This is a genomic window from Pseudoalteromonas sp. CO109Y (assembly GCF_004208935.1).
Classification (GTDB): Bacteria; Pseudomonadota; Gammaproteobacteria; order Enterobacterales; family Alteromonadaceae; genus Pseudoalteromonas; species Pseudoalteromonas shioyasakiensis.
In genome coordinates this window covers 1-57,671 of the sequence record NZ_SGPD01000038.1, presented here as the reverse complement: position 1 = coordinate 57,671, position 57,671 = coordinate 1, and the positions used below count along the sequence as shown (strand labels likewise).

Sequence of the window (57,671 nt, the reverse complement as noted above, 5' to 3'; positions counted from 1 at the left end):
CGATAGTGTGCTGGTGAACTTCAAGACGTGGTTTTTGTGCTGCAATTGAAGGACACACTTCTAACATGTGCGCGCCAAGTACTTGGTCAGTCTCACCCATGTTGTAAGTGTAATCTTCCATGAATGAACAACCGCCCTCACGGCCTTCACCCATTACTTTCATGATGCGAACCATAGCAGCTGTTTTCCAGTCACCCTCACCACCGTAACCATAGCCTTTCGACATTAGGCGCTGTGTAGCAAGACCTGGAAGACCAGAAAGACCTGATAAGTCTTCAAAACAGTTAGTGAATGCTTTAAAGCCGCCTTTCTCTAAGAAACGCTCCATACCAAGCTCTAAACGTGCTTCGTTGCGTAGCATTTTCACTGCGTAATCGTCTTGTAGAGTTTCGTCAGCAATTACGTAGTCTTGCTTATAAAGCTCTAACTGTGCATCAACTTCTTCTTCAGTGATAGTATCAACCACTTTTACAAGCTCAGCGACACCAAAGGCGTGTACTTCATAACCAAAAGTAATTTGCGCTGAAACTTTGTTACCTTCGGTAACTGCAACTTGACGCATGTTGTCGCCAAAACGCGCAACTTTAAGTGTTTGGCTTTCTGCCCAACCTTTTGCCGCACGACACCAGTCATCTAACTGCTGTTGTACGTCAGCACGTTGCCAGTGACCTGCAACAACTTTACGCTCTTTACGCATTACAGTACCGATGAAACCGAACTCACGGTCACCGTGTGCACTTTGGTGCGTATTCATGTAGTTCATGTTGATGTCAGACCAAGGAAGGGCTGCATTAAACTGAGTATGAAGGTGTAACCAAGGCTTACGTAATTCGCTTAGGCCAGCAATCCACATTTTCGCAGGTGAGAAAGTGTGCATCCATAATACTAAGCCAACACAGTTAGGATCCGTATTTGCCGCTTGGCAAACAGCGTGAATTTCTTCAGGTGACTTAACGGTAGGCTTACATACCAAGTTTACTGGTAGATTAGCTTCGCTGTTTAAGCCCGCTACAATTGCTTCGCTGTCTTTGGCAACCGTTTCTAACACCTTAGGACCATAAAGATGTTGTGAGCCGGTAACAAACCAGACTTCTTTCGTCATCGTCGTCATGTTAATAATCCTCTAAATTCTTGCTATTTGCTCTGACCGTAATACGCGTTTTTACCGTGCTTACGTAGATAATGTTTATCCATCACTGCTTTTTTAAGTTCAGCTGCGTGTGGATCTAAAGTGCGTGTTAAATACGCCATGCGTGCAATCTCTTCGAGTAGCGCGGCATGGTATACAGACTGAGCGGCATCTTTACCCCACGTGAAAGGCGCATGACCCGCAACAATCACCATAGGTGCAGCTTTCGGATCGCGGTCTTGATACGCATCAGTAATTTGAATACCGGTTTCTAATTCATAATCGCCATTCACTTGCTCATCGGTTAACTCACGAGTACAGGTGATGTCACCGTGTACATAGTCAGCGTGAGTTGTGCCAAGGCAAGGAATGCTTTGTTTTGCTTGCGCCCATGCAGTTGCATAGGTCGAATGCGTGTGTGTTACACCGCCAATTGAATCAAAGTGGCGATATAAATGAACATGTGTTTTAGTGTCAGAAGACGGACGCATAGACCCTTCAACAATGTTGTTTTCAAGGTCGACGATCACCATGTCGTCGGCTTTCATTTGGTCGTAAGATACACCACTTGGTTTAATCGCAATTACGCCTTTGTCGCGGTCAATTTGCGATACGTTACCAAAGGTATAAATTACTAAGCCACGACGTTGCAGCTCCATGTTCGCTTCATAGACTTCACGTTTTAGTTCAGTAAAACTCATGCTTTGTCTCCGTTTACATAGCTTGCAAGTGCTTGGTAGTTGGCATAAAGCTCGTCATACACAGCAACGCGCTCAGGGTTTGGTAAATACTGATGACATACAGACGACGCCATAACTTTTTGAGCATCTGCCACTGTTGCGTGTTCACCCGCAGCAACCGCAGCCATAATTGCCGCACCCAATGCACAGCTTTGCTCACTTTCTAAAACGTCGATTGGGCAGTTCCAAACATCAGCACAAGTTTGCATTACGTAGTCTGATTTTTTAGAAATACCGCCGATAACAACCACTGACTCGATTGGTACGCCTTCGCTACGGAAACGCTCAGTGATAGCACGTGCGCCAAAGGCAGTTGCTTCAACAAGTGCTTTGAAGAACTTAGGTGCATCAGTGCCCATTTTTAAGCCTGTTAATGCCATGGCAACGCTTTGGTCAGCATCTGGCGTACGACGACCATTTACCCAATCAAGCGCAGTTACATCGTTGCTTGTTACAGGCAGTGCTGCCGCTGCTTTTGATAGATCAACTAAGATTGAATCTTCTAACTTGTTAACTAACGCTTGTTCAGCGTCAGATAGATTTGTAAGTTGGCTAGTTGGCCAAAGTACTAGGTTTTTGAACCATGCGTATAAGTCACCGAATGCAGATTGACCGGCTTCTAAGCCAATTAACCCAGGGATTACTGAGCCATCAACTTGACCACAAATACCTTTAACGCAAGTATCACCTAGTTGTTCTTTAGACGTTACTGTGATGTCACACGTTGAAGTACCCATTACTTTAGTTAGAACGCCAGGACGAACATTGGCTGCTACTGCGCCCATGTGACAGTCAAATGCACCGTAACCAATTACGATACCTTGTGGTAAACCTAGCTTCTCGGCCCACTCTGCAGTTAAGTTGCCAGCAACTTGGTCGCTTGGCTCTGTCGTTGCATTTAACGTATCAACAACACCATCTAATAGTGGATCGATATTGCTGAAGAAACTGTTTGGTGGGAAACCGCCCCACTGCTCGTTCCACATTTGTTTGTGGCCCGTTGCACAACGACCTAGCTTTAATGCTTCAGGGTGTGTTGTGCCGCACATTAGCGCGGTCATCCAATCGCAGTGCTCAACCCATGAATAAGTGGCTGCTTTAACACTGCTATCAACGCGGAAAATATGTAATGCTTTGGCCCAGTACCACTCAGAAGAGTAGATACCGCCCATGTGTGAAAGGTAGTTCACATCATTGTTAGTTGCAGCTTCAGTGATTTCACTTGCTTCTTTAATAGACGTATGGTCTTTCCACAAAATGAACATTGCATTTGGGTTTTCTGCAAATTCTTCAGTTAATGCCAGTGGTGTACCTTGGCTATTAATTGCTACAGGTGTTGAGCCTGTCGTATCAAAGCTCATACCCACTACTTTGTCTGCAGTACCTGCTGGAACTTGTGACCAAAGACCATTAACTACTTCTACAAGGCTATCAATATAGTCTTGTGGATGCTGACGAAACTGATCTTTACTAGGGTCACAATATAAACCTTGTGCCCAGCGCGGGTAGTTTACTAAATGGCTGGCAAGTTCTTCACCAGTCGCAACATCAACGAGTAATGCTCTTACCGAGTCCGACCCGTAGTCTAATCCCAACGTATAACGAGACATAATTACCTTTCACTAATTGCTTACTAACATTGTTAGTCATTATCTTTATTTGTATGATAATATCAACAATACCAGATTGTAAAGGTATTATAAAAATATTATTAACAGGATTATTTGCTGCTGGCGGGCGATTTATTGCGCAGTTTCTCTGGTAGATTAGATTGTTTTTTCAGCACAAATAATAGGTTAAAGCCACTACATTAACTTTTGTATGATAAGAATGGGATAACTATGTCTAGTCAATTAGAACAACTTAAAGCAGTAACAACCGTTGTTGCTGACACGGGTGATTTTGAAGCAATCAACGAATATAAACCGCAAGATGCAACAACAAACCCATCACTAATCTTAAACGCGATTCAAATTGAGAAATATCGCCCACTTGCTGCCGAAGCCGTATCATGGGCAAAAGCACAAAGCAGTGACGCAGCTGAAGTTGTAACAAAAGCAGCCGACAAGCTAGCGGTATTAATTGGCTCTAAATTAATGGAGCAAGTGCCAGGTTTAGTTTCAACAGAAGTGGATGCGCGTTTATCATTTGATACTCAAGCAACTGTTGATAAAGCACTTGAGCTTGTTGCTTTATATAAAGAGCAAGGTATCGACACATCACGCGTGTTAATCAAAATTGCTTCAACATGGGAAGGTATTCAAGCAGCCAAGGTACTTGAAGCGCAAGGTATCCGTTGTAACCTAACGCTGGTATTTGCATTTGCTCAAGCACGCGCTTGTGCCGAAGTAGGTGCTTACCTAATTTCACCATTCGTTGGTCGTATTCTTGACTGGTACAAAGCACAAGATGCAAGCGCTGATTTCGACGGTGCTAACGATCCGGGCGTTAAGTCAGTAACGCATATCTACAACTACTTCAAAAAGCACGGCTACGAAACGATTGTAATGGGCGCAAGCTTCCGTAACATCGGTGAAATCCAAGAATTAGCAGGTTGTGACCGTTTAACTATCAGCCCTAAGTTACTTGCTGAACTAGCTGCAACTGACGCACCATTAACTCAAAAACTATTACCAGCAACAGAAAAAGCAGAAGCGCCAGCTGCAATGACTGAGCAAGCTTTCCGCTGGGAAATGAATGAAGATGCCATGGCTACTGAAAAACTAAGCCAAGGTATTCGTCAGTTCGCAATTGACCAAGAAAAACTAGAGTCAATCTTAAGCGAATTAGTTTAAACCGATTGTTTAAGCAGCAAAAAGCCCGCAAACCAAAGTTTGCGGGCTTTTTTATTGCCTGCCTTTTAGTAAAAGCAGGCTTATCGTGTTGCGATTACGATAATTTTTTACCAGTCACATTATTCAGCAAGTAATGCGTTTGCTTTTGCAACTAGATTTGCCACTGTGAAACCAAAATGCTCAAGCAATACCGCGCCTGGCGCTGACTCACCAAATGTGTCCATGCCTAGTACATCACCATCTTGGCCAACATACTTGAACCAGAAGTCACGGTGTGCAGCTTCAACAGCAATCTTTGGTGTACCCGCTGGTAGCACGCTTTGACGATATGCTTTATCTTGGCTGTCAAACTGATTTGTTGATGGCATAGATACCACGCGAACTTGCTTGCCTTGTGCTTTTAGCTCAGCAGCAGCATTCACAGCTAACTCTACCTCAGAACCCGTTGCAATAAGGATAAGCTCTGCGGCTTGTTCGCTATCAACAAGTACATAACCCCCTTTTGCAATATCAGCAACTTGCTGTGCATCACGTGCCATCGCTTTGGTACCCTGACGGCTGAAGATCAGTGAACTTGGGCCAGTTTCTTTTAATAACGATTGACGCCAAGCTACTGCTGTTTCAGTTTCATCACACGGACGCCATGCAGTCATATTTGGTGTCATGCGAAGGTTAGCGATTTGCTCGATTGGTTGGTGAGTTGGACCATCTTCACCTTGACCGATTGAGTCATGGGTATACACAAAAATGCTTTGCGCTTTCATTAATGCTGCCATACGTACTGCATTACGTGCGTATTCCATAAACATTAAGAAAGTTGCGCCAAATGGAATGAAGCCACCATGTAATGCAATACCATTCATGATTGCGCTCATACCAAACTCACGTACGCCATAGAATACGTAGTTACCATCAGCTGCATCTTGTAAACCTTTTGCTTCTGGCCATAACGTTAAGTTAGAACCTGCAAGGTCAGCAGAGCCACCCATTAATTCTGGAAGCTGGTTAGCAAAGAAAGTGATCGCATTTTGTGATGCTTTACGTGTCGCAATGTTTTGCATATCGGCTTGGCATTTAGCAATGTACTCATCAGCTAATTCAGCGAAGTTAGCTGGTAATGCTTTTTCGAGAACACGACGTGTATATTCTTTTGCAAGTTCAGGATGTGCTTTGCTATAAGCTGCAAACTTTTGCTGCCATGCACCTTCAAGCTCTTGGCCTTTAGCTTGATTATTCCACTCGTTATAAACTTCTTGTGGAACTTCAAATGCAGGGTGCGGCCAGTTTAGCTGCTCACGTACTGCTGCGATTTCGTCGTGACCCAGTGGTGCACCGTGACAGTCGTGGCTACCTGATTTATTTGGCGAGCCAAAACCAATCACTGTTTTACAACAGATTAGTGTTGGTTGCGTAGTGTTGCTTTGTGCCGTTTCGATTGCACCCGCAATTGCATTCATATCGTGACCATCAACATCACGGATAACTTGCCAACCGTAAGATTCAAAACGTGCAGGCGTATCGTCGGTGAACCAACCTTCTACTTCACCATCGATAGAGATGCCATTGTCATCCCAAAATGCGATTAGCTTGCCTAGGCCTAATGTACCTGCCAGTGAACATGCTTCGTGCGAGATACCTTCCATTAAACAGCCGTCACCCATAAAGCAGTAAGTGAAGTGATCAACAATATCAAACTTTGGCTTATTGAATTGTGCTGCTAAAGTTTTTTCAGCGATTGCCATACCAACTGCGTTAGCAATACCAGAACCTAATGGGCCAGTAGTTGTTTCAACACCCGGAGTATAACCATATTCTGGGTGACCCGGTGTTTTAGAGTGAAGCTGACGGAATTGCTTAATATCTTCAATGCTTACGTCGTAACCGCTTAGGTGTAACAATGCATATTGAAGCATTGAACCATGGCCATTTGATAACACAAAGCGGTCACGGTTAGACCAGTCTGGATTTAATGGGTTATGGCGGTGAAAGTTTTGCCACAATACCGCTGCAATATCAGCCATACCCATAGGCGCACCTGGGTGGCCTGAGTTAGCTTGTTGAACGGCATCGACAGCAAGTATGCGAATAGCATTTGCAGATTGAGAACTAGGCAGAGTCATCTTATTAGCTTCCTGTTAATATTATAATATAAATAATATCGCAAAAACTCACCCAAATAGCAACTTAATAAACCGCCATGCCAGTAATGACGTGTATTTAGGGCCATTTTGTACCGCTAAGCGCAGGTTTTAACACCATTTTATTGTTAATAACTTTTTCTAACTAAAGAAATGACGACACCGCTCAAAATAACCAAACCAAATTAGTGAAATATACTTATTTATCAAGCAATTTCCTTAACTAATTTAGGTTACAAAAACCAGACCTTGCTACAATTTGGTACATTATTTCATTGTTCAAGCCATTAATAACAACTTAATGTTAACAAGATTTTTCATTAAGGTTGTTTATTTGTGACTGTTCTAGGTAGTTGCTCACTTGGGCTACGAGTTTTATTTCTAATTAGTGCATTTTGCCTTTCACCAATGGCAAGCAGCACTGACTCTGCGTATTTAGCAGATGAAGGAGTAAGCCTTGGTTTAAGCTTAGGTTATGGCCAACTCGACAACCCGGTTTATAAAAAAGACGACATTCCTCTTTATGCCCTACCGCGCATTGAGGTATTTGCCGGTGACTTTTCATTTGCAAATACTCAGTTTGCTTGGACACCCGTGTGGGGCGATAACTATCAAGTGTCGTTATTCACCCAACTTAATGAAGATGGGCTGTATTTTGCTAAACACTCAGCAGCACTGACCGCGATTAGAACAACCGGCGGCCGCCCCTCAATGACGCCGCCACCACCCGGTTCAGGTATCGAAACACCAGCGCTGACAAAGCGCCGCGGTGATATTACTAAAATATCAAAACGTAAACTGTCTGCCATGAGCGGTATTGAAGCTATTGTTGACTGGCAAAGCTGGCGTTTTAGCGCGTATTGGTCAATGGAGCTCACCAACTATCACAAAGGGTTGCAAGGCGAATTGTCTGCACAGCGCTTGTTTTTGTTTGATCAGCATCTGGTTTTGCTTGGCGCAGAAATACAACATTTAAGTGCTGGTTTAGTGGATTACTACTATGGCAGCGCACAACAAGAGATACGAGCCGGATTTAGCCCTTTTTTAGGTCACTCTAGTCAAAAGTACAATCTAAAAGCCAGTTACCAATATCAGTTTAATCAACAATGGCAATTTATCAGCGATATAAAATACCAACGCTTATCATCGGGTATTGCCGATAGCCCCCTTATCGATGACAGCAACTTACTGTCTTTTTATGCTGGCTTTGCATGGAATTACTGATGATGTTGCGTACGAAGCTTTTTTCACTCTTATTCATTTGTAGCCTCGCGTTTGTTGGCAGTACATTCGCACAAGCAGGTTATATCGAGGCAACACCAGAAAACTGTGTAACGATAGAGCAAGACTGCGTGATGGATGTATCGATTAATTGGTATACCGAAGTCAGCGAAACGGTGTGCATTCGCGTTACTGATCAACAAATTAGGCTGTTCTGCCAAAAGCCAAATCAAGGGCAGAACTTTGCAATCACAGTGCAAAACAATCGAAACATTGTATTAGAGCTACTTAGCGAACAGCTAGAGCCATTAGAAAGCACTGAAATTAGTTTATTCCACCAGCATGTTAAAAAACGCCGACGTGATATCGCATGGAGTATTTTTTGATGAGCCAGCATACTATTTTATACATTGAAGATGATTTAAAACTTGCCCAGCTAGTTTCTAATTATTTAACTGACCATGGCTATACCATTGAGCACTTTGAAAGTGGTTGCCATGCCTGTTACCAAGCAAGCTGCAAAAAATACGACCTAATTTTGCTTGATATCGGGTTAGGATCAGAAGATGGCTTTGAGGTATTTAAAGAGCTAAAACAATATCAAGATACGCCAATTATTTTTATGACCGCAAGGCAGAGCCAAGTTGATCATATCACTGGCCTTGAGCTAGGCGCCGATGATTACCTAACTAAACCTGTTTCCCCGTCCATTTTATTAGCGCGAATTAACAATACCATTCGCCGCAGCCAAGCTGTTAAGCCAACAAGCACTACCCATAATGCGCATAATATTCGCTTTGGTTCTTTAAGTATTAATACTATTCAGCGCGAGGCTTACCTGCATAGCCAGCCACTTGAATTGACCAGTGCAGAGTTCGAAATACTGATCCAACTAGCTCAATCAGCGGGTCAGTTGGTCAGTCGAGACCAATTATTTGATGGCACCATTGGCCGTAAATACGATGGTCAAAGCCGCACAATCGATGGCCGCATTAGTCGCTTACGCAAAAAGCTCGGTGACGAAGCGGTGCCGGCACAAAAAATCGTCACTGTTTGGGGCAAAGGATATATTTTTTCTCCACAAGCGTGGGGTTAATGCAGTTTGCTACGCCTGTTTTGCTATTTGTATTTAACCCTAGCAGTTTGTCTGGGGAGCGCCGCTTGGTTACTAGAAACCTATTTTCCAAGCTCACCGAGTTACAGTACAGAGCAGCAATTAGCAGAAAGCATATTGAGTCTTGCCCCCAATAACCCTGATATTAAACAAACACCTCTGGCGAACTTTTACCTTGGTGAACAATTACAGGCATCTCTTTTAGCAGGTCAGGTAATTAGTGTTAACGATGCCAATAACAACCTTTACTTTCATAAGCTTGCCGATGATAGACAGACCTTATTAAGCATTGGCCCCTACAGCCAGCCTGCTGATCAGGGTTATCAGTCTTTAGTGAGCCTTCTATTTTACTCTAGCCTTGCCTTAGCTGTGGTGATTTTTACAGGCCCACTGCTGTTTGACTTAAATAAGCTACGCAAAGCCAGTAGTAAAATTTCAAATGCCGACTTTACAGCACAAGTGCACTTCACACGTTTTAGCTTGCTAAAGAGCATTGGCGATACCTTCGATAACATGGCATTAGCGCTTCATAACCGTAATCAAAGCCAACGCGAATTGATCAATGCTGTTTCTCATGACTTTTTAACGCCTATATCGCGGGCTAAATTCGCCCTCGAAGCAGTCGTTGATAACAACGCTTATCGGCACAGTGTGTTGCAAGACATTATTGAACTTGAGCTTTTAGTCGAAGAGTTTTTAACCTATGCCGAGCTTGAACAATGCGAACCCACCTTGTTAGTGAAAGACTACTGCCCAGAAGAGCTATTACAGCCCTGCATTACTAAGTTTAAAAGCTATAGCCCTTTGGCTATTCGTCTTGACTGCGAATTAACAGCAATAAGCGTTGATAAACAAAGCTTTCAACGCTTATTGCAAAACTTACTCGGCAACGCAGTCCGCTTTGCTAAAACGCAAATTCATATCAGGCTTTCACAATGCGAAAACGGCACTTTGCTAGTGATTGAAGATGATGGCCCAGGGATCCCAGAACACATGCGCGCCAGCCTCATGCAACCATTTTCTAAAACCGCTTCGGTACACCAAACAGGCTACCAAGGTGTTGGGCTTGGCTTATCAATCGTTAAGCAACTATGCCTATGGAATAACGCAAAGTTTAGCTTAGATAACGCACAAACCTTAAGCGGAGCAAGAGCAAGCATCTTGTTTCGATAAACAGTTTTTCGGTAAAAATGTACCAAGCTGTAACAGTGTGTGCCAATTGTTTACATTTCATTGATGTTAAAGTCACAACTCAACACTATCCCTACTGATTACAACCGTTCGCCGCTAGCGCGAGCTCATAATTATAATCCTTCGAGGGAAGTTAGATCACATGTTCAATATGAAAAAAGTATCAGTGATGGTCGCATCTGCACTTTACTTAGGTGTAGGTACGTCTGCTGCTGCGCTAAATGACCAGGCATGGCCAGAACAGCCAGCAGGCTATGCGCCAAAGCAAACCGTTACCAATGAATTTGTGTGGGAAGACAAGGTTAATAACACAGTTAAAAAACAAAGCCGCGTTTTCACACCAGAGAAAGATATTAGTGGTATTCAAACTTATATCGTGCAACTGGACGATGCACCAATTTCGACTTACCAAGGTGGTGTTAAAGGGCTTGCGAGCACTAAAGATGTGGTAATGCAGACGCAACAAGCAACAACACGCTCAACGCTTAATATGGCGCAGCCTGCTATCGCGACTTACGCTAACCACCTAGCAAGTAAGCGCCAATCAGTACTGAGTACTGCGATGAGTCAACAAGGCTTACAGCTAAATGTTGAGCGCACATTCAATGTGACATTAAACGGTTTCACCACCCAAATGACACAAGATGAAGCGAAGCGCCTTGCTAAAGTGGCTGGTGTTAAGAAGATCACTCGCTCAAAAATCTACAGCCTAAATACTTTTAATACCATTGAGCAAACCGGTGCTTCTGCACTGTGGAGCGCAAGTGCTAGCAATCCTAGCAGCAACAAAGGTGAAGGCACGGTTGTCGGTATCATCGATACGGGTATCAATACCGATCACCCATCATTCGCAGCAGTAGGCGGCGATGGCTACACTCACACCAACCCTCTAGGCGACAAGTACCTAGGTGACTGTGCAACCGCTGAATTTGCTGATCTGTGTAACGACAAGCTAATTGGTGTGTACTCATACCCTGAGATCACCGCAGCCTACGTTGATACTGTGTTTGAAGAGACTCGCCCAGAAAATGGTGAAGACTATAATAGCCATGGTTCACACGTTGCAGGTACAGCGGCAGGTAATATCCTTTACGATATTCCTTACAAACTGACAGAGTATGAAAGCCAATCATCTGGTTTAGAAACCAATGTAACTTTCCCGCAAGTATCAGGTATGGCGCCACACGCCAATATCATTTCATACCAAGTATGTTGGCCGGGTGGTTCTGGTGACCCTTATGCGGGCTGTCCAACAAGCGCAATCTTAGCTGCTGTTGAACAAGCTGCTATAGATAATGTTGACGTACTGAATGCTTCATTAGGTGGCCTTGAAGAAGACCCATGGAGCGACCCAATTGAGCAAGCGTTCATGAATGCAGCTGAAACCGGTGTATTTGTGGCGGTAGCGGCAGGTAACAGCGGCCCTGAATATTCAACGGCTGACCACTCTTCACCTTGGGTAACCACAGTTGCAGCTCATACGCCTTCAACTAAAGTCAATTTTGGTAACAAACAACTTAAAAACCTAACTGGTGGCGATACTGCAGCGCCAGGACCATTTGCTGGTGCAGGTGTAAACTTTAACGAGTTAACAGGGTTAATCGTTGCCGCAACTGACTTTGAAAATCCAAATGAAAGCTCAAGCTATGCGCTTGCCAACTGTGACAAGCCATTCCCTGAAGGGACATTTGATTTAGTTGATGACCCAGCAACCGCTATCGACGAAAGTGCGCAAGACGTGATTGTTGTATGTAAGCGCAGTTCTTACCCGCTGTACTCTAAATCGCTAAACGTAGAGGCAGGTGGTGCTGAAGGTTTAATTATTTATAATCATGTATCATTCTACGATCGCTACACGATTCCTTCAGTCACTTACCCTATCCCTACCATTCACATTAAAAACGTCGATGGTACGAGCTTACTTGACTGGCTAAGCACAGGCGACAGCCACATGGGTACCATTGAAGCAACCGAAGGTACTGTAGATGCTGTAGATAAAGACCGCATTGCTTACTTCTCTGGCCGTGGCCCATCATACTTTGGTTTTGACACCTTACTTGTAGACGTTGCGGCTCCGGGTGTTGATATCTATGCGCCATCATCAGACGATCAACCATTTACTAGCAACCCAGCGACTTCAGACTGGCAATCTATGTCTGGTACATCAATGGCAAGCCCACACGTTGCGGGTGCGGCAGCATTGTTAAAACAATCTCATCCTGATTGGACACCAATGCAAATTCAATCAGCATTGATGTTAACTGCAAACAATCAAGTTGCTTTAGCACAGTACCTAAACAACTACACCGATGATGGCTTTGATGCTGCCCTTGCTGAAATGGGTTCGGGTAAAATGCAAGTTGAGCGTGCTGATAAAGCAGGCCTATTGCTTGATGAAACCATTGCTAACATGAATGCTGCTAACCCAAGCCTTGGTGGCCGTGAAAAAGCACTAAACACAGCTTACATGGTTGATAATGACTGTGGCTTTAAGTGTACGTTTATCAGAACCTTTACGGCGACAGAAGACGCAAGCTGGACACTTCATACAGAAAACTGGATTGGTAATAGCAAAATTAGTGTTGAGCCAAGCAACTTTGATATTAAAGCGGGTGAGACACAAAGCATTGTTGTTACGGTTGAAGCAAGCCAACAAGCAACACCACAAGAAGTTGTTGATTACACAGGTAACCAAGGTCAAATCGTAATGACCTCAAGCAACCCTGAATCACCAATTTTAGAAATGCCTGTATGGACTTTCGCTGGTGATACCGGTTTACCTGAGTATATTCAAATTGATGCACACCGACGTTCTGCAACGATGAAAGTGGGTCCATTCAATACTGATGAAATCAGCAACCTAACCACACAATCGTACGGCTTAGTAAAAGGCCAAGTTGAAACAGTACACCTATTCAACGACACCACACCAGGCGACCCATTCGATAGCGTAGAGGTCGAAGGTGAAGGCGAAGCTGTGAACAACAACCACATTCAGTGGACGACAGTGCCAGAAGGCGCAAAAATGCTAAGCGCAAGCGTGATGAACGACACGTCACGTGTACTTGTGTTCATGGGTAAAGATAGTAACGGTGATGGCATTGCGTCTTATGAAGAAACGCTATGTATGTCAACGAGCTACACCCTAACTAACTTCTGTAATATTGTTGACCCTGAAGCGGGTGAATACTTTACGTTATACATGAGCCTACAGACTCTATCGTATGGTGAAGTTGATGAAGGTATCGAAGTATCGTTTGCAACAGCGGTGACCACTGAAGACAATGGCTCACTCACTGTAACAGGCCCAAGCAGCGTACCAGGTTATGACGAACTTGAGCTTGACCTTGCTTATAACTTACCTGATATGGAAGTGGGCGATATCTACTTTGGTGGCTTTGATATTGGTAGCAACCCTGAAGATGCGGGTAATCTTGGTTTTGTGCCAGTGATCATCGAGCAAGTTGATAAAGACGTGACCTTTACAGCTAACAAAGACAAAGCATTTGTGGGTGATTTAGTTGACTTCGAAATCAGCGTTATTGCTAATAACGAAGATGAAGCGCGTCAATTTGCACTAAACACTGAGTTCCCTGCGGGCGTAGACATTGTTCCTGACAGCATTGTCGCATCTAACTCAACGCCAGTAACACCAATGTTAGATAACAACGCTCTAGCACTAGTTGGTGTTCAAGAGACGACTAAAAATGTTGAGCGTAATTATAACATTACCACCAACATCACAGACGAAATGTGTTCATTAACATCGGCGCATTCACCAGATCCTCACTACCTAGAACTACGTGAGCTTGGCTGGCGTACACTAGAAGGTGTTGAAGGTCGTTACTACAACGAGTTTGAGTACACATTTAAAGAAATCATGAACACTAACCTTGATGTGTCATTCCCATTCTTTAATAAGTACCACTTTGACTCAATTAAACTTAACCCAGCTGGCTTAGTCACATTTGGTTCGCAAGGCCGTACAACGCCATTCCACGTTGAACTGCCAGAAGGTTACACTCAGCCGCCACCGCCGCCTTACCTAATCGCACCTTTCTGGGTTGGTGACAACACTATCCCAGAGCGTGTTGATGGTGGTTACGGTAACTATGACGCCAACGCCGGTATCACACCAACTTACACGGTATCTCGTGAGTGGTTAGTACTTGAGTGGGATAATATCCAGCGTTCAAGAACTGAAGGCCAATCTGTTGATGTTGAAATGTTCATGCGTATGGGCATTGACTATGAGCCAGGTGAATACGAGCTACTATTTGCTTACGACAACCTAAGCTTAGTTGATGCACAAGGTTCTATCGGCTTGAAAGCTGCTGATGGTCGTGGCTTTATCAGTGGTGATATTCCAATCGATTTAAACATCGGTAACAAGTACGGCTTCGACAATATGGACGAAGTACTACACGACAAACTGGTTGTGTGTCTTGACTACACAGGTCCTGAGATTTCTAAGTTTGACGTGAAATTCCAAGCGTACATTGGTGAGCAAGCGGCGAATCAAACGCATCAACTATCACTTACAAATGGTTTAGTTGGCGCAGATGATGAAACCATCACCCTTGACCTAGAAGTTATCGGTAACCTAGAAATGGCAGCCTTAACTGATATGTCGGTGGCAGAGAACGAAACGATTAGTTTTGACGTGCTTTATGCTGACGAAAACCAAGTGAGCAACCAAATCGAAGTGTTAGGCGAAAACTTCACTTATGAAGTATCTGGTCACACATCAGGTAGCACTGTGACTATCACGCCAGCGGCGCACTTCCATGGTGATATTGATGTAACAGTAAAAGTTAGCGACAGCGTTAACCCAACTGATGCAGCAATGAGTTCATTTGTATTATCGGTGATGTCTGATGGTGAAGAGCTTGGCTGTACTGACAGCTCAGCAACTAACTATGATGAAAGCGCCAATACTGACGATGGTAGCTGTACTTTCCCTGAGGCAGTGATTCCAGAAGCAGAGATTGAAAAAGACAAGAAATCATCAAGCGGTTCATTCGGCTGGTTACTACTAGCAGTTGCCCCACTGATGGCACTTCGTCGTAAAAAACCTCGAATTAACTAAGGATTAGTTAATTAGGATAGTAAGTAGGTAATGCCGATATGCTTAGCATATCGGCATTTTTCGTTATAAATACTTTAACCAAGGCTTGTTAGCCTTACGCTTGTATTCACTAAACTTCTTGGTTGGCCAATAAAGCCCTACTGCCAACAACAAAGTAATAAACCAAATACCTGATATATCACTGACTCCTAAATATTGTCCTTGATTTGCCCCCCAGATCAGCATGCCTATTTGATACATAAAGAGCAGTACATAGAGGTGGAAAATATAAAAGAACATAGGCACAGAGCCATATACACGTAGCGCATTAGTAAAGCGGTTGAGTGGTCTTTCAAATAACCATAAGCCAACAAACATGCCTGCTAACGTGATCAGCAAAAAGCTCAGTGACGGTGGGTACTTAGTCACGTTAAACACCGACATCATGGTTTCGGTTGTGGTACTAAACGTTTGCCATGGCAAGGTTTCACCATAAATATTAAAACCACGCAGCAGCGCAAATAATCCCACACATAACAGGGTTAACAGCAGTAATGCTCGTTTACGCGAATCTGCCGATTGAGTGTGTGCATATAAAGGACCTGCACAGTAACCCAACAAAATTACGCCAATCCAAGGCAGCACTGGGTAGCTAATTTTGACGTCGATTAAACCACCTTGTGATAGATAGCCTCGGTCATGCAAAATCGTCCACAGCGAGTAACCAAACTCATCGGGCGTAAAGCTGATTGGAGTCAGTAAGTTGTGACCAAATACAATAACTAAACCAAGCACCAGCAATAGGTTGCGTGGCAGCTTAATCAATGCTGCTAACACCAGCATACAAAGGCCAATCGCCCACATCACTTGTAGCCAAATGGTATGGTAGTAACCCATCCACGAAAAACAAATCAGGGTCACTTCGAGGGCGATTAAAAAAAGCCCTCGCTTGATTAAAAAGCTTCGTGCTGAGCGCGCCACGCCACTTGCTGGATGACTATAAAGCCAAGCCGACAAACCGGTTAAAAAGATAAAGGTTGGCGCACAAAAGTGTGCCGCAAAGCGGCTCCAAAAAAGCCCCGGCGAAGTGGTATCAACCACCATGGGATCGGCCACCTGCATGTGCAAAAAAAAACGCTCTCGCACATGATCAAGTAACATCAGCAGAATAACGACACCACGCATGATGTCGATACTGTGAATACGGCTTTTAACTTGCTCAGAAGTCATAGCTTACGCCAAGTTTAAATTGCGTCGGCGCACCCGGGTAAGCCCACAATGCATTGTAAGAACTAGCAATATACTGCTCATCAAACACGTTATCGACATTTAATGATACCGTAGTACGTTCAGTCGCTCGCCATTTAGCAAATAAACCAACAGTTTGGTAACTCGGTAAACGGAAAGTGAGATCAGCTGGGTCGCCTAAGCGGTCAGACACATATTGATAATGACCACCAATCTTTATTTCTTGTGCGAATACACTTAGGTCATGGTTTAAGCCAATCGAAAGGTTATTCTTTGGTACGTTCACAAGTGGACTGCCCTTAGGAATTGGCACTAACCAATCAACATTTAGACTGTCTTTTGCAGTCTCGGCATCAACATAGGCATAAGATAGGTTGTACTCGGTATTGTCATCCAATGAACCTGTTAAATCTAACTCAAAACCTGTGCTATTTGCTTTACCTACAGGTGTTGAATAACCCACATTTACTGGGTCTGCCACCAGCATGTTGCTCTTGCTTGCATCAAAATAAGCAAGCGTACCGCTGATATTGGCGTAGCTAAATTTAACACCCACTTCAAACGAGTCACTTTCTTCAAAACCGAATGGATTACCTTCTGCATCGGTGCCACTCAGTGGTAAAAAGCCTTCTGAATAGCTTGAGTAAAGGTTAATGTCGTCATTAAGTGCGTAAACCACACCAAAACGTGGACTAATGCGGTTTTCTTTGCTGTTTGATGCCACACCAGACTTAGTTTCAAAGATATCTTGATCAATTTCATCAAAACGCAGACCTAACATCACTTTTAAGTTATCGGTTAGATCTAGTTGGTCTTGCAGGTAAATACCGTACGCATTTTGCTGTTCGTTATTTTCGTACTGCATGCCCACTTCAGGGCCTTCAGTAGTGCTGTACTCTGGATCATAAATATCAATGGTGTAAGTGCCATTACCACCACGGTAGCGATAAAGCCCAGTGCGCAGCTCATAGTCGTAACCATCAACACCAATCAGTACATGATTAGTAATACCGGCAACATCAAAGTGACCGCTTAATTCAAAACGCAGCGATAAATCATCAGACTCATAGTCACGGTATCTGTGCTGGCGAGTTAAAGTTCTACCATCATCAAATAATGACTGACGCGATGGTGAAAGCTCAGCATCTGACGAATAACCCGTTAACGTTGCAGTACGGTAACTAGCACCTAATAACAAGCTCCAATCTTGGTTAAGGTCGTTGCTGTAATTTAATTGATGGCCGCGTGAGTGCACTTTGGTTGGTGCATCATTTGGGTTACCTAAAAAGCGTGACTCAGGCACGGTATCAAAATCACCATTTAACACCACAATACCGCGGTCATACATTTGCTGTTGGTCAACATACTCAAACTCATAAGTCAGCGATGAGTTATCGTTGATTTGATAATAAAGCGAAGGCGTAATCACGAATTTGTCGTGGTGTACATAGTCTCTGAAGCTGTCACTATCTTGCCATGCGCCATTGATACGAAACGCTAAATCATCGCTTAAACCATTAGTGTAATCACCTTGAATACGCTTGTGATCATCGCTACCGAACTCAGCTTGAAGTTGCCCTTGCTGATAAAACTGTGGCTTTTTAGTAATAATGTTTACTGTACCACCCGGCTCCGAACGGCCATAGAGTGCCGAGCCAGGTCCTTTTAATACTTCGATGTATTCAATGTTTGATACATCACGTGGGCCTGCAAAGCCGCGACCACCACTAAAACCGTTAACTAAGTACCCAGACGGCATATTTTCGTTACCTGACAAACCACGAATTGAATAGCTATCCCACAGTGCTCCGCCATTATTCTTACGAGTAATACTGGCAGAAAAATCCAGTGCATCACGAAACTTTGTAATACCGTTATCAGTCATCATGTCTTTACTTAATGTGGTGATCGATTGCGGTAAATCTTTAGTTGGAATATCACCACGAAACGCCTGTTTATGTTCAATGGTGATCGTTTCGATATCGCTGTTATCAGCTGCATGTGTATTCGCTGCAAGCGCCGCAGCTAAGGCTAAACTAAGAGTTGAGTACTTCATAAGGTCTGATTGTAAAAGTTAAGAGAAATGATTTGTTATAAAATAACACAAATAAGAAATAGGTTATAGTATAACAATACATTTACCCCTTAACTTTTAGCTAAGCCTCTAGTTTACAAAGATAATTTTTAACGCTAAATTTGGGGTAGATTAAAAAACAAACAAGTTAAGGAAAACTATGTATAAATCACTTTTAGCATTAACGCTCGTATGCGCATCAATCAGCTCATTCGCAAACCCTGATTTATCACGTAAATTTCCATTTGTTGATATTCAAGCGCAGGTACTAGATACCACTACAGATAAGCCTAGCTGGCAACGGCTGCCACCAATGCACCATGTACAATACCCGACAGGGCTGCTAAATAGACAAGGCAGTGGCTGCGCTATTGTCAACTTTCAGGTAACGCCAGAAGGCAATGTGAAAAACTTAAATATTGAAAATTCAGCACCTAAGCGCTTTAGTAAAGACGTTAGAAAGGCAGCAAGGCAAATAGTGAGAGACTGGCAATGGCCAGAGCGCACGGATGAACAAGTGATTGAGTTAACCATGCGTTTTGACTACTGCTTAACACACGACTTCGACAAAAAGAGTGAAGCCGTTGCCATGTGCGTTGAGCATTCAGAACAAGCCTGCGAGTAAACAATAAATTTGCCGTGTAGATACTTGAGCCAATGCCAGCTATTGCCTACAATGGCGCACAATTTATTCAATGCAGATCGCAACTATGACTGATACACAAAAACCAGAATTACCAAACCAACTTTCTATCAATCCACGTAGTAAATTTTATGTGGAAGAAGTTTTCGAGCATGAAATTGGTGTAAAACTTAACGGCAAAGAGCGTTTTGACGTTGAAGAATATAATATCAGCGAAGGCTGGATCAAAGTCGCTTCTCCAAAAGCACTTGATCGCCGCGGCCAACCTTTACTATTAAAAGTAAAAGGCACTGTAGAAGTATTCTACAAGTAATTCAGTTTTGCTGAATTAGCTTGTTGGCCAACACAATGGTTGGTCAACAAGTTTATATCTTTACGAGCTTAGACACTCAGTCCCTCGTTTTTTCCCACACAAGCGAAAGTTAAACCAGTGCCCGGTGACGACAAAGAGCGAACCCAATAAAGTAAGTACTTTTTCGCCAGCCTCACCAATAACATTTTCGCCAAGCAGCACCGCTGCAGACAACAACACCAGCCCTGCACCACCTAGCATCAATAATCGATAACGTTTATGTTTTTTACACCCTAAAAATAGTGCTAATAAGCTGCTTGGCAGTACCGCAACTAACATCCAAAAATGAAATTGCTCGTTACCTAAACCCAGTGCTGCAGCACTTGGTAATAAAACCAATAACACAGGCACAGCTAAACAGTGAATAGCACACATAGCTGATAACCCGATGGCAAACTTGTCCATTATTTCTTGTAATTTCACTGAATAATTCCTACAAAATTGAACACATGAATTATAAAAAGTGCATCAAGCAAGTTTTGCTTGGCACTCATTGCATACTCCCAGCATTTCAAATTGCTTTGTTTGTGAGGTAAAACCTGCATCATCAAAATGAGGGAAAAGCTTTGCAACGTCACTCTGTGAAACCGCTAAAGTCTCAACTTTTTGGCAATGACGGCAAATTAAAAACAAAGAAGTCTCACGCTTAAAAACCTCACTGTCGGTACCGTAAGCGATATATTTGTTAGCACTATTAAGCCTGCGAACAAGGTTTACCGACTCCAAAAAGCTCAAGATTCGATAAACAGACATAACAGATACACTTGAACTTGTGCGCAGCTTGTAGCAACTGGCCAATTCGTAGGCCGATAGCGGCACGTCTGTGGTTAGTAATATTTGCAGTATTTGCTTGCGCTGAATGGTGAACTTTCTGCCATGCTCAAGGCAAACCTGCTTCGCTTTATTAAGTTTGCTGGTTAATCGCTGTTTATTCATAGCGGCCACTCAATATAAGGTTTTGTTGCTGTCAGCTCTGCTATCCCTTGCGCTTGCTCTGTGATCCACTGTGCTTCGATAACAGATATTGCTTCAGCCCATGCAAATAAAGTAACTGTGACTTTAGAGACGGGCTTATCACAGTTAAACGAGTATTCAACTTCTAAGTCTTGATGTGCATGATGAGTGTGATGCTCAAATGGGTTTTCAAAATTTGCTTGAGTAAGCTTACATTCGCCGTTAAATGTCACTAACTGCTGTGAATTTGCTAATTGGGCTAACGTTTGTTTAATAGTTTGCTTTTGCTCAGCTGTTTCGGGCTGATGCTCAAAGCCAAAAATATCTCCAGCCGGTAAAATGAACTTAACCTGCCACTTGTCTTGATCATGAACCACAAAAAGCACTCCCTCACCATGTGAATGATGATGGTGTTGATGCCCTTGAGCTGAAAAAATACATCCAACCATAAAGCATATCACTGCTAATTTTGCTGCTTTCATAACCCCAATCACTCCATTTACCTCACTTTAAACATGCTGTTACAAAAAAGAATAAAACTCATTCGTCGATTCACACTTGATACATTATAACAATTAAAGCACAATTGATACATTATAACATATCTATAGTGGTGAATAATGAATAACATCTCAAGAGTGGCTGTCGTCATAGCAGCGTTATTACCAGCCAGTGTTTTGGCACAATCAATCAAAGGCGTTGTTTTAAATAACCAAGGTAAAGCGGTGGCTAATGCCACAGTTGACCTTGAAGGCTCTGATCAAAAAGTAACAACTAACAACAAAGGTGAGTTTGAAATCAGTGGCTTAAATAACGGCTTAAAAGAGCTGCATATTTCAGCGCCAGGTTATGCTCACTTACATCGAGATATCACACTTGCCAATGACCAAGACCACAGCACAACCTTTAATCTAAAACGCTCACCGATAGAAGTGATTGATGTTGAAGCAACGCCGATTCATATGTCGGCAATGGAATCTGCCTCACCTGTTAGTGTGTTATCTGGCGAACAATTAAGACGCCAACAAGCATCAACGCTTGGCGATAGCCTCGAAAAACTACCGGGCGTTAACACAAACTTTCATGCCAAGGTTGCCAGTACGCCTGTGATCCGTGGTTTGAGCGGCCCACGTGTTTTAATTACGCAAAATGGCTTAGATGTAAGTGATGTGTCACGTGTTGGCCCTGATCACTCAGTGGCATCGGAAGCATCAACAGCGCAGCAAATTGAAGTATTACGTGGCCCAGCAACTCTATTTTATGGCAGCGGTGCAATTGGTGGTGTCGTCAACGTAGTTGATAGCCGAGTACCAACAGACAGCACAACACGTGGTGAATGGAACCTAGAACATAACTCTGTAGATGAGCAAAAAGTTGCTTCGTTTAATGCCACCACAGGAACAGAGTCATTTGCCTTTTATGCTGATGCATTCTGGCGTGAATCAGACGATTACGAAGTACCTGTTGCCGCCGATATTGACGACACAGAGCACAGCTCAAAGTACGTAGTAGAAAACAGTAATGAAGACTCAGATGGCTTTACTGTAGGCACTAGCTACTTATTCGAGCAAGGTTACCTTGGTGTTGCGGTTGAGCAGTTTAACCGCCAATACGGTATTCCTGGCCATACTCATGGTGAAGAAGAAGAGCATGATCACGAAGAAGAGCACAGCGAAGAAGAAGCTGTTTTTGCTGACCTTGAACAAACCAAAATCCAGCTACTTGGTGAATACAATATCGACAGTGAGTGGCTAAGCAAAATTAACTTACGTGCAGGCCACACAGACTACGAACACGCTGAAATCGAGCACGGTGCTGTAGGCACAACTTTCAAAAACGAAACCAATGAGCTGCGCGTTGACATTCTGCATAGCCAATTTGATGAGTGGAATGGTGGCGTTAGTTTTCATTACAAAAAAAGTGATGTAGAAGCACAAGGCTCAGAAGCATTCACCCCTCCTTCTGTTACTGAAAGTATTGCTTTTGCAATTATGGAAGAAAAGCATTTTGGCGATTTTTTAGTGCAATTAGGTGGCCGTGTTGAGCGAGTTACTATTGATGCTAATAATGTGCTGTTACCTGAGATCGATGCCCATGCACATGATGAAGACGGTGATGAGCACGACCATGATCATGACCACGAAGAATCAAACTACACACGCGTATTTGATGTTGCCCAAGAGTTTACACCGGTAAGCTTATCAACAGGTGTGGTATGGGATTTTACACCGGGTTATAACCTAGGTTTATCGGTATCGCGTTCTGAGCGTGCTCCGTCTGCTTCTGAGCTGTTATCTTTCGGCCCACACATTGGTACTGCAACTTATGAAGTTGGTGCGCTATTCGACACTCATGATGGTCATTTTGAGCTATCAGAAGAGGCTATCGATTTAGAAACGGCAAATAATATCGACCTGACATTCCGTAAAACAGAGGGTGATGTTGGCTTTATCTTCAATGCTTTTTACAACCAAGTAGATAACTATTATTACCAGTTCAACACAGGCCTATACGCTGAAAGCGGTCATGATCACGACCATGGCGACGAACATAATCACGAAGAAGAGCACGATCATTCATCTGAACTACCGGTTTATTTATTTAAAACAGACGATGTGATTTTGCATGGTTTTGAAGCGCAAGTTGCTTGGCAGCTAACCGACGAATTTAAACTCGACTTATTCTCTGATTATGTACGCGCGCGATTAAAAGACGGTGGAGATTTACCACGCACTCCACCACTGCGTTTTGGTACTGAGTTTAGCTATCAAACCGAAAACCTAACGGCAAATATTCACGTTACGCGCTACCAAGAACAAGACCGCATAGCACAACAAGAAACCACAACAGACGGCTATACCCTTGTTGATGCCAGTATTTCTTATGACTTATCGGTATTGAACCAAGACCTATCGCTTTATTTAAAAGGCACAAATTTAACGGACACAGAAGCCCGCGTTCATAGCTCATTCTTAAAAAATATTGCACCACGTCCTGGGCGCAGTTTTGCGCTTGGTGTTCGCGGCTACTTCTAAAACAAAATTACAAATAAAGGAAACCTACATGACACACTTATTTAGATTTAAACTATTGGCACTAGCAATTAGTAGCACCCTGATCACCGCATGTGGTGACGCAGAAACAAATATTGTTGAGAAAGACCCTATCGAGGTTCCTGACGACAGTGGTGATGACCATGATCATGATGACGGTTATACCATTGACTCAATGGGCCGTTTAGCGGTTTTAGCAGCTGATAGCAACGAAGCGAATATCTTTGATTTAGATGACGACTCATTACTAGAAACGTTTTCGCTTATCCATGATTCAAGCTCACTAAATGTTTCACCAAGCTACCGTTATGCAGTTATTGCTAACCGCAGCCAAGATTACTTAGGCTTTATCGATGGCGGTTTATGGCGTGAAGATCATGGCGAGCATTTACATGATTATAAACAAGGCCCTGCATTTAGTGACTACGAGCTAACAACGGGCAGCCGCCCTACTCACATAGTTAAACATGATGGTCAAATGGCCGTGTTTTACGATGGTAATGCCGATGCAGGTACAGTTGCCTCTGTAGAAGTGTTAACCGATAACGACATTGCTAACGAAACAGAGACGCTTGCTGGTATTCAGTACGACATCAATATGCATGGTGTTGCAGAGCCACGTGGCGAGCACCTAGTTGCAACATTGCGTCGTGCGGATAGCGAAAGCACTTCAAACGCTAAAATCCTGCCGGATCAGGTGGGTGTTTTCCACCTTCATGACGGTGAATATGAGCTTGAACAAACATTTGAAGTTACTTGCCCAGATTTACACGGTGCAGCGCAAAACCATAATTATGTAGCATTTGGTTGTGGTGACGGTGTACTGGTAGCCCACCAACATGACGATGAATACCATGCAGAAAAAATCGCAAATATTGAAGCGGTTGGCGATTTGAGGATCGGTACTTTATATGGTCATGAAGCAAGCGACAGCTTTATTGGCGTTGCATCAGGCCATGGTGGCGGAGCCGCAGTTTTTGTAAATATCAATCCAAGCGAAGCTGAAATGGAAGTACTTGAGTGGCAACTTGATGAAGGCGCAAGTGCTGTATCTTACTCATTCTCAGCAAGCGGTGAGCACTTTTTAGTACTTGATAGCTTAGGCTTTTTAAACGTGCTTGAAGCCCATGAGCACGACGGCCACATGCACTGGGAACTTGCCGGTAAAGTAGATATCACTGAAGAAGACGTAACAATGATGCCAGAGGGCATGAACTTCAGCATGACTGTGTCACAAAATAGTGAGTTTGCTTACGTTGCTGACCCTATCGCTCAGCACGTACTTAAAGTACATATCGAAGACCTTGAAATTGAAGGTGATCTTGAACTGACTTTTGCACCAAGCGCCATCACTTGGTTAGGTATCGCAGAAGAAAGTGACGATCACGACCACTAAGAAGTTATGTTTTATGGTATGACATAGCTCGCAAAGGTTGGCATTTACTGCCAACCTTTTTTTATTCATATTTTGTAACAGACTTTCATCGCATCAGCATCGCTATTTGAAACTGAATAGTTATGATGTAACAGTTCCCAAAATAGGATGTAATCCCATGAAAAAACTAACAACGTTGGCACTGGCCATGGCTGCGACACTGGCACCTTGGGCATCAGCTTACGAAACAAAAGACACACGCTTACTGCGTTTTCCAGATATTCATAACCAAAACGTTACCTTTGTGTACGGTGGCGATATTTACATTGCTAATACGCAAACAGGCGAAAGCAAACGCTTAACTGACCATATTGGCTTTGAAACCTTCCCTAAGTTTTCACCTGACGGTAAACGCATTGCCTTTGCAGCCGAGTACAATGGCAGCCGCCAAATTTATGTAATTAACAGCGATGGTTCTGGCTTAAAGCAACTGACTTATTACAACGATGTTGGCCCAATGCCACCACGCGGCGGTTTTGATTATCGTGTTCTCGATTGGACACCAGATGGCAAAAATGTGGTGTTTCGTGCTAACCGCACACCGTGGGGTAAACGTATGGGTCGTCCATACATGGTGCCTGCTGACGGTGGCCTTGAGCAGCCTCTGGCTATTCCAGAAACCGGCGGCGGTATGCTTTCGCCAGATGGTAGTAAATATGTTTACACGCCAATTGACCGTGAATTTCGTACTTGGAAGCGTACCCGTGGCGGTCGTGCACAAGATGTCTGGGTTTACGATCTAAAAAACAATACCTCAGAGCAGCTAACCACTAACCGCGCAACCGATCAGCAACCAACCTGGGTTGGCGACAACATTTACTTTGTGTCTGACCGTGATTACACCCTTAACCTGTATCAATACCAAAAAGGCGCTGAGCCGAAAAAGCTAACCAACCATAAAGACTTTGACGTACTGTGGCCATCAGCTGGCCCAAATGCTGTTGTTTATGAAAACGGTGGTTACCTTTATCGCTTTGATCCAAAAACTCAAAAAAGCAGCAAGCTAAGTATTAACATTGCTGGTGTGCGTCAATACGCAATGCCGTACACAAAAAATGTGAGTGACTTTATCGACTCAATGTCGATTTCTCATGATGGTAAGCGTGCACTCTTTACTGCCCGCGGTGAGCTATTTAGCGTACCGGTTAAACAAGGCCCAACACGTAACTTATCTTACACAGCAAAAGGCCGCGAAATTGATGCAAGTTGGTCGCCAAATGGCCGTTATATTGCTTATATGAGCGATGAAAGTGGCGAATACGAAATTTACTTAAAAGACCGCAGTAAAAATAATGCCACCAAGCAGCTAACCAGCAACGGAACTATTTGGCGTTTTACACCTATTTGGTCACCAGATAGCTCAAAACTGTTATTTGCAGATAAAAACCACACACTCTGGTGGATAGATGCAAAATCAGGTAAACAACACAAAATTGATACCAGCATCTACGATGAAGAAGGCATTCGCCAATATACTTGGTCGCCAAATAGCGAAGACATTGTGTATGTGAAAAACAATGAAAACCGCTATGCCTCACTGTGGCACTACAATGTTGATAAAAAGAAAGTGACTCGCTTAACGGATGAAATGACCAATGAGCAAAACCCAACTTTCTCTCCTGATGGTCAATACCTGTATTTTAGTTCTGAGCGCGACTTTAACTTAGCCTTTAGCAGCTACGAGTTTGACTACATGTTTAATCGTGCAACGCGTATTTATGCCGCAGCCGTAAATGACAGCATCAAACCACTTATCGCACTACAAAGTGACGAAACAGCAATCGTCAGCGATAAACAAAAAGATGACGACAAGAAAGCGAAAAATACCCTGCAAAGCAGCGACTTTATGCAGCGCGTTACCGCTTTAAATGCGCCAGCTGGAGATTATCGCGGTTTAACGGCAGTAAAAGGTGGCGTGCTAACACTGGCTAATGGTGGCCTTCAATTGATAGGCACAGCTCACGACAGCGAGCTTGAAACTGTGGCTAAAGGGGTAAGCAGCTACACTATTTCGAGCAACGGTGAGCACCTGTTAGTGCATGCGGGTAACGATTACAGCTTAATTGAGCCTAAAGCAAAACAAGACCTAGCAGCGAATAAGCTAGATCTTAGTAACATGACCTTAAAAATTGAGCCGCAAATTGAATGGCAACAGATGTATGTTGAAGGCTGGCGTACATTACGTGATTGGTTCTATGATGAAAACCATCACGGCCAAGATTGGGACGCAATTTTAGCTAAGTATCAACCTATGGCTGATGCAATCTCACACCGTAGTGACCTAGATTACATTCTCAGTGAAATCGCAGGTGAAATTAACTCAGGCCACATTTATGTACAGTCGGGTGATATGCCTAAAGCAGAGCGTAAAAAGCACGGCTTATTGGGTGCAAAACTTGCCAGCGATCCATCTGGATACGTAAAAATTGAGCAAATCTTCCAAGGTGAAAACTGGCATGAAGACTTCCGCTCACCACTTGGCACAACAGGGGTAAAAGCACATAACGGCGACTACATCATTGCCGTAAATGGCCGCTCAGTAAAAGACGTCGCTAACTTCTACGAATTACTAGAGAACACTCAAGGTGAGCAAGTTGAGCTAGTCCTTAACAGTAAGCCGCGCAGCAAAGGTGCATGGCAAATTACCGTTAAGCCTGTAGCCAGCGAGCAAGGTTTGCGTTATTTAGACTGGGTTAACTCTCGTGCAGCCTACGTTGATAAGCTATCAAATGGCCGTATTGGTTATGTTCACTTACCAAATACAGCCTACGAAGGTAACCGCGCCATGTTCAAAAACTACATGCCGCAAACTACCAAAGACGCCATGATTATTGATGACCGATACAATGGCGGTGGCTTTATTCCTGAGCACATGATCACTTGGCTTGCTCGTAAACCGCTTAACTACTGGAAGCGCCGCGGTGTTGAGCCAACGAAAACACCACAATTTGCTCATGATGGTCCAAAAGCCATGCTGATCAATGGTTACTCAAGTTCAGGCGGTGATGCTATTCCTTACTACTTCCGCCAAGCGGGGTTAGGTAAGCTTATTGGTACCCGTACTTGGGGTGGGTTAATTGGTATTTCGGGTAACCCAAGCCTAGTAGATGGCGGCCAAGTTATTGCGGCAACATTCCGCATTTTAGATAACGATGGCAACTGGATCATCGAAAACGAAGGTGTCACCCCAGACATCAAGGTTGTTGACCGCCCAGAGTTAATCTACCAAGGTAAAGATCCATCGATTGAACGTGCCGTAGAAGAGCTTTTAAAAGAGCTAAAAGACAACCCGAAAAAGCCACTCACCGTGCCACCAGCGCCGACTGACTTTTAATTCTTAACTGGTTGTTAAAAAACAAAAAACCCCGCAGCAATGCGGGGTTTATTTTTAATTAAAAGAACTACCATTTAACTTGTATATACAAATAATTTAAGCTAAGTCAGACCATGCTAAATTGAATTTACGTAAGTATTTTTGTAATCGAGTTGAGTCATTGGCTTGTGCTTTTTTGGTACGACTCACATCAAATAATTCACGACCAGCTGAGGCCATGCTTGAATGCTGCTCACAGATACTAAGCACATAATTTAACTGAGCAATATCAAACTGATCTAAATTCGCTATTTGCTCTTCTGACAAATAGTGAGCAAGGCGATTAGACGCTTTAGGTTGCACATTAGATTGCCATGAGTCTTGTAACCGTGCGATTTCGTCATTAACATCAGTCACAGTGATACGCGAAGAGCTCGCTAAAGTACATAAACGAGTAATTGCAGAGCTTAAATCTCGAAAGTTTCCACGCCACACTGCTTGCTTCGACATAGCAAACTGCTCAAACAGCTGCTTTGCTTCTTTATTGAATTGAATTCGCTGCCCAGTTTTTTGCTCAAATAAACCCATTTCATAGTCAATATTGGCAGGTATATCTTCTTTTCTGTCTTTTAATGCCGGTAACTGATAGCTCCACAAATTGATACGTGCTAATAAATCTTCACGAAACAGTCCTTTTTCGACTTCGGCTTTTAAATCTTTGTTAGTGCCAGCTATGAGTTGAAAATCACTCGCAACAGTTTGATCACTGCCAACTGGATGAAAGGTCTTATTTTCAATGGCGTGTAACAGCATTGCTTGCTCTTCTAAGCCCAGCTCGCCAATTTCATCTAAAAACAGCACACCATTATTTGCAGTGAGTAAGTAACCGCTTCGCTCTCTTTGAGCACCAGTAAAGGCCCCTTTTGTGTGGCCAAACAAAGCAGCCATGGCATTTTCACCACGTAACGTGGCACAGTTAACCGACACAAGCTCACCTTTTAAAATGGCGCGCTTCTTTTTCAGTTTATAAATTCGCGTTGCCAACTGGCTTTTACCAGCTCCCGTAGGGCCCGTCAGAAGCATAGGATCATCTGAACGAATTGCCACAACTTCAATCTGCGCAATCAACTTATTGAATGCACTGTTTTTAGTTTGAATACCGCCTTTTAAAAATGCATTACCTTCTAAATGCTCTTTATCAAAACGAGTGGCAAGTTGATCATACTTAGATAAGTCCAAATCAATAATTTGAATCTTACCTGTCGCTTTATTTTGATTATGCTTATCGGGTGATGTTTGAATTAAACGCCCAGGAAAATGACCACTCTCGGTTAATAAGAAAATACATATCTGCACAACATGGGTGCCAGTCGTGATATGAAAAAAGTAATCGTGCTGATCAGTATCAAAACGCTGTTGATGACACCAATCATAGAGCTTGGCGTAAACCTCTTCAAAATCCCAAGGGTCTATAAAGTTAATATTTTCAAGGCATACCGTGGTTTCTGGGGAAATCGACTCAATATCTACTGCAACATTATTCGCTAAACGAGAGCTATGAGTATCATGCATCATATACAGCTTACTAACGATGAACTCTTCTTGACTACATAAGCTGACATTGGGTCGCCATCTTGCCCAACGGTCTACGCGCTTACCCACATAGTCTAATTGAGTTCCGAGAATACTCACCACAATCGTACTTTTCAAAATATATCCTTATAGATAGAAACTGTATCCATTTAAATACCAAATAACACTGTCGTCAAGTACCTCATCACCCGACACAAACTACAAAAATAGAATAAAAAACATAAAAATCAGTGTGTTAAAAAATAAAAAACACTCTTTTTTAGTTGTGGCACAGCTCTTGGAATAGATAAGTGTGATTAATTAGGAGTGATTCAAATATCACCCTGGTGCGTTACACACTGTGAACACGTATGCCTAATCACAAAACTATTAATGTAGCTCAGAGGTAGAGCAGCGAAATGATTTCGTCGGTCATGGGTTCGATTCCCATCTTAATACTATAAGTAGCTCAAACAGGTAGAGCACCAAAACCAATTTTGATGTTGCGGGTTCAAATCCCGCCTTAGTCAAAATCGTAACTTTAAATGTTAGTAAGTCGTTGTTTGCGCTGACTGATAAACGCTTAAGCATGAACGATAACAGCAAGCCGGATGCTCCCTGTTATTGCGACGCCCAAAGCCTTTTTCAGTTAACAAATACACACTTGCTAACTATCAATAAGGAAATAGAACATGTTAAGAAAAACACAATTAGTAGCAGAGAACCAAAGAGTGCTCGTTTTTAAAGACCAGCAACTAACAGACGTGTTAACGCCAGGAAAGCATCGTTATTGGGATTTTCATAAGCAGCTTGAGTTTGTCACCTTTGATATTAACTCACTGTATTTCTCAGAGCGAAATACTGAACGTTTGTACCGCAATAATCCAATCTTGCAACAGCATATAAGTCATTGGAAACTTGAGAACAACGAACTAGGTATGTTGTATGTTGATGATTTACTACAAGGGATCGTCGCTCCTGGTGAGCACTTATATATTTGGCAAGATGCAGGGGCTATAAAACTTGAAAGAATTACTCTCAACAGCACTCAAGCGGTGCCTGAGCAATTATTAAATTTAGTTAATCGAGCTGGTGCAAATAGCGCAACTCGCTTAATTAGAAGCGAAAAAACTGTCGCAATCAAACCGATTGCCGAGTTTAAAGTCGCGAAAGAGCATGTAGGTTTACTTTACATTAACGGCCACTTTATTGGCAAGTTGCAGCCAGGCATTCATGCCTATTGGCAATTTAACCATGATATTGAAGTGAAATGTTATGACTGTAGAACACAAAGCGTAGAAGTATCTGGGCAAGAAATTCTCAGCAAAGACCGTGTTAGCCTACGCATTAATTTGACTGCCAATATCAAGCTGATGGATGCTGAGCTTGCAGCAAAGAGCGTAGATAAATTGGATGAATTCATCTACAAAACTCTACAACTAGCACTCAGAGAAGCGGTTGGTACAAAAACGCTCGATGATATCTTATTAGATAAGTTGTATATCAATGAAACAGTGAAAGAGCTGGTGATTGAACAACTTAAGGAGATTGGTATTGCTCTATCTGGCGTTGGTGTGAAAGACATTATTTTACCGGGCGAGATGAAAGCCATTTTAAATCAAGTAGTCGAAGCGCAAAAAGCAGCTGAGGCAAATGTAATAAAGCGACGTGAAGAAACATCAGCAACACGCAGCTTACACAACACCGCGAAAGTAATTGAGAACAACCCGACGCTAATGCGCCTTAAAGAGTTAGAGGCATTAGAGAAAGTCGCAGAAAAAATAAATAACTTAACTGTTTATGGCGGCCTTGAAGGGCTAATGAACGGGGTCGTAAAAATAGCCTAACAGGCTAGGACGAGTAAGGAATCAAATTATGTGTAATAACTACAACACAATAGATCAACAAGGACAGGTACCTATAAAGGCATGGACAAAAGGCGTACCGTTTGAAGATGCAGCTATTGCTCAATTAAATAATATTGCGCAAATGTCGCTAGTTCATTCTCATATCGCGGTCATGCCAGATGTTCACATGGGGAAAGGAGCAACAATAGGTAGCGTCATTCCCTCTGTAGATGCAGTGATCCCCGCAGCGGTAGGTGTTGATATTGGTTGCGGCATGGTTGCAACTAAAACAACGTTAACGGCTTCGCAACTGCCCGATAATCTGGCGGCAATTCGTCATGCGTTTGAAGCTGCGGTACCACATGGTCGAACGGGCCGAGGTAGAGGGGCTCGCGACCGAGGTGCTTGGCATAATATTCCTGATGTTGTTGCAGGTGAGTGGCAAAAACTTGAGAAGCGGTTTGAAAAAATCTGCGCTAAGCACCCTGCAATTAAAAACAGTAATCATGTAAATCACCTAGGTACGATGGGCACAGGCAATCATTTTTTAGAGCTCTGCCTAGATGAAAACAATGCAGTTTGGATCATGCTGCACTCAGGTAGCCGAGGAGTTGGTAACCGCATAGGCACTTACTTTATCGAGCTGGCTAAAAAAGAGATGGAGCGTCATCAAATCAACTTACCTGATATGGATCTTGCGTATCTGAAAGAAGGAAGCGAATACTTTGATGACTATGTTGAGGCTGTGGAATGGGCGCAAGATTTTGCAGCTAAAAACAGAGAGATCATGATGTTTAACGCTATCAAAGCGCTTAAAAAGCAAATACCTATCGCTTTTGAAACCGCGGAGCTTGCTGTTAACTGTCATCATAACTATATCTCGCGTGAGCATCACTTTGGCAAAGATTGTTTTGTAACACGCAAAGGAGCTGTACGTGCACAAAAAGGGGAGATGGGGATCATTCCCGGAAGTATGGGAGCGCGCTCTTTTATTGTTCGCGGCTTAGGAAACCCAGATAGCTTTAATAGCTGTAGTCATGGAGCCGGCCGAGTCATGTCTCGTACAAAAGCTAAAAAGGTCTTTAATATTCAAGATCAAATAGCGGCAACCCAAGGGGTAGAATGCCGCAAAGATGCTGCGGTGATTGATGAAATTCCGCATGCGTACAAGGATATCGAAAAGGTTATGGCAGCACAGCAAGACTTGGTTGAGGTTGTGCATACGCTAAAACAAATAGTCTGCGTAAAAGGATGATAATGAACTATTTAATAATTGATGGTGCACAAGGTGAAGGCGGAGGGCAAGTACTTCGCACCGCCCTCACCTTATCAATGTTAACCAAGCAAGCCATTGAAGTTGTTAATATTCGGGCCAAGCGAAAAAAGCCTGGCCTGTTACGCCAGCACCTAACCTGTGTGTTAGCAGCACAACAAATCTGTGATGCCGAAACAGCAGGAGTTGAACTAGGCTCAAACCATATTCGCTTTGCGCCTAAACAAATAAAAGCGGATGATTATCACTTTGCGATTGGCACAGCAGGCAGTACAACGCTTGTATGCCAAACTGTATTACTGACATTAGCGACAGCAAAGCAGCCCTCTACCATAACCTTTGAAGGTGGCACACATAATGGTATGTCACCTTCACTGTGCTTTTTTGAGCACTGTTATTTGCCAGCTTTAGCAAAAATGGGGGTGTATTGTGAGCTTACAGTTACCAAGTATGGCTTTTACCCTGCCGGTGGTGGCAAATGGCAGTTAACCGTTTACCCGTGTGAAACATTAAAGCCCTTTGCGCATTTTGCACCGCCAACTAAGGATGCCAAAAAGTCGATTAAAGTACTTGTTAACAAGTTACCGGGGCATGTTGCGAAGCGTGAAATTAGCACTGCAAAACAATACCTTGATTGGACAGGCGCTGAAACCACGATAACTCGTGTAGAAAGTATTGGAGCAGGAAACAGCTTGCAGCTACAGATAACATCAGACACCCATAACAGTATTTTTGAAGTTATTGGTCAACATGGTATTGCAGCACAAAAAGTGGCTCTGAAAGCAGTAGAGCAGGTTACACAATTTACCCAATCAGCAGCGGCAGTAGAAGAACATCTGGCAGATCAACTGCTTTTGCCATTAGCTTTGGCCGGTAAAGGCGAGTTCAAAACCAGTGAACCAAGCTTGCACAGCTTAACCAATGCAGAGGTCATAAAAACGCTTTTGCATGTAAAGATAACGTTTACTCAGCTTGATGATAACCTTTGGCAGGTATCATTAACTGATACCTAATTAGGATGATCGGCAATGGAAAACACATTAAAACATGTTTATTTAGTCGGCGGTGCAGTTCGCGACAAATTGCTAAACAGAGCTGCCGCTGATCAAGACTTTGTTGTTGTGGGTGAAACACCAGAAACCATGTTAGCCCTAGGCTTTGAAACTGTTGGTAGTGATTTTCCAGTATTTTTACATCCAACCACCAAGCAAGAATATGCCCTCGCTCGCACTGAACGAAAGCAAGGTCGTGGCTACAAAGGGTTCACGGTGAATGCCAGTACCAGCGTAACTCTAGAAGATGACCTTGCGCGACGGGACTTAACTATCAATGCAATGGCGATGAGTGCCGATGGCGAGCTTATAGACCCATTTAACGGCCAACAAGATTTAAATAACAAGGTACTTAGACATACATCAGCCGCATTTGCTGAAGATCCATTACGTGTATTGAGAGTGGCTCGATTTTTAGCTCGTTTTGGTGAAAGCTTTAGTATACATCCTGATACCAAGGCATTAATGATGCAAATACACCAACAAGGTGAATTAGCTTTTTTAACGCCAGAACGGGTTTGGAAAGAAACAGAAAAAGCACTTGCTGAGCCCCACCCTGAGCTTTACTTCAAGACGTTGTATGGTTTAGGTGTGTTTCCAGAAATAGATGCAATGAGTGGTGTTCCCCAACCAAAAGAACACCACCCTGAGGGCGATGTTTACACCCACACACTTTTAGTTTTGCAAAGAGCGGCTCAGCTAAATTTTGATGTAGAAACTCGCTTTGCCGCATTAACGCATGATTTTGGCAAGGCGACGAGCTTTGAGCTAAACGGCAATTTACATGGCCATGAACAACGCGGCGTGACAGTTATCAAGGCGTTTTGTCAGCGTTTAAAAGTACCTAAACGATTTTATGAGCTGGCAGCATTAACCAGTGACAATCATACGCGTTGTCACAAAATCACACTGCTAAAACCAAAAACATTACATAAATTACTTGTCGACAAGCTAAATGCGCAAAATAAGCCTGCGCGGTTTTTGCAGTTTTTGGATGCGTGTCAGTGTGATGCGCAAGGACGGGGGCCAAGTTTTATACATCGGCCTTATGCGCAACGAACACTTGCACTGGATTTAGTAAAACAACTAAACAAGCTAGATAAAAAAGCACTTGTGCAACAAGCAATACGCCAAGGTAAAAGCGGTATAGCCATCGGAAAAGCAGTTCGCGAAGCAGAAATAAAGCAACTACGAGATTACCTCACAGAGCAAAGTAGTAAGGAAACAAAATGAATAACACAACAGCACACTCAGCAATCGATGACAGTGTAAGAGCTGAAATAATGCGACGCATAAAAGCCGCAGAAGCAGAACATAACGTTAAAGTGTTATTTGCTATTGAGTCGGGTAGCCGAGCATGGGGATTTGCAAGTCCTAACAGTGATTATGATGTGCGCTTTATTTATGCGCATGCTAAAGATTGGTATGTAGCAATTGATGTTGAAGAGCAAAGAGATGTAATTGAATACCCAATCGTCGATGAAATCGATATAAATGGTTGGGATATTCGTAAAGCACTCAAGCTATTCAGCAAATCAAATCCCGCGTTTATTGAGTGGTTACAATCACCCATAGTGTATGTTGATGATGGCTTTTTTGCTGCACATGCAAAGCGACTAATGCCACAGATAGTGTCATCTCATAAAGGCATTTATCATTACCTGCATATGGCAAAAGGTAACTTTAGAGAGTATCTGAAAAAAGAGCGCGTTCCGCTGAAAAAATACTTTTACGTATTACGACCACTACTGGCGATTATGTGGCTCGAAAAATACGATGAACCAGCCCCAATTGAGTTTGATAAACTAAGGGAGCTTGTCAAAGAGAACCTTGCATTGGATGCTGCGATTTCAGATTTGCTCGCCCGAAAACGGATAAGCCTAGAAAAAGAATACGCGCCAGCTGTGCCTGTAATTAATGAGTTTATCGAAGCAGAGTTAACACGGCATGAAAACTACACAGCTAACGTAAAGAAGAAAGTCGTCGATTTTAATGCTTTAAATCAGTTGTTTAAAACGACACTTATGCGATACGAGAGCGAATAGTTTTGTTATTTAAAATTAAAAAGGAATTATATGAAAAAGCTCATTACTTTGCGTTTACCCGCAATTTTAGCAAGCCTGATATTAATAGCGGGATTGATTTCATTAACATGGGAGAGTGGCACTTCCTATGATGATGGAGGGCTGGGTACGTTTTCATTTATTATCTTGATGCCAATAATGATATTAAGAAGCCTGATAAAACTCCCTGTATGGGTGCTCGTTCCTACGATTAGTGTTGGCCTATTCTATCTAGATTATTTTTTAAATAAGCGCTTAAAAAACAAAGAATAGGCTCGCAATGCGAGCCTATTTTGTAACAATTAAAAACGACCAAATTGATAAAGTAGCTGCCCTGCTTCGCCAATCACTAATTGTCTATGTGTTTGGCTTTGCCAAGGCCATTCAAACTTTTTAAGCTGATTTTGCTGCACGTCATCACTGACGCTAAACGTTCTATTGTGGTTGTATTGTTTTAAGCTTTTAGCGCTTAATTGAAATACCACTAATGTGACTAATGCCCCGTAATTAATAGCTAACTCAATCAATGGTTCTCTAAAGTCTTTACGGGTACTTGTGGCATCCCACACTAGGTTTCTTTTTTCAGCTAGTGCCTTTTTAAAGCGTTGCTTAGCAAGTTGCAAAACTTGCCCACGACTTTTTTGGCAGCTACGTTTACCGTTAATTTCAGCCCTAATGTCATCAAGTGAGATGACTTCAAAATCGACTAAGTTATTTGCGATCCAAGTTGATTTTCCACTGCCGCTGATACCACACATAATGTAGCAATGACTGTACTGCTGACAGGTTGTATAGTTTTTCGCAATGGCTTCTTCGACAAGCTTAATGTCGCCATCAGCTAACTGTTTTATGGCATAACCATCCAACAATGTTTGCTCTGACTTAGTAGGCTTAACCTGTATCCGCGCTAAATATGTAGTTGTGGGATTAGTTACCCCCCATAACTCATAATCTTGTGCAAACATGCGATACTGCTCTAACAAATCAAGCTGTACTGCCAAGTCATTGCAAACTCGACCGCGCATATCGGCTAATTCAAGCCAATAGAGAAGTTCTAAATCTGCATTTAGTGACAACTTGAAATAATCACTAAACTCTTGATTTTTAATCACAAGGCGTTTTGGCACTTGATGAAAACCCACCAAGCCCATAATTACCATGATCACACTGTGCTCAAGCGGAAGCTCTATCAACTTCGTTGCTAAATAACTTGCACCAATTTCTTCGTGTAACGGAGCTACAACCCTTAACTGACCTTGAATCTCCTTTTTTCGGGTGGTCAATGGCTTGGCTATATCATGCAGTAAGGCAGATAAAATCAATGCTTGTCGCTTTTTACCTGTGATATGAGAAGCCTCAGCAGCAAGCAACTCATAAACTGCTTTAAGCACTAAATCAGTATGTATTGCGACATTACCTTCTGCATGCCAAATTGAATCCTGCTCTGTTTGCTCAAATTCATTTAATAACGGAAAAAAGCACCCTAGGTTCATTACACATTCGGCAAAACTAGGAGTATTTTGCAGCTCAAGGCTGGCTAACCAGTTTTCAACTTTTTCCATGCTTGCCCCCTGCCGATTTTTGTAAACCATTTGCAATAACGTCTGCGTACATCCAATGCTGCTCGGTGGTTACATGGTTATTTCTAACCCACTTAGCTACCGCACTTGCAAAATCTTTGTAATGAAAACCTTCAGCAAGTCGCACCACATAGCCTTCTTGGTTCACTGTATCTATCGAAATAGCTTTAATTGTTTGCTCACACCAAAGACCAACATACAGCTCCTTTGGTGTTGTTAGCCCCAAGCTTGCAAGAAACTGCTCAGTGTCTTGCCAACTTAAACACTGATTGAGCTCATTCCACACAGAAAAAGCCATAAAATAACTTGGCAAATTGTTGTATGAGATTGAATGCCTTGCATAAAGGTTCTCACCACAAATACGCCATCCGATTGGTATTTTATAACCGACTTGCGCTTGCAGTGCTTTTACCCACGCGCGCGATGGATGAAAGCGGCTATCAATCGATCTTGCATGAATGTAGTCATTGTATAAGGTGGTATTTTCACCATCCATTTTTTCCGTGACCACAACTTGTTTGCCGACAAAATGGCTTAAATCTCGTCGCTTTACGTCGTCATTCGTAGCCCCTAATGACCATGGAAGGTGTGGGGTACGAGGATATTTAATTCTCATCATATTTCTCCATATCTACTCTAATTAGTAGCTAGATTCATTTAGCTTTCAAAGAAATAGACACAGCAGTACGTACTCATAGTAGTGTCACTATAAGTGTTTGGATTGCTGTGCCTTGATGGAATTACATCGTTCTATCCTCGTTTTATTTATTATGCAGTGTGGTCGAAATAGTGATCGACTGACTGCTTTAAAGTTTCAATGAGTGCCTCATCCATATATTGGTACTCATCGGGTATATCGAGTACCTGAATCGGCTTGTATTGTAATAAACGGCTAAACTGCGCTTTAAGGCGTTGTTTATGCTTATGTTCCATTACAAAAATTATATCTGCCCAATTAATATCAGCCGTTGTTACCGTGTGCCTTGCTCGTGGGCTTGTGCCTGCAGAGCGGGCTTTAATGCCATTGTATTGGTTGAATACCTTTTCTGCCGTTGGGCTACGCCACTGGTTACGGCTACATATAAACAGTAAGTTTTCCATGTCCTTTTCCTTTGTGAGTCTGGCTAAATTCAGGGCCCTTAAACGTACGAATAGGATTACCCCGTTGCAACTCATTGTGTTGTTGCCACCGCGACTTTTGCTGTTGGCTTGCAGCCTGCTGAGCTTGTTCTGCCAGTTTTTACATTAGTAAAACTCGAGCTAAACGCTTATTCGCATGCTGACTTCGTTCACTCTCTACGCGAACAGCAATTCCTGTCGCAACATGGGTAGCACGAACAGCCGAATCAGTGGTGTTTACATGTTGGCCTCCCGCGCCACTTGCGCGGCATTGCTGAAAGCGGATCTCGCTATCAAAAAGTTTGCTCAGCAATTTCAAATATTTGACCGCCAAAATACCAGTTTTTACGCTTATGCCTTGCTCTGAATGGGCTTTGACAAACCCACAACATCGAGCCATGCCATTGCTGCGCAAACTGTTTTAAAATTTGCGGCTCAGCACCGGTTAATTCAAGCAATACCGATTTGTAGCAGCCTGAAAGCTCAGCTTGCTCTACTGCAAGAGTATTCACCTTAATAGCTAACGCTTTAGCATCACACTCAAGGCGCTTAACAGCCATTGCCACCGCTTTACAGCACTCTAAAGGACCCGCCCCTGACGATAATTGCACTAAGATCATCCGCACGTTCCTTGTGTTTTAAAGGTAAGCACAGGCTTTAATTTGGCAATTACAGTAACCAGCCCAGCATCAACAAGGTCATCAATAACTGTTTGGCAGTCTTTGTAAGCTTGTGGTGCTTCATCATAAAGCAGCGTTTTATCATTACAGATCACCCTGCTACCAAACGCAGTGCGATATAAATCTTCCTTTTTAAACTTGTGACTCAAACGGCCTTGGCATTCTCCACGCTTCCATTTGCGACCAGCGCCATGTGCAAGGGAGCGCAAGTTTACGTTTTGCTCAGCCGTTGGCTTAACTAAGTAACTGTAATCACCGCGAGAGCCAGGGATCATCACAGCCCCTTGATCGCTAGGTGTAGCGCCTTTTCGATGTAACCAGCCTGCTTGTCCTGCAATCTGTGATTGACTTACAAGGTTATGATTTACATCTAAAACCTGTTCGCCACCAGCGCGAATAGCTTGTAAAAAACGCCGTGCGATCAGTTCTCGGTTTAACTGGGCCCAACGCAGGGCTTCGTCATGTTTGGCCATATAATCTGTAAAGGCATCACTTACTACCTCAAGGCCATCATGGTTATGCTCTGCAATATGCTTAACTAAAATAGCTTGCCCTAACCCTCTAGAGCCAGAATGCACCAATAGCTGCAATTTTTTAGGTTGTAGGCCTAAAGCAAGCAAGGCTTGTTGATCAAACACCTCTTCAATCGCCTGAAATTCAGCGAAATGATTGCCACCACCTATGGTGCCAAGGGCGCTATCAAAACCAGTTTGTGTGATAGCTAGTTCATGTTTTCGCTCGCTAATCAATGTGTGCCAACTTTCATCTAGCGGCTGTTCAACATCGCTTAAGCGTTTTGCGAGCTTATCTACATTTAACTTGGCTAACTTAGTATTGGTTTGCCAAAGCGACATACCGCAGCCAATATCATTCCCCACTAAAGCGGGGTAAATTCTACCTTCTGTAAAAAAGGCTGCCCCAATGGGGTAACCTCGACCTGGGTGTAAATCGGGCATACCCGCTACAGCGTACATACCAGGTAATTCAGAAGTTTTAATTAATTGTTGTATTGCTAGCCCTTCAATCCACGACTCTTTAGACGCAATAAGGCTAACGTTATCAGTAAGTTTTTGGACGGACTTGCCCATAATACCAATTCCTTTCTCTGCAATAGAAAAATGCTAACGAAAAATGATTTGGCAGGTCTTTGATTAATTGATCAGGCTTAGCTTTGAAAAGCTAATAAAGAAATAGCTTCGAGCTAGGCAAGAAAACGACCTGCAAAGGAACAAGTTGTATAAGTCATATTGTTTACTCCTCTACAGTGTGTGAATGATTAAAATCGCGGCGATTGTAAACAGCTTAAAAAGTGAAAGCAACTAAAAAATAATCAATCGTTATTATTTACGCCCTTTTAAAATGTTCATCACAACGTGAAAAATGTGCAATTAAGCGCCTATGGGTTGTCATCCAGAGAAAATTTGAGCAATCTAAAAATGCCTTAAAAATAATAACAATAGTGACTGCAAGGTTACTCAAAAAGGATGCCGCCATGCTCAAACACCCTATAGCTCGCTCACTCATCAGCTTACCACTGTTGATTGCTGCCCATGTCACTAGCGCAGCTGAACTACCAAAAGAGATTGATGCCGCCTTTCAATCGGCGGTAAGTGCGAAAACGGTGCCGGGCATTACTGTCGCGGTAGCCGATAAATCAGGAATAATCGCGGCAAAGGGTTATGGTTTTGCCGATATCGAAAACCAAGTTTTAATGAGTCCCGAGCATAAGGTTCGCATTGGCAGTGTTTCTAAACTTATTGCTACAGCTGCTATGATGCGCCTTTACGACAAGGGATTGATTAACTTAGACAAACCTGTAACCGACTATGTAACTAACTGGCCAGAAAAACATGCAGCTTTAACACTGCGCCAGCTCGCGTCACATACCGCAGGGATCCGCCATTACAAAAAAGGCGCCAATGAATTTTTACTCAACAAATGGTATGGCGATATTGATAGCGCTTTAGCCATGTTTAAAAATGATCCCCTACTGTTTGAGCCGGGCACCAAACACCAGTATTCAACATTTGCTTGGACATTAGTTAGCGCTGCGATGGAAGGCGCTGATCAGAAACGCAACTTTCGACAAATTATCGAACAAGAAGTCTTCGCGCCACTCAAGTTAAACGACACATATTTTGATGAGCAGTTTACCCTGATCCCACATCGTGCAAGACCTTATAGCGTTGATCAGGGCCGTTTAATTAACTCACCGCAGACCGATCACAGCTATAAATGGGCAGGCGGTGGGTTTATTGCAACACCAAGTGATATCGTCAAGTTTGCAGTAGCTCACACGCAGGGCAATTATCTAAAAGCAACCACAGTGGATGAAATGTTTACCCCAGCCACACTCAATAATGGTGAACAGGTCAATTTTGGTATTGGTTGGATGACAGGTTTCAAAAACTATCAGCAAAGAGAAAAATACCAACATGATACTGAACTACAAGCATTGATGGCCGACATGCCACACACGGTAATGCACTCTGGCGGTAGTATGGGTGGCATTACCATGACCATTATGTGTGTTGATCATCAACGCGCGGTGACTGTGGTTAAAAACGTCAATGGTGATAACAGCGCAGATGTATTCGCGCTTGCCCTACAAACCCTAAGCTATTATCACCAAGACCATTGATTTGTTTAAGGCAGCTTAATTATAGCTGCCCTTGTAACCTCGTTTTTGTCTCTTTTAAGTAATCTGGGTAGGGATAAGAGTCATCGGCAACAGCTATTGCAGCCTCGATTTGAACTAATGCTTGGCGAGTATTACCTTGCATTTCATAGCCATATGACAAAGCTGATAGTGCATACGCTGATTTAGGGTAGTTTTTGATATTGTACTTAAACACCTCAATAGCCCGCTCAAATTGCTGGTTATCCGTTAAGCTGTAACCCAGCATCCTAACAGCGCGGTCTGGTGGCGCTATTTGCTCGCCCCATTGCTGAGATAAACGTTGATAATAGGCATCAATTGATGAAACATCATCGCCCAATGCACTCAAAGGCATATGTTTAGATAAAAATAAGCCATGGTACGCATTAAATGCCCCAGCAGCTGAGGTTAGGTTATGCGAAACGCCTGCAAAGGCATCGCTCTTAAAGCGCAAATTTTGCACCTTACTATTTTGCACTGTTTGCTGCATATCATCGTATCTTTCGCGCATAATGCCGGCTTCTTCGCCGATATTCATATATACATAGCTGTTAATACTTTTGGCTTTAGTAATAAAGGTATTTAGACTTTTAGCCGGGGCGCCATAGTTCCACCATACCGCAGGGCTATAAGCAATGTGCGCTTGAAATAACTCAGGATCAGCCTGCATTGCGTAAAGAGCAAATACACCCGCAGCTGAGGCTCCTGCAATAACTCTATAATCATGAGTACGATACTGTTTATTAACCAAAGGCATCAGTTCTTGCTCTACGAAAGCTAAAAACTTTGCTGCACCACCGCCTTCACCAACAGGCCCTTGTGGTTCTTTGTTCACTGTCGGATAAAAATCTCTAAGTCGATTAGTGCTTTCAATTGCAACTACAATCACTTCTGGCGCTTGATCATTTTCTTGTAAGCGTTCAAGCACAGCATTAATCAATGGTAAATTACCGGCCCCATCCAAACGGTAAATAACGGGATACCTTTTGTTTGGATGTGTTTGATAGCTTTTTGGCAATTGCACAACGACAGTGCGTTGCTCACTAAGATTACTTGATTCGATAGTATGCGTATGTTGGCTGTAATGTGTAACCGCCTCATCTGCAGCGGGTTGAGCCATTACATGACTAGTACAGAGTAAAAAACCACTAATACAGAGTAACTTAAATAGTCGCACGACTTATCCTTAAGAAATATTGGTAATTTTTTAAGCTAACAGAATTGCAGGTACAAAAAAAGGCGCATAGTGCGCCTTAATAAATATAAACTCTAAACTTACTCAACCGTTACCGATTTTGCTAGGTTTCGAGGTTGGTCTACGTCGGTGCCTTTAATAACCGCAACATAGTATGAAAGCAGCTGTAGCGGGATTGTATATACAACTGGAGCAATCACGTCATCCACATGGTTTACGTTGATTACACGCATTGTTTCGTCAGATTCAAACGCTGAGTCTTTGTCTGCGAATACATAGATAATACCGCCACGGGCACGTACTTCTTCTACGTTTGATTTAAGCTTTTCAAGTAGTTCGTTGTTTGGTGCTACAACAATGATTGGCATGTCGGCATCAATCAACGCAAGAGGGCCATGCTTAAGCTCACCCGCTGCGTATGCTTCGGCGTGAATGTATGAAATCTCTTTCAGCTTAAGTGCACCTTCCATCGCGATTGGGTATTGTGAACCACGACCCAAGAATAGTGAGTGGTGCTTGTCAGCGAATTCTTCAGCTAAATCTTCAATACCCTCAGCAAGCAATAATGCTTCTTCTAACTTGTTAGGTAGTGTTTTGATTGCATTTACAATCGCACTTTGATCTAAGCCTTTTTCTTGCGCAATCGAAGCCGTTAGCATTAGTAAGCCAACAAGTTGTGTAGTGAAGGCTTTCGTTGATGCAACACCAATTTCAGCACCGGCTTTAGTCATAAAGGCTAAATCCGATTCACGTACTAACGATGAACCCGGTACGTTACAAATGGTCATTGACGCCATGTAACCTTGCTGTTTTGCAAGACGAAGTGCAGCAAGTGTATCTGCTGTTTCACCAGACTGTGAAATGGTCACAAGTAAGCTGTTTTCATGTACAAATGATTCGCGGTAACGGAACTCAGAAGCAATCTCAACGTTACAGCTCACGCCTGCGAACTGTTCAAGCCAGTAACGAGCAACCATACCTGAGTGGTATGAAGTACCACAGGCAATAATTTGCACGTGTTTTACGTCTTTAAAGATTTGCTGAGCGCTTTCGCCAAAGGCATCAATCGCGACAGTGTCATTAACTAGGCGGCCATCAAGGGTGTTACGCACAGCAAGTGGTTGTTCGTAAATTTCTTTCAGCATGTAGTGACGATATTCGCCTTTACCTGATGCATCTTGCGTAATGTTTGATTCAATCACTTCGCGCTCGACTGCATCACCGTTTGCATCAAAGATTTCAACACTGTCACGGGTAATACGAGCCACATCACCTTCTTCAAGGTAAATAAAACTGCGAGTAACAGGTAATAAAGCAAGTTGGTCAGAGGCAATAAAGTTTTCGCCAAGACCTAAACCAATCACCAGTGGGCTACCGGAGCGCGCTACGATGATTTCGTTGTCGTTCGCTTTATCAAAAACAACCGTACCAAATGCACCTTCAAACTGCTTAACAGCAGCTTGTACAGCTGCTAAAAGTGTATCGTGCTGTTGGCGAAGTTGGTGAATAAGGTGCACCATGACTTCTGTATCTGTTTCTGATAAAAACTCATAACCATCGCCTTTTAGCGCATCGCGCAGGCTGGCATGATTTTCGATAATGCCGTTATGAACTAGGGCAATTTCGCTATTCGAAACATGTGGGTGAGCATTCGCTTCGGTTACACTACCATGGGTAGCCCAACGTGTATGTGCGATACCGGTAGTGCCTTTAACAGCGGCTTCATTCAGTGCCGCTTCAAGGTTAGCAACCTTACCTACTGCTTTTACAGTGTTAAGCTCAGTACCTTTAAGTAAAGCCACACCTGCCGAGTCATAGCCACGGTATTCAAGGCGCTTAAGGCCTTCAACAAGTATTTTGTTTACTGGGCGTTCTGCAACAGCCCCTACGATTCCACACATAATCTCTCCTTTTGCACATGCCAAAGTGTTTTACTTTGGGCGAGATGTGTTGTCATAAATGATGCGTAATAAGGTGTTGTCGGTCTTATTACGGGTTATTCAATTTCTGCACAGATCAGCTGTACACCACATGCTGTTATCGCCTCGCGCTTATCTGCGCTTAGGTTGTTGTCTGTGATAACAGTGGTAACACGCTGCCAAGGCAGTTCTAAATTCGGTATTCTTCGGCCAATTTTTTCTGACTCAACCAGCACCACTACTTCACGGGCTGCTTCAGCCATCACTTGGCTAAGCCCCACTAATTCATTGAAGGTTGTAGTACCTCTATCAATATCAATGCCATCGGCACCAATAAAGAGCTGGTCAAAGTCGTAAGAGCGTAGAACATTCTCAGCAACTTGGCCCTGAAACGATTCTGAATGCGGATCCCAAGTTCCGCCGGTCATCAAAAGTGTTGGCTCATTTTCTAATGAAAGCAGTCGGTTAGCGACATTAATAGCATTTGTCATCACCACTAAACCGCGCTTACTTGCAAGCTCAGGGATCATCGCCGCTGTAGTTCGGCCGCTATCAATGATGATGCGGTTATGATCTTTAATAAGCTTTGCAGCCGCCTGTGCGATTGCCATTTTGCGAAGCGAGTCGCTTTTCTCGTTGCTATTTGCAACGATTTCTTGCGGCAAGGCAATAGCACCACCATAACGGCGTAGCAACAAGCCACTTTTTTCAAGGGCTGTCAGATCTTTACGTATCGTCACTTCAGAAGTTTGAAACTGCTCTGCTAACGCTTCAACAGCAACTTCACCAAGTTCATTCACTTGGCTTAAGATAGTATGGCGACGTTGTTGAGTGTTTCGTTTTGTCATAAAGTGAACCACACAAGTTTCGTTTCGAAAGTTTTGAGATTTTAAACGAAACAATATAAATGGCAAGTGAATGATCGTTAACCTACACAGCTTTATTTTGATCTTCATCACCAACACGCTAAGCTATTGGCAAATATAACCATGAAAATGCCCCATGAAAGAGTTTAATAGCCTCGACAAGTCCTTACTCGAACAACGAAAAAATACCCATGAAATTTGCCGTTTATTTGCCAAAAGCCCGAGTAAAGGCAATTTAAAACGACTAAAAGGCATGTTTGCTCACTGTGGCGAACAGGTTGTTATTGAAGCGGGTTTTCATTGTGATTATGGCAGTGGTATTAAAATAGGTGATCGAACCTTCATAAATATTAACTCTACTATGCTCGATGCACCGCTAACTGATGCGCAAATTACGATAGGCGATGACTGCTTAATAGGCCCTAATGTGCAAATACTCGCGGTATCGCATGCAGTAAACCCAACCGAACGTTTAGCAAAAGCTAACTTTGCAGCACCGATTAGCATCGGCAACAATGTATGGATTGGTGCAGGCGCTATTATACTTGCGGGTATTAAAGTTGCTGATAATGCCGTGATTGGCGCAGGGGCAATAGTTACCAAAGATGTCGCGGCAAATACTCTAGTAGCAGGTAACCCTGCGGTGAAAGTCAAAGACCTTTAACTCTCATACCGACGCGCTAAAGCACGTCCTACGTAGGTTGTCATTTATGGCGACACATTTAAAACTAAAAAAGCCCAGCTGTATTGCTGGGCTTATAGTTGGGAGTTAGTTAACTTTTATTCATATCGTAAGATAAGTGATGGTCTGGTGCTTGCGGCCTTAAAGGCTAAACTTGCAACAGTAACCCAGGTAATGGCGGCCACCGCGGCGGCGGCAACTAAATACACCCATACAGCTTGTCCAATGCGGTCATTAAAGTTTGCTAACCAATCACCTACCAAGAAGTAAGTCACTGGATACGCAATAGCAATACTTACCGCCACCAGCACTAAGAACTCTTTAGCAATGATATTTACGATACTGATGCGAGATGCACCTAGCACTTTTCGAACAGCCACTTCTTTTTGACGACGCACTGTTGCGAACGAAGCCAAACCAAAGGTACCTAAACAAGTTAAGAACACAGCAAGACCGGTAAAGATTAAAACCACATTCGAAATTCGCTCATCACCTTTTAACAGGGTTTTGTAGTTGTCTGCGAGTAAGTTAATTTTTGGCTCATAGATATTGGCTGAGCTTGCTAATACTTCAGCGATCTGAGCTTTAATGTAAGGCAAGTTTTGCTGATCAATCGTTAAAATTAATTCTGATACAGGTGATAAAAAGTTAAAGCCACACAAGAACATAATATTTGAGTTGGCATCTTTAGCATTACCTACTTTTACATCTTCAACCACACCCACAACACGCATATCTACGCCGCGACCCGAGTCTTTAATTACCTTACCGATAATATCACTCATGTTAGTGTAACCCGCTTGCCTTGCGACAGACTCAGTCACGATGGTACCCGTACTTGTTACTCCATTTGCACGGCTTGCCCAATCACCAGCAAATTCACGGCTAAAGTCACGTCCAGCAACCAGTTTTAATCCTAGCGTTTTTACAACATCGTAGCTTGCGCCAACAACAGGCGTTAAGCTGCCAGACGCTTCACCATTTGGCCAAGTTGGCATAAGTGTATTATTGATTGAAACAGTTAAACGGGTATCAATAACTGTTGTTTGCTGTACGCCTTGAATAGCACTAATACGGTTAACTAAGGCATTTTTTTCTTTTGTGAATACTTCGCCTACAGGTAGCTCTGAAATAACCAATCTTTGTGTTGTTTCATAGCCTAAAGGTAAGCTTTGTAAGTAAGTTAATTGCTTTAACAAGGTAATAGAGGCAATGATTAAACCTATTGCTAGTGAAGCCTGTAAGGTTAGTAAGCTCTTACGAACCCATATTGCAGTATTACCACGCTGTAAGTCTCCACTTAAAACGCGTTTTGCACTGAATGACGAAATAAAGAATGCAGGATAAAGCCCAGCTAATACGCCCACAGCAATTGCGACCACAATAATTGCAATGCCAAATTCAGAGGCATAATTCACGACCAATTCGCGGTCTACTAGTTGGTTAAAGCTTGGTAAAAATAGCTCCACTAAAGCACATGCAATCACCATTGAAAGCATTGATACCAACACAGATTCAGATAAAAACTGCGTTACTAATTGACCTTTACTTGCACCAAGCGCTTTACGCACACCCACTTCTTTTGCACGTTTAGTCGATTGAGCGACTGTCATATTAATAAAGTTAAAACCTGCAATAAGAATCAGTAACACACTTAAACCAACACAGATCATCACCACTTGTTTAGCACCACCCGCTTTCATCTCAAACGGTGATTTAGCCGTTAGGTGCAAATCAAGTAATGGATGCAGCTCTAAACTAACTTGCTCCAACATAGAACCGCTAAAAAAGCGCTCTGTTAAGGTTTTAGCTAATGCATCTGTATCGGTACCCTCAGCTACACGCATATAAACATAACTACTGTTGATATCTATTTCGCTTGGATCATGCTTAACATAAACAAGATTTTTAAAGGCAAAGTGAGTGTTGTCTGTTAAGTCTGCAAACACGGCACGCACTGTATACTGTCCTTGTTCATGCGTAAGTGTTTCACCAATCACATCGGTGCGACCAAAAATGCGCAGTGCTTCTGACTCACTTAAAGCAAGGCTGTCTGGTGTACTCATTGCTGTTGTTAAGTCACCCGCAATCGTCTTCATAGCAATAAAGTTTTCAATATTTGCTGTAGCACCATATAAGGCATTTAACTTATAGCCTTGGTTGCGGTAACTCACATCCACCATGGCTTCACGGGTCAGCTCGACCATAGTTAATCCGAACACTTCTTCAACTTGGCTGTAATCTTCAGCCTGCTTTGACTGCACATAATTAAAAATAGGCACCACAGCTAAACCAAGTTTTGAGAAGTCTTGTCCAACGCGATAAACACGCTCAGCATGTGGCTGTTGGCTATCGTACGAAAGCTCATTTTTTGCAAACAAAGCAACTAGAATTGCCGCAGCTAAGCCCACACTTAAACCCAGAACATTTAAAATAAAGTGCTGTTTTTGGTTTTTAAACGCGCGCAGCGCGGTGATCAAATAACTTAAAATCATGTTATGCCACCTCTGCTGTTTGTTGAACACGGTTAGCTTTATCAACCATCACTTGGCCATCAAGTAAGCGCACTAAACGGTCAGCATAATTGCCTTCTTTTTCTGAGTGAGTAACCACAATTACCGTGGTACCTTCGCGATTTAGCTCACGCAGCATCGCCATGACTTCATCACCATTTTTTGAATCAAGGTTACCCGTAGGCTCATCCGCTAAGATAAGTTTTGGATTAATCACCAGAGCTCTGGCTACTGCTACACGTTGCTGCTGACCGCCCGATAGCTGCTGTGGTAAGTGATCTGCTCTATGGTCGATTGCAACACGTTTTAAAATTTCTTCTACTCGCTGTTTACGTTCACTTTTTGAGATATTTTGATACTGTAATGGCAGCTCAACGTTTTCAAATACTGTTAATTCATCAATTAAGTTAAAGCTTTGGAAAACAAAACCAATCGACGCTTTTCTAAGTGCCGCTAATTGTTTTTCACCAAACCCTGCTATGTCTTGGCCTAAAAATTCAAAACTACCTGCTGATGGCGAATCCAACATACCTAAAATAGAGAGTAATGTTGATTTACCGCAGCCAGATGGCCCCATAATGGCAAGAAACTCGCCTTCGTTTACATGTAAGTTAATGTTATTAAGCGCTGTTGTTTCAACATCTTGAGTACGGAACACGCGTGATAAGTTAGTTAATTTAATCATTGTTTTTATCCTTAAAATTGTAGTTGTTGTGCTTTATCAAAGTTGCTGTAGCTAGAGGTGATCACGCGATCTCCGGCGCTTAGGCCACTCAACACTTCATAATAGTTTTGATTCTTTTTGCCAAGACGAATGTCTTTTCGCACTGCACGATTGCCATCTTTTTCCATGACATAAACCCAGTTACCCCCTGAGCTGGTAAAAAATGCGCCGCGTTCAAGTAATAAAGCAGTGCCTTTGCTATCACCTAGCATCAGCTGTACATCAAGGCTTTGCCCACGTTTTATATTGCTAGTGCCATTGGGTAAATCGACTTCAACCTGAAACTGTGATTGCTGAACACGGCTATCAATTTTGCTAACTGTTGCCGCAATTTCGCCTTGCTCGTGTTCAATAAGCACTTGCATACCTGTTTGAACTTGGCTCAGGTAAAACTCATCTAGTCTCACAACTAGCTTGTATTCATTAGGAATATCAATCTGCCCTAGGCGAGCACCACGGCCTTTTGATTCACCAATTTCAACATCAAGCTCACTTAAATAACCATCGGCAGGTGCTGTTACGAGTAAGTTTTCAAGGTTCTTACGCGCAAACTGTAGGTTCTTCTCTAGCATGTCGGCACTGTCTTTTAACTGAGCGACCTGAACTTCACGAATGCTGTTTTCTTGCTTTTGACGCTCAAGAGTTAGTTCTTTACGCGCTTTGTAATACGCTAAGTCTTCTTGAATTTCAGATAATTGCTCTTGTGCTAACACACCCGTTTTCACTAGCGGCTGAGTCTGTTTTAAGCGACGCGATAAATGTGTGATTTTAAGATCGATTTCAAGCAAATCACGGCGTAAGTTTAAACGGCTGGTTTCCATATTCATTTGCGTGTTACGTAAAAAGTTAAGCTGCTCAGTCACCTGTGCTTCACGGCTCATTACATCAAGCTGCAAATTGGTATTACTTAAACGCACAAGTGGTTGGCCTTTTTTAACAAACTCACCCTGCTCAACAAGTCGCTCTTCGACTTGGCCTCCGGCAATGGTGTCGAGGTAAATAGTAGTGCGAGGCATAACCTGACCACGAAGACTTAAAGCATCAACAAATTCACCTTGTTGTACTGTGCTAATCGTTAAGCTTGTCGCGGTTACTTGCTGACTACGACCTGTTTGCTCAGTTTGCGTGAAACCATAAGCTGCTGCCGCAACAGCTAAACATGCAGCTGCTATTACTGATTTCTTAAAAAATGCTTTGTTAGTTGAGCGTGTAATTTTCTTATCCATGTTGACGCCTTTAAGTTATCTAGGTGCTAATTACCTATAGATAAAACAACTCTTGTGCCAACTTTTATTTTCATTAAATTACAATAACTTATATAAAAATCAAAAAGAGTGCATATAATCAAGTGTCCGCTTATAGAACACTTCAAAACCCATATATCGTCCATAAATGGACACTGTTACTATTTTCAATTAGTCTTAGTGTTCCCATAAAGGAATAATAATAAATAGCTATGAAACAAGCAGGATCAATTCTTATCGTCGATGATAACCCCGACGTACTTATCGCCGCACGATTACTTTTAAAGCAGCATTATCAGGTTGTAAAAACCACAGATAACCCCTTTGATATCGAAGGTATCATTAACGCACAGCATGAAGCGGATCAGGCCATAGATGTTGTGTTACTCGATATGAACTTCACGCAAGACTCAATTAGTGGCAAAGAAGGATTCTACTGGCTAAAAAAAATCATGAGTCAAGACGCTAACATTGCGGTACTGCTTATGACGGCCTACAGCGATATTCAGCTAGCGGTCGAAGCAATTAAGGCCGGTGCCTCTGACTTTATTGCTAAGCCTTGGCAAAATGAGCAATTACTCGGAGCTGTAGCGGCGGCATTTTCACACGCTAAAGACAAACAGCAAGTTGGTAAGCTCACAAAACAAAAGCAAGCCTTGCAGCAGTCAATCGGCAATCAACCATTTGAGTTTTTAGGCCAAAGTGATGCCATGCAGCAGGTTTTTTCGGTTATCGACAAAGCAGCCAACACAGATGCCAACATATTGATTAGTGGCGAAAGTGGCACAGGTAAAGAACTCACCGCACATGCAATCCACAATGCAAGCCAGCGCCAAAGCCAACCCTTCATAAGCCTAGACATGGGCTCACTGGCCGAAAGCCTGTTTGAAAGCGAACTATTTGGCCATAAAAAAGGGGCGTTTACCGGTGCCAAAGAAGATCGTATTGGTCGATTTGAGCTTGCTCATGGTGGTAGTTTATTTTTAGACGAGCTAGGTAATTTACCGCTTAACCAACAAGTTAAACTGCTCGCAGCACTACAAAACAGGCAAATAACACCGGTTGGTGGTTCAAAAGTCATCGATATTGATATTCGTTTGATCTGTGCAACGAATGAAAACCTCGAACAAGCAGTTACTGAAGGTAAATTTAGGCAAGACTTACTGTACCGTGTTAATACCGTAGAGATCCGTTTGCCAGCTCTACGCGAGCGCAGTGAAGACATTCCATTACTGTGTAACTACTACTTGCAACACTTTGCACATAAATACAAACGTGAGCTCTCGATTGCGGCATCTGATATGGCACGTTTAAGTCAGTATCATTGGCCAGGCAATGTCCGAGAACTTGCCCATGCAATTGAGCGAGCAGTCATCCTCTCAGAAGGCTCAGAGCTCGATATAAGCTCAGTGATAAGCTCACCAAATGCTGCTGTTAGCACAAGTGAGCTCTCTTCAAACGCCACTGACTACGACACTTTTGATCTCGAAATCATCGAGCAAAGAACCGTTCGTGCAGCTTTAAAGCATTTTCAAGGGAACGTGAGTCATGCAGCTAAAGCCCTCGGCCTAACACGCGGAGCCATGTATCGTCGTTTAGAAAAATACGGACTTTAATCGATGCGAAATTTTATTAGCTTAGCCTGCCTATTAGCTGCACTAATTGGTTTATCAATAGCTTTGTTTTGGCAAGTAGAGCAAAGCGGGTTTTCTGCAATTTCGGCACTTTTAGTTATTTTAAATTTGGTATTTGCCGCGCAAATTTTTAATTTATTTAAACGCCAAACAAGGCGTGCAGATATGGTGTTTCGCGCTTTAGCGAATGGAGACAGCACATTAGGCTTTGGCGACCAACACCCTATGCAGCAGCAATTTGAGCAGGTTAAACAACAAATTCAGGCTGCGCGTTTTAATGCAGAGCAACAAGCCCAGTTCTTACAAGCGCTATTAATTCATATCGATTTAGCAGTATTAGTATGTGACGAACAAGGCACTATTATTGAAAGCAATCCGGCGGTCAGCCGTTTACTTGGACAAGCTGTAAAGCACATCGATGATTTAGGTGTAATAGCCAACCTAGTCCAAGACGCAAAGCAAAATAGCCGTAATACCGTGCCATGGCAAAATGGTGAGCAGCACGATACGTTATCTGTGCAGATCAGTATTGCCGAAATCCAAGGTAAAGTTCGTAAAGTGATCAGTTTGCAATCGATTCATGATCAGCTGCAATTAAAAGAGCAACAAGCTTATAAGCGCCTTACAAAAGTACTAACCCATGAAATCGCTAATTCGATTACGCCACTTTCTTCTTTAGCACAAACTTGTACGGCACTGCTGCCAACTGAGCTTAGTTTTGATGATCAGGAAGATAAACAAGACTTGCAACTCGCCCTAACAACACTCGCATCACGAACCGAGCATTTAGGGGAATTTATAGCGCAATTTAAAAAGGTTAGTAGCTTACCCGCCCCACACTTACAGCCACATATTCTGGCAGATCTTGCTAAGCAAGTTGTCGCTCTGCACTCACAACAAGCTAAGCAACTTAATATTACGTTGAATTTATCGGTGCAAAGCCAACAGTTAGTAATGATAGATAGAGGCCAAGTTGAACAAGTAATAATAAACCTGCTTACCAATGCCATTGATGTCCTTAAGCAGTTAAATAGTCCAGAGTCAGCAAAGTGCATTGAGGTAAGCATTGCACAAAATGCTAATCAGCAACTGTATTTAGAGGTCAGCGACAATGGTACAGGTATCAGCGATCATGTGATTGAGATGATTTTCGTGCCATTTTTTACTACCAAGCAACAAGGCTCAGGAATAGGCTTAAGTTTATCGCGCCAGATCATGCTCAATCATGGCGGCGATCTGGTATATATCAAACGCCAGCAAGGAGCCTGCTTCCGCTGCGTGTTCGGTTAACTTACATAGTTAGAACACTTACTTACAATTTGCTAAGGCGCTGTTTGGTATCATGTACCCATTAACGTTTAATGGACTAACCAATATGAAGTATCTCGCCTTAGCATTGTTTTCTTCACTTGCCTTCATTCCTGCTACAAGCTTTGCTGGTATTTATGACAGCCCTAATATGAACCTGTTTGTTAAGTCAGAACATAATAGTACTGATTCAATCACCTCAGCCGGCATCGAAGTTATGGCTAAAAATAACTACAGTAATTTCGGCGCAGCATTTACAACGGCACTAGGCTCAGCAGAAGTATTTACTAAAAAAGGTGATCGGGAGACATTTCTCACCTTAGATAGCGGCATCAAATTTGGCTATTTCAGTGACTTTTTTGTCTATGGCGAAGTGGGCTTAGATTTAATTGAGCTTGCCGTATACGACGACCGAGATGACCACGACTACAGCGACCGCTATGATGACGACCACAATAATATTGATGGCTATGTCGGTGTGGGTATGGGCGTGGACTCAAAGCCATTCAGAATAGAGATTTATGCCAGAGCCCGAGAAATAGACAGCCGCTATTGGGAAGCACAAAACCATGGTTATGCTGGGTTACAAGTTAGTATTTCGTTTTAATTTCAATTGGGTGAGTAAGTTAGCGAGCTGTTAATCTAATGGTCATTTTTAGCTCACCCTATGTTAAGCTTAGGCGCTTTAGTTTACCCGCACCTAAGTTAACGGAGTATTTTAATACGTGTTTTTAAATCGATTTTTAGGCCTTGTTGTTGTTTCTTTTATTGTAACAGGCTGTCAGACTGCCCCTGAGTCACTTCCCGAAAAGAAGCCCATCATCAAAGCCAATCCAGGCACTGTGGTTGCAGAAGCTAAAACAGCACAAGTAGACGCGGTGACACCGCTCAAACCAAGTGAACTTGATGACGTATGGCAGCGTATTCGCATTCAACTACAGTTTAGCGATTCAAGTCACCCAGATGTGCAAAAGCGCATTGCTTGGTACCTTACTCATCCTAATTACATGGAAGAAATAAGCCGCCGTGCAGAGCCGTATTTGTATCATATCGTTACAGAAGTAGAAAACCGTGACTTACCAATAGAACTCGCTCTAATGCCGCTTATAGAGAGCGATTTTGATGCCAGTGCCTATTCGCACAAACATGCATCGGGTTTATGGCAACTCACCCCCTCAATCGCCAAATACTTTAAAGTAAAAATTACCCCTTGGTATGATGGTCGCCAAGATGTGATCGACAGCACCCGCGCAGCTTTGGATTTTATGGAATACCTTTATAAACGCTTTGATGGCGATTGGTATCATGCTATTGCTGCCTACAATATTGGTGAAGGGCGTGTATTACAGGCAATTGCTCGTAATAAAAAACAAGGTAAGTCGACGGACTTCTTTAGCTTAAAGCTACCTTCGCAAACCAAACAATACGTGCCTAAGTTACTGGCCGCAGCACAATTATTAAAACACCAAAAAATGATATTCCCTGCGATTAAGAATGAGCAGGCTATTGCGACCTTACCAGTAACTGGTGCAGTGATCTTGGCAGACAAAGCGAAATGGCAAGAGCTTGAAGAGCTGAACCATGGCGTTATCCGATATCCCGCGGTGATTGATGCGTCACATATTGTGGTCCCAAAAGATCAGCAGGCAAGTTATCGAACTCTATTAGCTAACCAAAAAAGCAATGATTATAGCCAGTGGCAGCATTACACAGTAAAGCGCGGTGATAGCTTAAGTGTGATTGCAAAGAACTATAAAGTAACAGTTAGCCAGCTGAAAACCTTCAATAACCTAACAACAAACACCATTCGTATTGGTCAAAAACTGATATTGCCGCAATTGGCTGATCAACAAATCGAGTATAAGGTTAAATCTGGCGATAGCCTTTGGAAGATAGCAAAGCAATACAAAGTCAGTATCACTAAACTCAAACAATGGAATAACCTTTCAAGAGATAGCTTAAGAGTGGGTGAAAAGCTCACCGTATTTATCTCAAATAGTTAATACCAAATCAGGGAGTTTTACTCCCTGTCTCTTTTATGTATCCAATTAAAGTTGTATCTTTGTTAGTCTATAAAAACAACAACTAAAAATTATGGATAATCAGCAACAGGACGCAAGCTGTTCAACCGTTAAATCAGAGCAAGACCCCAACGTTGAAGAGCAAACAAAGACTACCCAGCAAAGCACTCAGCCTGCTAGCAACCAGCGCAAGGCATGGTTTACCAACGAGCGGCTAAACCTATTTCTCGCACTCTGCGCCATTATAATTTCAGCAGCCTCCTTTTATGCCACTTACTTGCAAGCCAACGCCGCAGAACGACAAGTAAAAGCCGCAACCTGGCCATGGCTCGAAGTGATGACAGGAAATTTTAATGAAGAAAAAAACTCTGAAGAAATTACTTTTTACATTAAAAACTCAGGATCAGGCCCAGCCATTATTAAATACGTTAAATTCTTCCACGATGAAAAGTCGTATACAGAGATATTTGAAGTAATAAAAGACTGCTGCTTTGATATTTATGCTTACCAAGAGCAATTAAATAAGTTGCAAAATGAGTCACCAGAGATCAATTTCTTTGAAAAATTTGGTTGGTTGTATACCGGCGTTAGTAATAACCGATTATTAGCCTCAGGCGCTGAACTTAATCTTTTTGGTTTTAAGAAAACAGGCTTCAATGCAACTCAGTGGGACAAGGTAAATGATCAACGCTTTAATATCAAAACCGAGATCTGCTACTGCTCGTTGCTAGAACAATGCTACCTAAGCGATGGCCGCGGCGATGTGAGAGAAATACAGCAGTGTGAGTGACAACGAGCTATCAGCTTTGAGCTGTCAGCGATCAGCAGAGTGGTGTGGGTGTTTGGTGCTGCGTCTTCATCTACCGAAGGTTCTAGGTTCTAGGTTCTAGGTTCTAGGTTCTAGGTTCTAGGCTCTAGGCTCTAGGCTCTAGGCTCTAGGCTCTAGGCTCTAGGCTCTAGACAAAGTTTACTTGTAGGAATGGCTTTAGCCATGAATATATTTTTGGTCTAGATTCGGCACTGAAGTGCCTCCTACAGTGGTTTGTTGCTGAGGGAGTCTCTGTACTAAACAACCCCGCAGTTCAACTTTACCCTTGCTAACTTGCAACTCGCTAACTCATGTTGGGTTTCGCTCCGCTCTACCCAACCTACCTGGCTGAAAGCTGACAGCCCAAACGCAAAAAAGCCCGACTCTTTCGAATCGGGCTTTCTTTAATTTGGAGCCTGGCGATGACCTACTTTCACATAGCAG

The 57,671-nt window shown here is 42.8% G+C and carries 45 protein-coding genes, 1 tRNA gene and 1 pseudogene (1 of these 47 running past the window's edge); 25 read left to right on the top strand and 22 right to left on the bottom strand.

Going from position 1 to position 57,671, the window contains the following annotated elements:
* The 3 genes in view from araA to EXT43_RS14980 are tightly spaced (at most 23 nt apart) and all read right to left on the bottom strand, a layout consistent with a single transcriptional unit that may run on beyond the window.
* A protein-coding gene (gene araA, locus EXT43_RS14990) for an L-arabinose isomerase (RefSeq protein ID WP_062566354.1) crosses the window boundary here: on the bottom strand, positions 1-1,111 show its 5' portion. Its footprint begins 389 nt before the window's first position; the window shows 1,111 of its 1,500 coding nt (coding positions 1-1,111); the start codon lies at positions 1,109-1,111; its stop codon lies off the left edge, out of view.
* A gap of 23 nt (positions 1,112-1,134) precedes the next feature.
* Positions 1,135-1,830, bottom strand: coding sequence for an L-ribulose-5-phosphate 4-epimerase (locus EXT43_RS14985; protein ID WP_063528078.1), 696 nt, complete (start codon positions 1,828-1,830; stop codon positions 1,135-1,137).
* Positions 1,827-3,479: a ribulokinase gene (locus EXT43_RS14980; protein ID WP_130167335.1), complete on the bottom strand. Its 1,653-nt coding sequence runs from the start codon at positions 3,477-3,479 to the stop codon at positions 1,827-1,829. The genes EXT43_RS14985 and EXT43_RS14980 overlap by 4 nt, the downstream gene beginning before the upstream one ends.
* Before the next feature lie 231 nt (positions 3,480-3,710).
* On the opposite strand from EXT43_RS14980, the gene tal reads away from it, so the two are divergent.
* Complete coding sequence (gene tal / locus EXT43_RS14975) at positions 3,711-4,664, top strand: transaldolase (protein ID WP_062566356.1); 954 nt, start codon at positions 3,711-3,713, stop codon at positions 4,662-4,664.
* A 119-nt stretch (positions 4,665-4,783) separates the two neighbouring features.
* On the opposite strand, the gene tkt is transcribed toward tal, so the two are convergent.
* On the bottom strand, positions 4,784-6,784 hold the full coding sequence (gene tkt / locus EXT43_RS14970; RefSeq protein WP_130167334.1) for a transketolase: 2,001 nt from the start codon (positions 6,782-6,784) through the stop codon (positions 4,784-4,786).
* 354 nt (positions 6,785-7,138) lie between these two features.
* Here tkt and EXT43_RS14965 point away from each other — a divergent pair, with 354 nt between their 5' ends.
* The 5 genes from EXT43_RS14965 to EXT43_RS20920 all read left to right on the top strand — a co-directional run bounded on the left by EXT43_RS14965 (position 7,139) and on the right by EXT43_RS20920 (position 15,417).
* The gene (locus EXT43_RS14965) at positions 7,139-8,026 is read left to right on the top strand and encodes a MipA/OmpV family protein (RefSeq protein ID WP_130167333.1); all 888 of its coding nucleotides are present in this window, start codon (positions 7,139-7,141) and stop codon (positions 8,024-8,026) included.
* Positions 8,026-8,409, top strand: a complete 384-nt coding sequence (locus tag EXT43_RS14960) for a DUF3019 domain-containing protein (protein ID WP_165385111.1) — start codon at positions 8,026-8,028, stop codon at positions 8,407-8,409. The genes EXT43_RS14965 and EXT43_RS14960 overlap by 1 nt, the downstream gene beginning before the upstream one ends.
* Positions 8,409-9,119 carry a response regulator transcription factor gene (locus tag EXT43_RS14955; RefSeq protein ID WP_063528816.1) on the top strand — a complete coding sequence of 237 codons (711 nt, stop codon included), beginning with the start codon at positions 8,409-8,411 and terminating at the stop codon, positions 9,117-9,119. Before EXT43_RS14960 ends, EXT43_RS14955 begins: the two co-directional genes overlap by 1 nt.
* Positions 9,120-9,125: 6 nt before the next feature.
* Entirely contained in the window at positions 9,126-10,310 is a 1,185-nt protein-coding gene (locus tag EXT43_RS14950; RefSeq protein ID WP_130167330.1) for an ATP-binding protein, read from the top strand.
* Positions 10,311-10,470: 160 nt separating this feature from the next.
* Positions 10,471-15,417 (top strand): S8 family serine peptidase, encoded by a 4,947-nt coding sequence (locus EXT43_RS20920; protein ID WP_130167329.1) that lies wholly within the window; start codon positions 10,471-10,473, stop codon positions 15,415-15,417.
* 63 nt (positions 15,418-15,480) lie between these two features.
* Here EXT43_RS20920 and EXT43_RS14940 read toward each other — a convergent pair whose 3' ends face one another.
* Both EXT43_RS14940 and EXT43_RS14935 read right to left on the bottom strand, forming a co-directional pair.
* Positions 15,481-16,626 carry a heparan-alpha-glucosaminide N-acetyltransferase domain-containing protein gene (locus tag EXT43_RS14940; protein WP_130167328.1) on the bottom strand — a complete coding sequence of 382 codons (1,146 nt, stop codon included), beginning with the start codon at positions 16,624-16,626 and terminating at the stop codon, positions 15,481-15,483.
* Positions 16,616-18,700, bottom strand: coding sequence for a TonB-dependent siderophore receptor (locus EXT43_RS14935; protein ID WP_130167327.1), 2,085 nt, complete (start codon positions 18,698-18,700; stop codon positions 16,616-16,618). The genes EXT43_RS14940 and EXT43_RS14935 overlap by 11 nt, the downstream gene beginning before the upstream one ends.
* A 178-nt stretch (positions 18,701-18,878) precedes the next feature.
* Between EXT43_RS14935 and EXT43_RS14930 the strand changes: the two genes are divergently transcribed.
* Both EXT43_RS14930 and EXT43_RS14925 read left to right on the top strand, forming a co-directional pair.
* Positions 18,879-19,343: an energy transducer TonB gene (locus EXT43_RS14930; RefSeq protein WP_058586016.1), complete on the top strand. Its 465-nt coding sequence runs from the start codon at positions 18,879-18,881 to the stop codon at positions 19,341-19,343.
* A gap of 85 nt (positions 19,344-19,428) precedes the next feature.
* Positions 19,429-19,674: a DUF3297 family protein gene (locus EXT43_RS14925; RefSeq protein WP_171037140.1), complete on the top strand. Its 246-nt coding sequence runs from the start codon at positions 19,429-19,431 to the stop codon at positions 19,672-19,674.
* A 60-nt stretch (positions 19,675-19,734) separates the two neighbouring features.
* Here EXT43_RS14925 and EXT43_RS14920 read toward each other — a convergent pair whose 3' ends face one another.
* From EXT43_RS14920 to EXT43_RS14910, 3 genes are read right to left on the bottom strand one after another with little or no spacing between them, the layout of a single operon-like run.
* Positions 19,735-20,136 carry a MerC domain-containing protein gene (locus EXT43_RS14920; protein ID WP_130167326.1) on the bottom strand — a complete coding sequence of 134 codons (402 nt, stop codon included), beginning with the start codon at positions 20,134-20,136 and terminating at the stop codon, positions 19,735-19,737.
* A 45-nt stretch (positions 20,137-20,181) separates the two neighbouring features.
* Positions 20,182-20,649, bottom strand: coding sequence for a transcriptional repressor (locus tag EXT43_RS14915; protein ID WP_130167325.1), 468 nt, complete (start codon positions 20,647-20,649; stop codon positions 20,182-20,184).
* Positions 20,646-21,149, bottom strand: a complete 504-nt coding sequence (locus tag EXT43_RS14910; RefSeq protein ID WP_130167324.1) for a DUF2796 domain-containing protein — start codon at positions 21,147-21,149, stop codon at positions 20,646-20,648. Before EXT43_RS14910 ends, EXT43_RS14915 begins: the two co-directional genes overlap by 4 nt.
* Before the next feature lie 138 nt (positions 21,150-21,287).
* On the opposite strand from EXT43_RS14910, the gene EXT43_RS14905 reads away from it, so the two are divergent.
* The 3 genes from EXT43_RS14905 to EXT43_RS14895 all read left to right on the top strand — a co-directional run bounded on the left by EXT43_RS14905 (position 21,288) and on the right by EXT43_RS14895 (position 28,489).
* The gene (locus EXT43_RS14905) at positions 21,288-23,702 is read left to right on the top strand and encodes a TonB-dependent receptor (protein ID WP_130167323.1); all 2,415 of its coding nucleotides are present in this window, start codon (positions 21,288-21,290) and stop codon (positions 23,700-23,702) included.
* 28 nt (positions 23,703-23,730) lie between these two features.
* Entirely contained in the window at positions 23,731-25,116 is a 1,386-nt protein-coding gene (locus tag EXT43_RS14900; RefSeq protein ID WP_130167322.1) for a 5-methyltetrahydrofolate--homocysteine methyltransferase, read from the top strand.
* A gap of 157 nt (positions 25,117-25,273) precedes the next feature.
* Complete coding sequence (locus EXT43_RS14895; RefSeq protein WP_130167321.1) at positions 25,274-28,489, top strand: S41 family peptidase; 3,216 nt, start codon at positions 25,274-25,276, stop codon at positions 28,487-28,489.
* 96 nt (positions 28,490-28,585) lie between these two features.
* On the opposite strand, the gene rtcR is transcribed toward EXT43_RS14895, so the two are convergent.
* Complete coding sequence (rtcR, locus tag EXT43_RS14890; protein ID WP_240701510.1) at positions 28,586-30,178, bottom strand: RNA repair transcriptional activator RtcR; 1,593 nt, start codon at positions 30,176-30,178, stop codon at positions 28,586-28,588.
* Positions 30,179-30,428: 250 nt separating this feature from the next.
* Here rtcR and EXT43_RS20705 point away from each other — a divergent pair.
* The 7 genes from EXT43_RS20705 (at position 30,429) to EXT43_RS14855 (ending at position 36,548) form a co-directional block, all read left to right on the top strand.
* Positions 30,429-30,499: transfer RNA gene (locus tag EXT43_RS20705), tRNA-Ser, on the top strand.
* Positions 30,500-30,732: 233 nt separating this feature from the next.
* Positions 30,733-31,887 carry a slipin family protein gene (locus EXT43_RS14880; protein WP_130167319.1) on the top strand — a complete coding sequence of 385 codons (1,155 nt, stop codon included), beginning with the start codon at positions 30,733-30,735 and terminating at the stop codon, positions 31,885-31,887.
* 28 nt (positions 31,888-31,915) lie between these two features.
* Complete coding sequence (locus tag EXT43_RS14875) at positions 31,916-33,142, top strand: RtcB family protein (protein WP_130167318.1); 1,227 nt, start codon at positions 31,916-31,918, stop codon at positions 33,140-33,142.
* A gap of 2 nt (positions 33,143-33,144) precedes the next feature.
* Positions 33,145-34,173, top strand: a complete 1,029-nt coding sequence (gene rtcA, locus EXT43_RS14870) for an RNA 3'-terminal phosphate cyclase (protein ID WP_165385110.1) — start codon at positions 33,145-33,147, stop codon at positions 34,171-34,173.
* 15 nt (positions 34,174-34,188) lie between these two features.
* Positions 34,189-35,445: a multifunctional CCA addition/repair protein gene (locus EXT43_RS14865; protein WP_130167316.1), complete on the top strand. Its 1,257-nt coding sequence runs from the start codon at positions 34,189-34,191 to the stop codon at positions 35,443-35,445.
* The gene (locus EXT43_RS14860; RefSeq protein ID WP_130167315.1) at positions 35,442-36,257 is read left to right on the top strand and encodes a nucleotidyltransferase domain-containing protein; all 816 of its coding nucleotides are present in this window, start codon (positions 35,442-35,444) and stop codon (positions 36,255-36,257) included. The genes EXT43_RS14865 and EXT43_RS14860 overlap by 4 nt, the downstream gene beginning before the upstream one ends.
* A gap of 30 nt (positions 36,258-36,287) precedes the next feature.
* A complete protein-coding gene (locus EXT43_RS14855; protein WP_130167314.1) occupies positions 36,288-36,548 on the top strand; it encodes a hypothetical protein in 261 nt (86 codons plus the stop codon).
* A gap of 29 nt (positions 36,549-36,577) precedes the next feature.
* Here the strand turns inward: EXT43_RS14855 and EXT43_RS14850 are convergent, their stop codons facing one another.
* The 6 genes and pseudogenes from EXT43_RS14850 to EXT43_RS14830 all read right to left on the bottom strand — a co-directional run bounded on the left by EXT43_RS14850 (position 36,578) and on the right by EXT43_RS14830 (position 40,742).
* Entirely contained in the window at positions 36,578-37,837 is a 1,260-nt protein-coding gene (locus tag EXT43_RS14850; protein WP_165385109.1) for an AAA family ATPase, read from the bottom strand.
* Positions 37,824-38,474 carry an RNA ligase family protein gene (locus tag EXT43_RS14845; RefSeq protein ID WP_240701509.1) on the bottom strand — a complete coding sequence of 217 codons (651 nt, stop codon included), beginning with the start codon at positions 38,472-38,474 and terminating at the stop codon, positions 37,824-37,826. Before EXT43_RS14845 ends, EXT43_RS14850 begins: the two co-directional genes overlap by 14 nt.
* 149 nt (positions 38,475-38,623) lie before the next feature.
* Positions 38,624-38,956, bottom strand: a complete 333-nt coding sequence (locus tag EXT43_RS14840; RefSeq protein ID WP_130167312.1) for a phosphotyrosine protein phosphatase — start codon at positions 38,954-38,956, stop codon at positions 38,624-38,626.
* 166 nt (positions 38,957-39,122) lie between these two features.
* Positions 39,123-39,278, bottom strand: a pseudogene (locus EXT43_RS20775) (peptide chain release factor-like protein); the annotation flags it as partial.
* Positions 39,268-39,594, bottom strand: a complete 327-nt coding sequence (locus EXT43_RS20770; protein WP_205990964.1) for a hypothetical protein — start codon at positions 39,592-39,594, stop codon at positions 39,268-39,270. The pseudogene EXT43_RS20775 and the gene EXT43_RS20770, both read right to left, overlap by 11 nt.
* The gene (locus tag EXT43_RS14830; RefSeq protein WP_130167311.1) at positions 39,591-40,742 is read right to left on the bottom strand and encodes an RNA ligase RtcB family protein; all 1,152 of its coding nucleotides are present in this window, start codon (positions 40,740-40,742) and stop codon (positions 39,591-39,593) included. Before EXT43_RS14830 ends, EXT43_RS20770 begins: the two co-directional genes overlap by 4 nt.
* Before the next feature lie 404 nt (positions 40,743-41,146).
* Between EXT43_RS14830 and EXT43_RS14825 the strand changes: the two genes are divergently transcribed.
* Entirely contained in the window at positions 41,147-42,295 is a 1,149-nt protein-coding gene (locus EXT43_RS14825) for a serine hydrolase domain-containing protein (protein WP_130167310.1), read from the top strand.
* 19 nt (positions 42,296-42,314) lie between these two features.
* Here the strand turns inward: EXT43_RS14825 and EXT43_RS14820 are convergent, their stop codons facing one another.
* From EXT43_RS14820 to EXT43_RS14810, 3 genes are all read right to left on the bottom strand, one after another.
* On the bottom strand, positions 42,315-43,490 hold the full coding sequence (locus EXT43_RS14820; protein ID WP_165385108.1) for an alpha/beta hydrolase-fold protein: 1,176 nt from the start codon (positions 43,488-43,490) through the stop codon (positions 42,315-42,317).
* A 98-nt stretch (positions 43,491-43,588) separates the two neighbouring features.
* Positions 43,589-45,409, bottom strand: a complete 1,821-nt coding sequence (glmS, locus tag EXT43_RS14815) for a glutamine--fructose-6-phosphate transaminase (isomerizing) (RefSeq protein ID WP_063528942.1) — start codon at positions 45,407-45,409, stop codon at positions 43,589-43,591.
* A 95-nt stretch (positions 45,410-45,504) separates the two neighbouring features.
* On the bottom strand, positions 45,505-46,275 hold the full coding sequence (locus EXT43_RS14810) for a DeoR family transcriptional regulator (RefSeq protein ID WP_054552250.1): 771 nt from the start codon (positions 46,273-46,275) through the stop codon (positions 45,505-45,507).
* Positions 46,276-46,429: 154 nt separating this feature from the next.
* On the opposite strand from EXT43_RS14810, the gene EXT43_RS14805 reads away from it, so the two are divergent.
* A complete protein-coding gene (locus tag EXT43_RS14805; RefSeq protein WP_063700775.1) occupies positions 46,430-46,957 on the top strand; it encodes a sugar O-acetyltransferase in 528 nt (175 codons plus the stop codon).
* A 116-nt stretch (positions 46,958-47,073) separates the two neighbouring features.
* Here EXT43_RS14805 and EXT43_RS14800 read toward each other — a convergent pair whose 3' ends face one another.
* From EXT43_RS14800 to EXT43_RS14790, 3 genes are read right to left on the bottom strand one after another with little or no spacing between them, the layout of a single operon-like run.
* The gene (locus EXT43_RS14800; protein WP_130167309.1) at positions 47,074-49,470 is read right to left on the bottom strand and encodes an ABC transporter permease; all 2,397 of its coding nucleotides are present in this window, start codon (positions 49,468-49,470) and stop codon (positions 47,074-47,076) included.
* Between the two features lies 1 nt (position 49,471).
* A complete protein-coding gene (locus EXT43_RS14795) occupies positions 49,472-50,173 on the bottom strand; it encodes an ABC transporter ATP-binding protein (protein ID WP_130167308.1) in 702 nt (233 codons plus the stop codon).
* A gap of 11 nt (positions 50,174-50,184) precedes the next feature.
* The gene (locus tag EXT43_RS14790) at positions 50,185-51,438 is read right to left on the bottom strand and encodes an efflux RND transporter periplasmic adaptor subunit (RefSeq protein ID WP_130167307.1); all 1,254 of its coding nucleotides are present in this window, start codon (positions 51,436-51,438) and stop codon (positions 50,185-50,187) included.
* A gap of 230 nt (positions 51,439-51,668) precedes the next feature.
* Between EXT43_RS14790 and EXT43_RS14785 the strand changes: the two genes are divergently transcribed.
* The 5 genes from EXT43_RS14785 (at position 51,669) to EXT43_RS14765 (ending at position 57,209) form a co-directional block, all read left to right on the top strand.
* Positions 51,669-53,072: a sigma-54 dependent transcriptional regulator gene (locus EXT43_RS14785; protein ID WP_130167306.1), complete on the top strand. Its 1,404-nt coding sequence runs from the start codon at positions 51,669-51,671 to the stop codon at positions 53,070-53,072.
* Positions 53,073-53,075: 3 nt separating this feature from the next.
* Positions 53,076-54,380: an ATP-binding protein gene (locus tag EXT43_RS14780; RefSeq protein WP_130167305.1), complete on the top strand. Its 1,305-nt coding sequence runs from the start codon at positions 53,076-53,078 to the stop codon at positions 54,378-54,380.
* Positions 54,381-54,465: 85 nt separating this feature from the next.
* A complete protein-coding gene (locus EXT43_RS14775) occupies positions 54,466-55,005 on the top strand; it encodes a hypothetical protein (RefSeq protein WP_130167304.1) in 540 nt (179 codons plus the stop codon).
* Between the two features lie 118 nt (positions 55,006-55,123).
* Entirely contained in the window at positions 55,124-56,401 is a 1,278-nt protein-coding gene (locus EXT43_RS14770; protein ID WP_130167303.1) for a LysM peptidoglycan-binding domain-containing protein, read from the top strand.
* A 91-nt stretch (positions 56,402-56,492) separates the two neighbouring features.
* Entirely contained in the window at positions 56,493-57,209 is a 717-nt protein-coding gene (locus EXT43_RS14765; RefSeq protein WP_130167302.1) for a hypothetical protein, read from the top strand.
* The last annotated feature ends 462 nt before the right edge of the window (positions 57,210-57,671 follow it).

Bases quoted from the DNA above. Each gene is read 5' to 3' on its own strand.
- EXT43_RS14865 (WP_130167316.1), top strand. From the start codon at position 34,189: ATGGAAAACACATTAAAACATGTTTATTTAGTCGGCGGTGCAGTTCGC.
- EXT43_RS14780 (WP_130167305.1), top strand. From the start codon at position 53,076: ATGCGAAATTTTATTAGCTTAGCCTGCCTATTAGCTGCACTAATTGGT.
- glmS (WP_063528942.1), bottom strand. From the start codon at position 45,409: ATGTGTGGAATCGTAGGGGCTGTTGCAGAACGCCCAGTAAACAAAATA.
- EXT43_RS14765 (WP_130167302.1), top strand. From the start codon at position 56,493: ATGGATAATCAGCAACAGGACGCAAGCTGTTCAACCGTTAAATCAGAG.
- EXT43_RS14930 (WP_058586016.1), top strand. From the start codon at position 18,879: ATGTATAAATCACTTTTAGCATTAACGCTCGTATGCGCATCAATCAGC.
- EXT43_RS14910 (WP_130167324.1), bottom strand. From the start codon at position 21,149: ATGAAAGCAGCAAAATTAGCAGTGATATGCTTTATGGTTGGATGTATT.
- tkt (WP_130167334.1), bottom strand. From the start codon at position 6,784: ATGACTCTGCCTAGTTCTCAATCTGCAAATGCTATTCGCATACTTGCT.
- EXT43_RS14860 (WP_130167315.1), top strand. From the start codon at position 35,442: ATGAATAACACAACAGCACACTCAGCAATCGATGACAGTGTAAGAGCT.
- EXT43_RS14790 (WP_130167307.1), bottom strand. From the start codon at position 51,438: ATGGATAAGAAAATTACACGCTCAACTAACAAAGCATTTTTTAAGAAA.
- EXT43_RS14935 (WP_130167327.1), bottom strand. From the start codon at position 18,700: ATGAAGTACTCAACTCTTAGTTTAGCCTTAGCTGCGGCGCTTGCAGCG.
- EXT43_RS14810 (WP_054552250.1), bottom strand. From the start codon at position 46,275: ATGACAAAACGAAACACTCAACAACGTCGCCATACTATCTTAAGCCAA.
- EXT43_RS14855 (WP_130167314.1), top strand. From the start codon at position 36,288: ATGAAAAAGCTCATTACTTTGCGTTTACCCGCAATTTTAGCAAGCCTG.
- EXT43_RS14800 (WP_130167309.1), bottom strand. From the start codon at position 49,470: ATGATTTTAAGTTATTTGATCACCGCGCTGCGCGCGTTTAAAAACCAA.
- EXT43_RS20770 (WP_205990964.1), bottom strand. From the start codon at position 39,594: ATGATCTTAGTGCAATTATCGTCAGGGGCGGGTCCTTTAGAGTGCTGT.
- EXT43_RS14875 (WP_130167318.1), top strand. From the start codon at position 31,916: ATGTGTAATAACTACAACACAATAGATCAACAAGGACAGGTACCTATA.
- EXT43_RS14905 (WP_130167323.1), top strand. From the start codon at position 21,288: ATGAATAACATCTCAAGAGTGGCTGTCGTCATAGCAGCGTTATTACCA.
- EXT43_RS14850 (WP_165385109.1), bottom strand. From the start codon at position 37,837: ATGGAAAAAGTTGAAAACTGGTTAGCCAGCCTTGAGCTGCAAAATACT.
- EXT43_RS14805 (WP_063700775.1), top strand. From the start codon at position 46,430: ATGAAAGAGTTTAATAGCCTCGACAAGTCCTTACTCGAACAACGAAAA.
- EXT43_RS14845 (WP_240701509.1), bottom strand. From the start codon at position 38,474: ATGATGAGAATTAAATATCCTCGTACCCCACACCTTCCATGGTCATTA.
- EXT43_RS14895 (WP_130167321.1), top strand. From the start codon at position 25,274: ATGAAAAAACTAACAACGTTGGCACTGGCCATGGCTGCGACACTGGCA.
- EXT43_RS14960 (WP_165385111.1), top strand. From the start codon at position 8,026: ATGATGTTGCGTACGAAGCTTTTTTCACTCTTATTCATTTGTAGCCTC.
- EXT43_RS14900 (WP_130167322.1), top strand. From the start codon at position 23,731: ATGACACACTTATTTAGATTTAAACTATTGGCACTAGCAATTAGTAGC.
- EXT43_RS14795 (WP_130167308.1), bottom strand. From the start codon at position 50,173: ATGATTAAATTAACTAACTTATCACGCGTGTTCCGTACTCAAGATGTT.
- EXT43_RS14980 (WP_130167335.1), bottom strand. From the start codon at position 3,479: ATGTCTCGTTATACGTTGGGATTAGACTACGGGTCGGACTCGGTAAGA.
- EXT43_RS14830 (WP_130167311.1), bottom strand. From the start codon at position 40,742: ATGGGCAAGTCCGTCCAAAAACTTACTGATAACGTTAGCCTTATTGCG.
- EXT43_RS14985 (WP_063528078.1), bottom strand. From the start codon at position 1,830: ATGAGTTTTACTGAACTAAAACGTGAAGTCTATGAAGCGAACATGGAG.
- EXT43_RS14925 (WP_171037140.1), top strand. From the start codon at position 19,429: ATGACTGATACACAAAAACCAGAATTACCAAACCAACTTTCTATCAAT.
- EXT43_RS14940 (WP_130167328.1), bottom strand. From the start codon at position 16,626: ATGACTTCTGAGCAAGTTAAAAGCCGTATTCACAGTATCGACATCATG.
- EXT43_RS14775 (WP_130167304.1), top strand. From the start codon at position 54,466: ATGAAGTATCTCGCCTTAGCATTGTTTTCTTCACTTGCCTTCATTCCT.
- EXT43_RS14825 (WP_130167310.1), top strand. From the start codon at position 41,147: ATGCTCAAACACCCTATAGCTCGCTCACTCATCAGCTTACCACTGTTG.
- EXT43_RS20920 (WP_130167329.1), top strand. From the start codon at position 10,471: ATGTTCAATATGAAAAAAGTATCAGTGATGGTCGCATCTGCACTTTAC.
- rtcA (WP_165385110.1), top strand. From the start codon at position 33,145: ATGAACTATTTAATAATTGATGGTGCACAAGGTGAAGGCGGAGGGCAA.
- EXT43_RS14840 (WP_130167312.1), bottom strand. From the start codon at position 38,956: ATGGAAAACTTACTGTTTATATGTAGCCGTAACCAGTGGCGTAGCCCA.
- tal (WP_062566356.1), top strand. From the start codon at position 3,711: ATGTCTAGTCAATTAGAACAACTTAAAGCAGTAACAACCGTTGTTGCT.
- EXT43_RS14955 (WP_063528816.1), top strand. From the start codon at position 8,409: ATGAGCCAGCATACTATTTTATACATTGAAGATGATTTAAAACTTGCC.
- EXT43_RS14915 (WP_130167325.1), bottom strand. From the start codon at position 20,649: ATGAATAAACAGCGATTAACCAGCAAACTTAATAAAGCGAAGCAGGTT.
- EXT43_RS14785 (WP_130167306.1), top strand. From the start codon at position 51,669: ATGAAACAAGCAGGATCAATTCTTATCGTCGATGATAACCCCGACGTA.
- EXT43_RS14880 (WP_130167319.1), top strand. From the start codon at position 30,733: ATGTTAAGAAAAACACAATTAGTAGCAGAGAACCAAAGAGTGCTCGTT.